This window comes from Streptomyces sp. NPDC093801, from assembly GCF_040701585.1.
Classification (GTDB): Bacteria; Actinomycetota; Actinomycetes; order Streptomycetales; family Streptomycetaceae; genus Streptomyces.
The window spans coordinates 114673-171336 of record NZ_JBFBDP010000020.1 but is presented as its reverse complement, the minus strand read 5'-3'; the positions used below and the strand labels follow the sequence as shown (position 1 = coordinate 171336).

Below are 56664 nucleotides of genomic sequence, written 5' to 3'. Positions count from 1 at the left end.
GAAGCAGTACTCGCTCTCCGGGGTCTACCTGGACCGCGTCGGCGCCTACCTGTGCGACGCGGCCGTCCTGACCGGCTTCGGCCTGCGCGCCGCCGACCTGTGGGGCGGCGGGTCCGTCGACTGGCTCTGGGCCTTCCTGGGCACCCTCGCCGCGCTCGGCGCGATCCTGATCAAGGCCGAGACCGACCTGGTCGGCGTCGCCCGGCACCAGGCCGGCAAGCCCGTGGTCCAGGACTCCGCCGCCGAGCCGCGCTCCTCCGGCATGGCCCTGGCCCGCCGGGCCGCCGCCGCGCTGAAGTTCCACCGCCTCGTCCTGGGGATCGAGGCCTCGCTGCTCATCCTGGTGCTGGCCGTCCTCGACCAGATCCACGGCGACCTGTTCTACTCCCGCCTGGGCGTCGCCGTCCTGGCCGGCATCGCGATGCTGCAGACGGTGCTGCACCTGGTGTCCATCCTTGCGTCGAGCAGGCTGCGGTGACCGCCCCGCTGCGCGTCGGTGCGGTGATCATCACCATGGGCGACCGCCCCGACGAACTGAAGGCGCTCCTGGACTCGGTGGCCCGGCAGGACGGCGACCCCGTCCAGGTGGTCGTCGTCGGCCAGGGCGTCGAGGTCACCGGCCTCCCGGAGGGCGTGCGCACGGTGCACCTCCCGGAGAACCTGGGCATCCCCGGCGGCCGCAACGTCGGCATCGAGGCCTTCGGTCCCGCCGGCCGCGACGCGGACGTGCTGCTCTTCCTCGACGACGACGGGCTGCTGGAGCGCACCGACACCGCGGAGCTGTGCCGGCAGGCCTTCGCCGAGGACCCCGAGCTCGGGATCATCAGCTTCCGGATCGCCGACCCGGACACCGGGGCGACCCAGCGCCGCCACGTGCCCCGGCTGCGCGCCTCGGACCCGATGCGCTCCTCCCGCGTGACCACCTTCCTGGGCGGCGCCAACGCCGTCCGCACGAAGGTCTTCGAACAGGCCGGCACCCTGCCGGCCGAGTTCTTCTACGCCCACGAGGAGACCGACCTGGCCTGGCGGGCCCTCGACGCAGGGTGGCTGATCGACTACCGCGCGGACATGGTCCTCCTGCACCCGACCACCGCCCCCTCGCGGCACGCGGTCTACCACCGTATGGTGGCGCGGAACCGGGTGTGGCTCGCCCGCCGCAACCTTCCCGCCCCGCTGGTCCCGGTCTACCTGGGCGTCTGGCTCGGGCTGACCCTCGTGCGCAGGCCCTCGGCGCCGGCGCTCAAGGCCTGGTTCGGCGGGTTCAAGGAGGGCTGGACCACTCCCTGCGGTCCCCGGCGCCCCATGAGGTGGCGCACGGTCTGGCGGCTGACGCGGCTGGGCCGACCGCCTGTCATCTGAGAAGCCCGCGTCTGGGACCATGGGCCCCGATCACGGGTCCGGCGCTCCAGCCCCGATGCCCCACCTGACCTGCCGCATCTTGAAGACGGAAAGTTTCAACTTGTGAGTGACACAACCCCCGACGGCGCCCTCGCCACGAGCAAGCCGCCGTCCGACGACGCGGGGCTGACCCCGGCGCAGCTCGCCGCCAAGCACGGCCTGTCCGTCAGCGGCGCGCGGCCCAGCCTGGGCGGATACGTGCGCCAGCTCTGGGACCGGCGCCACTTCATCATGGCGTTCTCCCGGGCCAAGCTGGTCGCCCAGTACAGCGAGGCGAAGCTCGGGCAGATCTGGCAGGTGGCGACCCCGCTGCTCAACGCGCTGGTCTACTACCTGATCTTCGGCCTGATCATGAACGCGGGCCGCGGCATGGAGAAGGGGGTCTACATCCCCTTCCTGGTGACCGGCATCTTCGTCTTCACCTTCACCCAGAGCTCGCTGATGGCCGGCGTCCGGGCCATCCCCGGCAACCTCGGCCTGGTCCGCGCCCTGCACTTCCCGCGCGCCTCCCTGCCGATCTCCTTCTCGATGCAGCAGCTCCAGCAGCTGCTGTACTCGATGATCGTCGTGCTGATCGTCACGGTCTCCTTCGGCAACTACCCGCGGCTGTCCTGGCTGCTGGTCGTCCCGACGCTGGCGCTGCAGTTCGTCTTCAACACCGGCCTCGCGCTGATCTTCGGGCGGATGGGTTCGAAGACCCCCGACCTCGCGCAGCTGATGCCGTTCATCACGCGCACCTGGATGTACGCCTCGGGCGTCATGTTCTCGATCAGCGGGGCGCTCGAGGACCGGCACGTGCCCGGGTGGGTCACCGACGTGCTCCAGTGGAACCCGGCGGCGATCTACATGGACCTGGTCCGGTACGCCCTGATCGACGACTACGGCCGGCACAACCTGCCGCCGCACGTCTGGGCCTTCGCCGTCGGCTGGGCCGTCGTGATCGGCCTCGGCGGTTTCGTGTACTTCTGGAAGGCTGAGGAGCGTTACGGCCGTGGCTGAGATCAACCGGGACAGGGTCCCCACCGTCATCGCCGACGACGTGCACATCGTTTACCGCGTCAACACCGGCAGCTCCGGCAAGGGCAGCGCCACCGCCGCCCTGAGCAAGATCATGCGCCGGGGCAACCGCGACGCACCCGGCGTCCGCCGGGTCCACGCCGTGCGCGGGGTCTCCTTCACCGCCTACCGCGGCGAGGCCATCGGCCTCATCGGCTCCAACGGCTCCGGCAAGTCCACCCTGCTGCGCGCCATCGCAGGCCTGCTGCCCTGCGAGTCCGGCAAGGTCTACACCGACGGCCAGCCCTCCCTGCTGGGCGTCAACGCCGCGCTGATGAACGACCTCACCGGCGAGCGCAACGTCGTCCTCGGCGGTCTCGCGATGGGCATGAGCCGCGAGCAGATCAAGGAGCGCTACCAGGACATCGTCGACTTCTCGGGGATCAACGAGAAGGGCGACTTCATCTCCCTGCCGATGCGCACGTACTCCTCCGGCATGGCCGCGCGCCTGAGGTTCTCGATCGCCGCCGCCAAGGACCACGACGTCCTGATGATCGACGAGGCGCTCGCCACCGGCGACCGCAAGTTCCAGGTCCGCTCCGAGGCGCGCATCCGCGAGCTGCGGGAGAAGGCCGGCACGGTCTTCCTGGTGAGCCACAACAACAACTCCATCCGCGACACCTGCAGCCGGGTGCTGTGGCTGGAGAAGGGCGAGCTCCTCATGGACGGGCCCACCGAAGAGGTCGTCGCGGCGTACGAGAAGGCCAGCAGTCACTGACGGCCGACCCGCCGTCACGCAGGCCCCTGCCGCTCCCCGCGGCGGGGGCCTCGCCATGCGGCCGACATTCCGGGCGTGGTGGCCACCCGATAGGCCCCCGCGGTGTTGTACAGCGTAAGCTGGACCAGTTCTCAATCGCGCCAAGAGGGGACGATTCCCCGCAGCCGGTTCGCCCGGGATACTCCCCGGTAAACTCCGCGGCGTGTCCGAAATGGGATGACTTGGGTCAGCAGTGTAGAACGGGAGACGTGACGGCAATGGCTACGGGAATTCTGCGGCCCCCAGGCACGCCAGCCGTCCCGGCCCCGGGCGGCGGGCGGTGACCCCCGGGCACGGCCTCCGCCACCCGTCGGCCCCGGCCCCCGGCGCCGCCACCCTCGCCAAGGCGGCCTCGGAGAACTTCCCCGTCGCCCCCGCCTTCCTGCCCCGCGCCTGGCGCCAGGGCCTGATGGCGGTCTACGGCTTCGCCCGCCTCGTCGACGACATCGGCGACGGCGACCTCGCCCCCGGCGGACGCGACGCCGTCCTCCTGGGCCTCGACCCGGCCGCCGCCGACGACCGCCTCGCGATGCTCGACGCCCTGGAAGCCGACCTGCTGCGCGTCTTCGGCGGCACCGACGGCCCCCCGCGCCACCCCCTGCTGCTCGCCCTCCAGCCCGTCGTGCGCGACCACCGGCTCGGCCGCGAGCACTTCCTCGGGCTCATCGAGGCCAACCGCCAGGACCAGAAGGTCACCCGCTACGCGACGTACGGGGAGCTCCTCGCCTACTGCGAGCTCTCCGCCAACACCGTCGGCCGCCTCGTGCTGGAGCTCACCGGCACCAGCACCCCCGAGCGGATCCGCCGCTCCGACGCGATCTGCACCGCCCTGCAGATCGCCGAACACCTCCAGGACGTCGCCGAGGACCTCGGCCGCGACCGGATCTACCTCCCGGCCGAGGACATGCGGCGCTTCCGCGTCGCCGAGGCCGACCTCGCCGCCCGCTCCGCCGGAGCCTCCGTCCGCGCCCTGACCGCCTTCGAGGCGCAGCGCGCGCACGCGCTCCTGGACGCGGGCGCCCCGCTCGTGGGCAGCGTCCACGGCAGGCTGCGGCTGTTGCTCGCGGGGTTCGTGGGAGGCGGGCGGGCCGCCCTGCGGGCGGTCTCGGCCGCCGGCTTCGACGTCCTCCCCGGCCCGCCCAAGCCCACCCGCGGCCAGCTCCTGCGCGAGGTGGCCGCCGTCCTGCGCACAGCGCCGAGAAAGGGGTGAGCCCCCACGTGGAGGGCCCCAACCACGCGTCCGCTCCGTCCGCCCCGGTCCTCGCCGCCTACAGCTACTGCGAGGCCGTGACCGGAACCCAGGCGCGCAACTTCGCGTACGGCATCCGGCTGCTGCCCACCGACAAGCGGCAGGCGATGTCCGCGCTGTACGCCTTCTCGCGGCGCGTCGACGACATCGGCGACGGCACCCTCGCCCCCGGGGCCAAACTGGCCCGCCTGGAGGAGACCCGCGCCCTCCTCGGCCGGATCCGGGCCGAGGAGATCGAGGAGGACGACACCGACCCGGTCGCCGTCGCCCTCGCGCACGCCGCCCGCCGCTTCCCCATCCCCCTCGGCGGCCTCGACGAGCTCATCGACGGCGTCCTGATGGACGTCCGCGGCGAGGAGTACGAGACCTGGGAGGACCTCAAGGCCTACTGCCGCTGCGTCGCCGGGGCCATCGGGCGGCTCTCGCTCGGCGTGTTCGGCACCGTCGGCCCCGGCGAGCACGCCGAGGAGTACGCCGACACCCTGGGCCTGGCCCTCCAGCTCACCAACATCCTGCGCGACGTCCGCGAGGACGCCGGCAACGGACGCACCTACCTGCCCGCCGAGGACCTCGCCAAGTTCGGCTGCTCCGAGGGCTTCCAGGGCGGCCGGGCCCCCGCCGGCTCCGACTTCCCGGGCCTGGTCCACCACGAAGTCCGGCGCGCGCGGGCCCTGTTCACCGAGGGCTACCGGCTGCTGCCGATGCTCGACCGGCGCAGCGGCGCCTGCGTGGCCGCGATGGCCGGCATCTACCGCCGCCTGCTGGACCGCATCGAGCGCGAACCCGGCGCCGTCCTGCGCGGGCGCGTCTCGCTGCCGACCCACGAGAAGGCGTACGTGGCCGTGCGCGGCCTGTCCGGCCTCGACGCCCGCACCATCTCCCGCCAGAGCGCCCGGAGGCGCGGCTGATGCCCCCGACCACGACCCCGCCGGCCCCCGGCCGGGCCGGCGCTCCGGCGGATCCGGCGCGTCGGTCCCCGGCCCCCGACTCCACCGGAACCCGCGCCACGGCCGGACACCGGCCCGCCGCCCGCGACGGCCGCACCGGGGTGCGGGCAACCCGCCGGGGTCCGGCCGCGTCCGTCCGTCCGGGCTCCGCAGCACCCTCCGGCCGGGCGGGCCGGCCTACCACCCGGGAGGCCTCATGAGCGGCAGTGCGACCCGCGGCAGCGACGACCGCGCCGTCGTCATCGGGGGCGGTCTCGCCGGAGTCACCGCCGCCCTCGAACTCGCCGACGCCGGACTGCGGGTCACCCTCCTCGAAGGGCGCCCCCGCCTCGGCGGCCTCGCCTTCTCCTTCAAGCGCGGCGACCTGACCGTCGACAACGGCCAGCACGTCTACCTGCGCTGCTGCACCGCCTACCGGTGGTTCCTCGACCGGGTCGACGGCGCCGCCCTCGCCCCGCTCCAGGACCGGCTCGACGTCCCCGTCCTCGACGTCGCCCACCCCGCCGGCCCCCGGCTGGGCCGGCTGCGCCGCAGCGCCCTGCCCGTCCCCCTGCACCTCGCCGCCTCGCTGGCCCGCTACCCGCACCTCTCCCTCGCCGAGCGGGCGGCCGTCGGCCGCGCCGCCCTCGCGCTGCGCCGCCTCGACCCCGCCGACCCGGCGCTCGACGGCCTCGACTTCGCGACCTGGCTCGCCCGCTACGGCCAGTCCCCGCGCACCGTCGCCGCCCTGTGGGACCTCGTCGGCATCGCCACCCTCAACGCCACCGCCCGGAACTGCTCCCTGGGCCTGGCCGCCATGGTGTTCAAGACCGGCCTGCTCTCCGAGAACGGCGCCGCCGACATCGGCTGGGCCCGCGTCCCCCTCGGCGAGCTCCACGACACCCTCGCCCGCAAGGCCCTCGACTCCGCCGGGGTCCGCACCCGGCTGCGCACCCGGGTCACCGCCGTCTCCCGTACCGGCGAGGGGAACTGGCGGGTCGACACCGACGGCGAGTCCCTCGACGCGGGCACCGTCGTGCTGGCCGTCCCGCAGCGCGAGGCCCACGGACTGCTGCCGCCCGGCGCGCTCGCCGACCCCGACAAGCTCCTCGACATCGGCACCGCCCCCATCCTCAACGTCCACGTGGTCTACGACCGCAAGGTGCTCCGGCAGCCCTTCTTCGCCGCCCTCGGCACCCCCGTCCAGTGGGTCTTCGACCGCAGCGACTCCTCCGGACTCACCGACGGCGGCCAGTACCTGGCCGTGTCCCAGTCCGCCGCCCAGGACGACATCGACGAGCCCGTCTCCGTCCTGCGCGCCAAGTACCTGCCCGAACTGGAACGGCTGCTGCCGGCCGCCCGGGGCGCGAAGGTACGGGACTTCTTCGTCACCCGCGAGCGCACCGCCACCTTCGCCCCCGCCCCCGGCGTCGGCCGGCTGCGTCCCGGCCCCCGGACCGACACGCCGGGGCTCTATCTCGCCGGTGCGTGGACCGCCACCGGCTGGCCCGCGACCATGGAGAGCGCCGTCCGCAGCGGCCTCGGCGCGGCACACGCCGCGCTCGCCGCTCTCGGCCGCCCCCGCGAACATCCTCTGCAGGAGGCGGTATGACGACCACCACGAGCACCACCAGCACAGCACGTACAGGAACCAGAGGAGAGCCAGTGAACCCGGGGAACCCGGCTGTCGAGAACACGGATGCCGCCGCCGGCACGGCCGCAGGGGGAACGGAGAAGGCCGACACCCTCGCCCTCCTCGAACGCGGCCGCACGCTGTCGACCCCCGTGCTCCGCGCGGCCGTGGACCGGCTCGCGGCGCCCATGGACACCGTCGCCGCCTACCACTTCGGCTGGATCGACGCCGAGGGCAACCCGGCCGACGGCGACGGGGGCAAGGCCGTGCGCCCCGCCCTCGCGCTGCTCTCCGCCGAGGCGGCCGGAGCCGCCGCCGAGGTCGGCATCCCCGGCGCCGTGGCCGTCGAACTGGTCCACAACTTCTCGCTGCTGCACGACGACCTGATGGACGGCGACGAGCAGCGCCGCCACCGCGACACCGTGTGGAAGGTCCACGGACCCGCCCTGGCCATCCTCGTCGGCGACGCCCTCTTCGCCCTGGCCAACGAGGTGCTGCTGGAGCTCGGCACCGTCGAGGCGGGCCGCGCCACCCGCCGCCTGACCACCGCCAGCCGCAAGCTCATCGACGGCCAGGCCCAGGACATCTCCTACGAGCACCGCGAGCGCGTCAGCGTTCGGGAATGCCTCGAAATGGAGGGGAACAAGACCGGAGCCCTGCTCGCGTGCGCGGTCTCCATCGGCGCCGTGCTCGGCGGCGCGGACGACCGGACGGCCGACAAGCTGGAGGAGTACGGCTACCACCTCGGCCTCGCCTTCCAGGCCGTCGACGACCTCCTCGGCATCTGGGGCGACCCCGAGTCCACCGGCAAACAGACCTGGAGCGACCTGCGCCAGCGCAAGAAGTCCCTCCCGGTCGTCGCCGCCCTCGCCGCGGGCGGACCCGCATGTGAGGAACTCGGCCGGCTGCTCGCGGCCGACGCCAAGAGCAACGACTTCGAGAACTTCTCCGAGGAGGAGTTCGCCCACCGCGCCGCCCTCATCGAGGCCGCCGGCGGCCGCCAGTGGACCGCCGACGAGGCGCGCCGCCAGCACGCGATCGCCGTCCGGGCGCTCGACGACGTGGACATGCCCCAGCGGGTGCGGGAGCAGCTCGTCGCCCTCGCCGACTTCGTCGTCGTGCGCAAGAGGTGATCTCCGCCCGAAAGTGGATATGAATCGCGAGTCGCCGGCCGGGGACCCTTCCTGAGGGAACCCCCGGCCGACGGCAGACCCGGGAACAGCCGAAGCACTGTACGAAGGGGAAGCCATGACAGCGACGACCGACGGCGGCGGTGCGATCACCGACGGCGCGGATCCGCGACACGACAGCACGGCGGCCCCGGCCGCCGCGGCCGCCGGCCCGTCCGGCGGCGACACCGGCCTGCACCAGGGCGTCCAGGAGGCCGTCGGCCGCGCCGTCCGGGAGCTGCTGGGCCGCCAGGACCCGGCCGGGTGGTGGAAGGGCGACCTCCAGACCAACGTCACCATGGACGCCGAGGACCTGCTGCTGCGCCAGTTCCTGGGCATCGCGGACGAGACCGTGACCCGGGCCGCCGCCCTCTTCATCCGCGGCGAGCAGCAGGCCGACGGCACCTGGGCCACCTTCCACGGAGGGCCGCCCGAACTCTCCGCCACCATCGAGGCGTACGTGGCGCTGCGGCTGGCCGGGGACCCGCCGGACGCCCCGCACATGGCCCGCGCCTCCGCCTGGATCCGCGAGCGGGGCGGGATCGCCTCCGCCCGGGTCTTCACCCGGATCTGGCTGGCCCTCTTCGGCTGGTGGAGCTGGGACCACCTGCCCGAACTCCCGCCCGAGCTGGTCTTCCTGCCGCCCTGGGTGCCGCTGAACATCTACGACTTCGGCTGCTGGGCCCGCCAGACGATCGTCCCGCTGACCGTCGTCTCCGCGCTGCGGCCCGTCCGCCCGGCCCCCTTCGTCCTCGACGAGCTGCACACCGACGCCCGCAACCCGTACCCGGCCAAGCCGCTCGCCCCGGTGACCAGTTGGGACGGGGCCTTCCAGCGGATGGACAAGGTCCTGCACCTCTACCGGCGCGTCGCCCCGCGCCGGCTGCGCAAGGCGGCCATGGACGCGGCCGGCCGGTGGATCGTCGAACGGCAGGAGAACGACGGCTGCTGGGGCGGGATCCAGCCGCCCGCCGTGTACTCGGTCATCGCCCTGCACCTGCTCGGCTACGACCTCGGCCACCCCGTGATGCGGGCCGGGCTGGAGTCCCTCGACCGCTTCGCCGTGTGGCGCGAGGACGGCGCCCGCATGGTCGAGGCCTGCCAGTCCCCGGTCTGGGACACCTGCCTCGCCGCCATCGCCCTGGCCGACGCGGGCGTGCGCCCCGACCACCCGGCGCTGGTGAGGGCCGCCGACTGGATGCTCGGCGAGGAGATCCGGCGCAGCGGGGACTGGGCCGTGCGCCGCCCCGGACTGGCCCCCGGCGGCTGGGCCTTCGAGTTCCACAACGACACCTACCCCGACGTGGACGACACGGCCGAGGTCGTCCTCGCCCTGCGCCGCATCCACCACCCCGAGCCGGCGAAGGTCGAGGCGGCCGTCGCGCGCGGCACCTCCTGGACCCTCGGCATGCAGTCCAAGGACGGCGCCTGGGCCGCCTTCGACGCCGACAACACCAGCACCCTGCCCAACCGGCTGCCCTTCTGCGACTTCGGGGAGGTCATCGACCCGCCCTCGGCCGACGTCACCGCCCACGTGGTGGAGATGCTCGCCGCGGAGGGGAAGGCCGCCGACCCGCGCGCCCGGCGCGGCATCGCCTGGCTGCTGGCCGAACAGGAGGAGGACGGGAGCTGGTTCGGCCGCTGGGGCACCAACTACGTCTACGGGACCGGGTCCGTGGTCCCCGCCCTCACCGCCGCCGGGATCGACCCCGGCCACCCCGCCGTGCGGCGGGCCGTCCGCTGGCTGGAGTCCGTGCAGAACGAGGACGGCGGCTGGGGCGAGGACCAGCGCTCCTACCAGGACCGCTCCTGGGCCGGGAAGGGCACCTCCACCGCCTCCCAGACCGCGTGGGCGCTGATGGCCCTGCTCGCGGCGGGGGAGCGGGACGGCGAGGCCGTCCGGCGCGGGCTCGCCCACCTGGTGGGGACCCAGCGCGCCGACGGCACCTGGGACGAGCCGTACTTCACCGGCACCGGCTTCCCCTGGGACTTCTCCATCAACTACCACCTCTACCGCCAGGTGTTCCCGCTGACCGCCCTGGGCCGGTACCTGTACGGGGAGCCCTTCGGCCAGGCCGCCGCCCGGCGCACCGGCCGGCCCCCGGCCGCCGCCCGGGTCCCGGTCGAGGAGGCCTGATGCCCGCCCGGGCGGACCCGCCCGCAACGCCGTTGCTGATCGCCTGCGCCCTGCGCATCGAGCGGGCGGCCCTCGGCGGCGCGGGCCGGGCCGCCGGCGCGGCGGTGCTGCGGACCGGCATGGGCCCGCGCGCGGCCGACCGGGCCGTGGCCCGGGCCCTGGAGCGCCCCGGGATGGCGGGGGCCGCCGTCCTGGCCACCGGCTTCTGCGCCGGACTGGTCCCCGGCATGAACCCCGGGGACCTGGTGGTCGCCGAGGAGACCCGCGACCCCCGGGGGACGGTCCCCTGCACCGGTGCCGCCCTGCTCGCCGAGGCACTGGCCCGCGCCGTCCCCGGGCGGACCGTGCACACCGGCACACTGACCGGATCCGACCACGTCGTCCGCGGCCAGGAGCGCGACCGGCTGCGCGCCGCCGGCGCCGTCGCGGTCGACATGGAGTCGGCGGCCACCCTGTGGACCGCCTCCCGGGCGGGCCGCCCGGTCGCGGCCGTCCGGGTGATCGTGGACGCTCCGGAGCACGAGCTCGTCCGTATCGGCACGGTACGCGGTGGAATATCTGCCTTCCGTGTGTTGCGTTCCGTACTACCCGCTTTCCATGACTGGCACCGTTCGTTGCTGCTTCCCAGGAGGTGAACCAGATGGCCATGCCGCTGCGACAGTCCATCAGGGTCGGGACCTATCTTCTCGAACAGAAGCTCCGCAGGCGCGAGAAGTTCCCGCTGATCGTCGAGCTGGAGCCGCTCTACGCCTGCAACCTGGCCTGCGAGGGGTGCGGGAAGATCCAGCACCCGGCCGGGGTGCTCAAGCAGCGCATGCCCGTCGCCCAGGCGGTCGGCGCCGTCCTGGAGTCCGGCGCGCCCATGGTGTCCATCGCGGGCGGAGAGCCCCTGATGCACCCCCAGATCGACGAGATCGTGCGGCAGCTGGTGGCCCGGCGGAAGTACGTCTTCCTCTGCACCAACGCCCTGCTGCTCCGCAAGAAGATCGAGAAGTTCACGCCGTCCCCGTACTTCGCCTTCGCCGTGCACATCGACGGGCTGCGTGAACGCCACGACGAATCCGTGGCCAAGGAAGGGGTCTTCGACGAGGCCGTCGCCGCCATCAAGGAGGCCAAGCGGCGCGGATTCCGGGTGACCACCAACTCCACCTTCTTCAACACCGACACCCCGCAGACCGTCATCGAGGTGCTGAACTACCTCAATGACGACCTCCAGGTCGACGAGATGATGATCTCGCCCGCCTATGCCTACGAGAAGGCCCCCGACCAGGAACACTTCCTGGGCGTCGAACAGACCCGCGAACTGTTCAAGAAGGCCTTCGCGGGCGGAAACCGGCGCCGCTGGCGGCTCAACCACTCCCCGCTCTTCCTGGACTTCCTCGAAGGAAAGGCCGATTTCCCCTGCACGGCCTGGGCCATTCCGAATTACTCGCTCTTCGGCTGGCAGCGCCCCTGCTATCTGATGAGCGACGGATACGTGCCCACCTACCGGCAACTGGTGAACGACACCGACTGGAGCAAGTACGGCCGCGGAAAGGACCCGCGCTGCGCCAACTGCATGGCGCACTGCGGCTACGAGCCCACCGCCGTCCTCGCCACCATGGGCTCCCTCAAGGAGTCCCTGCGCGCGGCCCGCGAGACGGTCGCCGGGAACCGGGACGCGTCGGCATGACGGCGCCGCAGGCAGGAGCGGCGGCGGGCGCGGGCGGGGGCTTCGACCTCGCCGCGCTGCTGGCCGAGCGCGGCGGGGAACGCTACGAGCTGCACGCCCGCCACCTCAACCACCAGCTGCCCCGCATGCTGCGCACCATCGGCTTCGACAAGGTCTACGTGCGTGCCGAGGGCGCCCACTTCTGGGACGCCGAGGGCAACGACTACCTCGACATGCTCGCCGGCTTCGGGGTGATGGGCCTGGGCCGCCACCACCCCGTGGTCCGGCGGGCCCTGCACGAGGTCCTGGACGCCGGGCTCGCCGACCTGACCCGCTTCGACTGCCAGCCGCTGCCCGGGCTGCTGGCGGAGAAGCTGCTCTCCCACAGCCCCCACCTGGACCGGGTCTTCTTCGGCAACAGCGGCACCGAGGCGGTCGAGACCGCCCTGAAGTTCGCCCGCTACGCCACCGGCCGGCCCAGGATCCTCTACTGCGACCACGCCTTCCACGGGCTCACCACGGGCTCCCTGTCGGTCAACGGGGAGGGCGGCTTCCGCGACGGCTTCGCCCCGCTGCTGCCGGACACCAGGATCGCGCTGGGGGACCTGGGCGCCCTGGAGCGCGAGCTGCGCCGCGGCGACGTGGCCGCCTTCGTCGTCGAGCCGATCCAGGGCAAGGGGGTGCACGCCGCCCCGCCGGGATTCCTGCGCGCCGCCCAGGAGCTCCTGCACCGGCACAAGGCGCTCCTGATCGCCGACGAGGTGCAGACCGGCCTCGGCCGGACCGGGGACTTCTACGCGTACCAGAACGAACCGGGCGTGGAGCCGGACCTGGTGTGCGTGGCCAAGGCCCTCTCCGGCGGCTACGTGCCCGTCGGCGCGACCCTGGGCAAGGACTGGATCTTCCGGCGCGTCTACTCGTCCATGGACCGGGTGCTGGTGCACTCCGCGAGCTTCGGCTCCAACGCCCAGGCGATGGCGGCGGGGCTGGCGGTCCTCCACGTCATGGAGGACGAGGGGGTCGTGGCCAACGCCCGCGCCATGGGCGACCTGCTGCGCGGGCGGCTGGCCGCGCTCGTCGGCGCGTACGAGATGCTGCACGAGGTGCGGGGCCGCGGGCTGATGATCGGCATCGAGTTCGGCCGGCCGTCCTCGCTGGGGCTGCGCAGCCGCTGGACGATGCTCCAGGCGGCCCGCAAGGGGCTGTTCGCGCAGATGGTCGTGGTCCCGCTGCTGAACCGGCACCGGATCCTCACCCAGGTCTCGGGGGACCACCTGGAGGTCATCAAGCTCATTCCGCCGCTGATCGTGGACGAGGCGGACGTGGACCGGTTCGTCGGCGCCTTCCGGGAGGTCATGGACGAGGCGCACGGCGGCGGCTCGCTGATGTGGGACTTCGGCCGGACCCTGGTGAAGCAGGCCGTGGCGGACCGCTAGGGCCTGTCGTCACACTCCCGTCCGCCCCGCCCTGCGGACGACGACGGGACTTCGACGACCGGCCCTGGGCCCCGGCCCGGGCGCGGCGGTGTGCCCGCCGCGCCCGGCCCCGGGGCGCGTCAGTCCAGCAGCCGGTCCCGCAGCCGCTCCCGCGTCTGCGGGGCGAGCCCGAGGCCCACGGCGAGGTAGCGCTCGATCCCGCCCCAGTGCGTGTCGATGGTCTCGTAGGCGGCCACCAGGTACTCGGCGCGGGCGTCGAACAGCGGCGCCAGCAGCCCGGTCACCTCGGGGGACCGGGTCTCGGGCGTGTCGTCGGCGCGCTGGAGCCGGTAGCGGTTGTGCGGGGCGTTCGACTCCAGGTAGTCCGCCACGATCGCCTCACGGTCGACGCCGAGCGCGAGCAGGGTGACGGCGATCGACAGGCCCGCCCGGTCCTTGCCCGCCGCGCAGTGCAGCAGGGCCGGGACGCTGTCCTCGGCGAGCGCGTGCAGCACCCGGCCGTGCTCGGCGGTGCGGTCGCGGATCATCTCGCGGTACGACTCCGCCATGCGGGCGGCCGCCCTGCCCCCGCCCAGGAGGCCGCGGAGCCGGTCGAGGTCGCCTTCGCGGACCGTCTTCCAGAACTGTCCGCCGTCGGCCGGGTCCGAGAGGGGGATGTTCACGTTGCGCACGCCCGGCAGCGCCACGTCCGGGCCCTCCGTGGCCCGGTCGGCGCCGTTGCGGAAGTCGAAGACCGTGTGCAGGCCGAGCGAGGCGAGGAACGCCGCATCGGTTTCGGTGGCATGTGCCAGATGTCCGCTTCGGTAGAGTCGTCCCGACCTGACCCTCCGTCCGTCCGTGGTCGGCAAACCGCCCACATCGCGGAAATTGCGCACTCCGGTCATCTCGGACGTGCGCTCGTCCCGTGCCGGGAGGTCCTGAGGTATCTGCTGGGTCACGTGTTCTCCTCCGCGTGCTGCCGCGTGTCCGAATTGCTCTGGTTAGGACCAACTTGCCGTAGGTGGACGTGAGATCGGGCCGAACCCCGTGAGCCAGATCATACGGTGACCGAGCGTGCCTGATCGCGAAATCGGAATTCCTTTGCCGGGGCGGCCGTTGCGGGTCCGGAATGGACGCAGGGTGACCGGAATTCCGTTGATCCCTCATACCTGCTATTGCGTCAGGGAATTCGCGGCTTGTTGGCCGCCGTCCCGCTGGATTACCTTCGCGAGCGATCCGGGTGGACCGCCTCATCCTGCCGCCTCCCGGAAACCGCACCCGACCAACCACGCACGCGGCAGGAGCGGGGGAACCATGCAGGCCGCCGTTCCGGACCCATTCCGGTACGGCTCGGGGTGAAGCCGTTCCGGTGATCCGCTTCCGCGGACGTTCCCGTGCGGCCGGACATCTCCAGTCCGAACCCGACAGCTCACCTCGCAGGCGCCGGAGAGGAATTCGCCATGCCCGGAAAGGGTAAGCACCGCCGTCCGAAGTCCCGTTCCATATCCCGGGGGATCGCCTTCGCCGGGACGGGTGGCGCGGTCCTCGCGCTGCCGCTCGTGGGTGCCGCCGGCGCCCACGCGGCCGCCCCGGCCGCCGTGGCCCCGGCCGCGGCGCCCGCCCAGGCCCCGGCGGCGTTCCGGGCGGCCGCGCCCGCCGCCGCCCCCGCCGTCTACACCGTCGTGCCGGGCGACTGCCTCTCGGCGATCGCCGCCGAGCGCGGGCTGTCCGGCGGCTGGGAGCGGCTGTACGCCGACAACCGGGAGGCCGTCGGCGAGGACCCGTCCCTCATCCACCCGGGCCTGCGCCTGACCCTCGACGGGCAGGGCGCGGCCCCTGCCGCGAAGGCGCCTGAGGCGCCGGCCGAGGAGTCCTCCAGCGGTGCTCCGGCGGCCGACGAGGGTGCGGCCGACGCCGCTCCGGCCGACGGCTCCGCCGCCGGATCGGGCGCGGAGCAGGCCGCGGCAGCGGCCGAGCCGAAGGGCTCCGCCGCCCCCTCCCGTGGAATGAACCAGTCCGCGCCCGCCGCGCAGTCCGCGCCCGCGAGCGCCGCCGGGTTCGTCGCCCCCGTCAGCGGCGGCATCTCCACCCAGTACCGCACGCCCGGCGCCATGTGGTCCTCCGGGTACCACACCGGCGTCGACTTCATCGCGAGCACCGGCACCACCGTGCGGGCCGTCGGCGCGGGCACCGTGGTTTCCGCAGGCTGGGGAGGTGCGTACGGCAACGAGGTCGTCATCCGGCACGCGGACGGCAAGTACTCCCAGTACGGCCACCTCTCCCAGCTGAACGTCTCGACGGGGCAGGCGGTCAGCGCCGGCCAGGCCATCGGGCTCTCCGGCGCCACCGGCAACGTGACCGGTCCGCACCTGCACTTCGAGATCCGCACGGGTCCGTCGTACGGCTCCGACATCGACCCGCTGGCCTACCTCCGCTCCAAGGGCGTCAACGTCTGACGACCCCCGCGGCGGAGCGCCGACGCGCACGGGGCCGGGACCCGAGGGGGGGTCCCGGCCCCGTGTGTACTTATTCCTTATCCCCCGGGTGGTATAGATCACGGTCCGTCAACCCCTCATTACGTTGGCGTAGGTTGGCGACGGGGGTGAAGGATGGGTTCCCGTGGCAGCGACGAAGACGACACTCAAGACCATCGGCTCGTACGCGGCGATCGGGGACAGCTTCACCGAAGGCGTGGGGGACCCGGGACCCGGGGATTCGTATCTCGGCTGGGCGGACCGCTTCGCCGTGCTCCTGGCGGATCAGCGCGACGAGCACGACTTCCGGTACGCGAACCTGGCGGTACGGGGCAAAATACTCGACCAGATCGTGGAGGAGCAGGTTCCCCGGGCCAAGGAACTGGCCCCCGACCTCGTCTCCTTCTGTGCGGGCGGCAACGACATCATCCGGCCCGGCAGCGACCCCGACGACGTGGCGGCCCGGTTCGAGGCGGCCGTGGCCGACCTCGCCGGTGCCGTGGGCCTCGTCATGATCACCACCGGCTTCGACACCCGGGGCGTGCCGGTCCTCAAGCACCTGAGGGGCAAGATCGCGACGTACAACGTCCATGTGCGCGCCATCGCCGACCGCTACGGCTGCCCGGTGCTCGACCTCTGGTCGCTGAAGACCGTACAGGACCGCCGGGCCTGGGACGGCGACCGCCTCCACCTCTCGCCCGAGGGCCACACCCGCGTCGCGCTGCGCGCCGCGCAGGTCCTCGGCTACGAGGTCCCGGCCGACCCGGACCAGCCCTGGCCGCCGGCCGCGCCGCGCGGCTCCGTGGACGTCACCCGGGACAACATCCAGTGGGCCCGCGAGCACCTCGTGCCCTGGATCGGGCGCCGGCTGCGCGGGGAGTCCTCCGGCGACAACGTCGAGGCCAAGCGCCCGGACCTGCTCCCGCTGTAGCCCGCACGGCCGGGCCCGGCACCCGGCCGGGCCCGCCGCGGGTCCCCCGCGCGGGGCCCGCCGCGGGACCGGGCGGGCCGCCGGGACGCGGCCGGGCGGAATCCTGGGAAGCCGGTGCGCGTTGGGATGGTCGGGGCGTACGCCCGTCCCACCCCGCCCGCACTACCCAGGAGGCGCCTTGACCGGCTCCCTTCCCCTGCGTCCCCGGCTGCGCGCCCTGCGGCCCGAAGCCTTCGGCGCGGACCCGTCCGGCGCGCGGCTGGAGCGCATCCTGCGCTCGCCCCACTTCGCCGACGGCGTCTTCCAGAACCCGGTGGGGGCCCGGACCAGGCCTTCCGGCTCGATGCTGGAGTTCGCCAAGATCTACTTCCACAAGGAGCAGCGGATCCGGCGCAACCCCGGCGCGCCGATCCCCGTCTACCCCACCACCCTCGCCGAGCTGGCCAAGCCCCCCGTCAGCGGGCTGCGCCTGACCTGGATGGGGCACTCCAGCGTGCTCGCCGAGATCGACGGCCGCCGGGTCCTCTTCGACCCCGTCTGGGGCGAGCGCTGCTCCCCCTTCCCCTTCGCGGGGCCCAAGCGCCTGCACCCCGTACCGGTGCCGCTGGCCTCGCTCGGCGAGGTCGACGTCGTGGTCATCTCCCACGACCACTACGACCACCTGGACCTGCCCACCATCAAGGCGCTGGCCGGCACCGACACGGTCTTCGCCGTCCCGCTGGGTGTCGGCGCGCACCTGGAGCACTGGGGCGTGCCGGCGAGCCGGCTGCGGGAGCTGGACTGGAACGAGTCCACCGAGGTCGCCGGCCTCTCGCTCACCGCCACCCCGGCCCGCCACTTCTGCGGGCGCGGCCTGCGCAACCAGCAGTTCACCCTGTGGGCCTCCTGGGTGGTCGCGGGCGAGGAGCACCGGATCTTCCACAGCGGGGACACCGGCTACTTCCCCGGATTCGAGGAGATCGGCGCCGAGCACGGCCCCTTCGACGCCACGATGATCCAGATCGGTGCCTACTCGGAGTACTGGCCCGACATCCACATGACGCCCGAGGAGGGCATGCGGGCCCACCTCGACCTCCAGGGCGGCGTCCCGGCGGGCACCATGCTGCCGATCCACTGGGGCACCTTCAACCTGGCCCCCCACCCGTGGGACGAGCCCGGCGAGGGCACGCTCGCCGCCGCCGGGGCGGCCGGGGCGGCCGTCGCCCTGCCGATCCCGGGCCAGCCCTTCGAGCCGGGCGCGGCCGACGCCCCGGCCGAGGCCTGGTGGCGTCCCTTCGTCACGGGCGCCGCGACCTCCGCCGCCGGCCCGGCCCCCGCCGCGACGGGCGCCTCCGAGCCCGCCCCGGCACCCTCGGCCGGACTCGGCGAGCCGGAGGCCGTGGGCTCCTAGCACGACGCCGCCGCGGCCCCCGCAGTCCGGGAGCGCGTACGCCCCGACCTGCACGGGCGTACGCGCTCCCGGCGCATTCGGGCTGTCGTGCGAGCGCTCCATCGGGAGCGGGAAGCACCCCCGCGAAGTTCCCCAACTGGGCAACGGCCGCGGGAGCGTGCGGTCTAGCGTGGGTATCCGGTGATCAACACCGGACCCCGGGAACTGGAACCGGGGGCCGGGCCCCACGTACCGAGGACGCCGATGTCCGGACTCCGCGCCGCCCGCCACGCCCCGTCGAGACACGCCGCCACGGGCCCCGGCCGGCAGATAGGCCCCCAGCTGGTCCGCGCCGCCGTCCTGCCCACGCTCGCCGCCGGGCTCAGCGGCACCGCCGCGGTGATCTTCACCCTGCAGCTCGGCGGGGGAGCGGGGGAGCGCGACGCGCAGCTGTGGCCGGTCCTCGCGGGCTGCGCCCTGCTGGCCGTGGGGGCCCTGGCCGCCGCCCTGCTCGGCGCCCGGCGCGGCGCCAAGGCCGTGCGGGACCGGTGCGAGGCGCTGCGGCGCTCCAGCATGCGCGGCCGCCAGGAGCTGCGCACGGCCGCCGAGCGCCTGGAGCGGGGGGAGCAGCCGGGGCGTCCCGTGCGGGCGGCCCGGGTCGCCCCGCCGCCGGAGGCCGGCCCGGCCGGAGTGGACGAGTTCTGGCTGCTCGCGCAGGAGCTGCGCGGCGCCCGCGAGCAGGCGCACGCGACGCTCCTGCGGCTCGCGGCGCCGGCCGCGCCGAGCGACAGCGACCGCAAGGTCGAGGTCTTCGTCAACCTCGCGCGCCGCCTTCAGTCGCTGGTGCACCGCGAGATCTCGCTCCTCGACGAGCTGGAGGACACGGTCGAGGACCCCGACCTGCTCAAGGAGCTCTTCCACGTCGACCACCTCGCCACCCGCATCCGCCGGCACGCCGAGAACCTCGCGGTGCTGGGCGGCGCCGCGTCCCGGCGCCAGTGGACGCGGCCGATCGACCTGAGCGAGGTGCTGCGCTCCTCGGTCGCCGAGGTGGAGCAGTACACGCGCGTGAAGGTGGTGCCCCCCGCGGGCGGCACCGTGCGCGGGCACGCCGTCGCCGACGTGGTGCACCTGCTGGCCGAACTCGTCGAGAACGCCACGGTGTTCTCCGCTCCCGACACCGACGTGGTGGTGCGGGCCGAGCGGGTCACCTCCGGGATCGCGGTGGAGGTGGAGGACCGCGGGCTGGGCATGCCGCCGCAGGAGCAGAACCGGATGAACACCCTGCTGGGCGACCCCGACCAGGTCAGCGTGCGTCACCTGCTGGCCGACGGGCGGATCGGCCTGTTCGTGGTCTCGGCGCTGGCCCGGCGGCACGGGATCGCCGTCGAGCTGAAGACCAACATCTACGGCGGCGTCCTCGCCGTCCTCGTCCTGCCCCAGGGCCTGTTGGGCGCGGAGGCCCCGAACGCCGCCGACGCCCTGGACGGCTCCCGCCCCACCTCCTGGGGCACCGCCGAGACGACCCCGCACCCGGAACCGGCCCGCCTCACCGCCCCGGCCGCCCCCGCCCCGGCCGCGCCCACCCCGGTCGGCTCGCCGGCGCCGGTGGAGCCCGCCCTCCTCGCCGCCCCCGCCGCCGGCCCCGTCCACGCCCTGGAACTCGGCCTGGTCCCGGCCTCCCCGGAGGGGCTCGCCGCCCCGGCCGGGCGCGCGGAGGCCGGCCGGGGGCCGGTGTGGGCGCGGGGCGCCGACGCGGACGACGGGTACCCCCTCGCCCTCCCGCACCGGGTGCCCGCCGCACGGGGGGACCGCGACGACCGTCCGCCGCTGCCCCGGCGCCTGGCCCAGACGCACCTCGCGCCGCAGCTGCGCGAGGCCCCCGCCCCCCGCCGGGCCGGCGGGGACGCCGAACCGCCCGTGCACGACCCCGGCCTGATGGCGGCCTTCCAGCGGGGCTTCGGCCTCGCCCGGTCGTCGGAGCGGCAGACATGACCCCCCGACCGAACACCCGCACCAACCCCAGCGAGGAGCACACCCCCATGGCCGGCGAAGTGGCGACGCAGACGAAGACAGGCAGCCTCTCGGATCTCGACTGGCTGCTCGGCGGACTGGTCCAGCGCGTCCCGTACACGCGCGCCGCGGTGCTGCTGACCAACGACGGGCTCGTCACCTGCGTGCACGGCCTGGACCCCGACAGCGCCGACCACATGGCGGCCCTCGCCTCCGGCCTGTACTCCCTCGGCCGCAGCGCCGGCGCCCGCTTCGGCGACGGCGCGGAGGTCCGCCAGGTCGTCGTCGAGCTCGACACCGCGCTCGTCTTCGTCTCCGCGGCCGGCTCCGGCACCTGCCTGGCCGTCCTCGCCGACCGGGAGGCCGACGCGGGGGTCCTCGGCTACGAGATGGCGATGCTGGTCAAGAGCGTACGGCCGTACCTGGCGGCCCCGCCCCGCCGTCCCGGCGCCGACACCGGCGCCGGGCGATGAGGGTCTGGGCCGGGGGGGCTCACGGAACCGGGTCCGGGGCACTGCGCGACACGCCCTGGCTCGACGACTCGGCCGGCCGGGTGATGCGCCCGTACACGGCCAGCGGGGGCCGCACGCGGCCCGCCGTCGCCCTCGACCTGCTGTCCCTGGTGAGCGCCACCGGGGTCCGGCCCAGGGTCCCGCTCGGCGCCGACCACACCCTCGCCCTGCGCTGCTGCACGGCCGCGCCGGCGGTGACGGTCGCCGAGGTGGCCGGCCACCTGCGGCTCCCGGCGGGAGTGGTCAAGGTCCTGCTGTCCGACCTGATGGGGTTCGGGGCCGTACGGGCGCAGGCACCGCGGTTCCCGGGCGGCGGCGGATCCTTCGCCGCCGACGACCAGTGCCTGCTGAGGGCGGTGCTCGATGGCCTGCGCCGACGGCTCTGAGGCCCCGGTCCTGCCCGCGACCCTGAAGATCCTGGTCGCGGGCGGGTTCGGGGCGGGCAAGACCACCTTCGTGGGCGCGGTCAGCGAGATCGAGCCGCTCTGCACGGAGGAACTGCTGAGCGGGCTGAGCGGGGCCGCCGACGCGCTCGACGGGGTGGAGGCCAAGACGGCGACCACGGTGGCCCTGGACTTCGGCCGCCTCACCCTCGACGACCGGCACATCCTCTACCTGTTCGGCACGCCCGGCCAGCAGCGCTTCTGGTTCCTGTGGGAGGAGCTCTGCGCGGGCGCGCTCGGCGCCGTCGTCCTCGTCGACACCCGGCGCCTCGCCGACTGCTTCCCCGCCGTGGACTTCTTCGAACGGCGCGGCATCGGCTTCGTCCTGGCCGTCAACGAGTTCGACGGCGGCCACCGCTACACCGTCGAGGAGGTCCGCCGGGCGGTGGGGCTCGGGCCCCGGGTGCCCGTCGTCCGCTGCGACGCGCGCCTCACCGGCTCCGGGACGGGCACGCTCGCCGCCCTCGTCCACCACCTGCTGTCCGGCGGCCCGCGCGCCGCGGAGGCGGGTCCGGCAGCACAGCATCCGTACGCACACCACTTCACACCGGGGGAACCACCGTGAACCGCTACGAATCGACCGGCCACCTGCTGCTCACCCCCGTGGACCGGGAGGCTCCCGCGCGGGCCGTCCGGCTGCGCGAGATGAACCTGGGCCAGCGGGCGGACGCCGAGCTCGACGCCTTCGCCCGCCGCGTCGCCCAGACCCTCGACGCCCCGTACGCGGGCGTCAACTTCGTCGGCGAAGACCGCCAGTTCTTCGCCGGACTGCACCACGGGCCGCACGCGGCGCCGAGCGCCTACCCGGCGCGGGTGCTGCCCCGCGACCACGGCTACTGCCCCCACGTGGTGGTGCGCCGCCGGGCCCTGGTCCTGGAGGACGTACGGGACTTCGCCCGCTTCGCGGGCAACGCCGTCGTGGACGGCAGCGGCGTCCGCTCCTACCTGGGGGCGCCGCTCACCGACCGGCGGGGCATCGTCCTCGGCACGGTGTGCGCGGTGGACGTGGTGCCCCGGCGGTGGGGGCTGGCGGGCCTGACCACGGTCAAGGCCCTCGCCATGGAGCTCGTGGAGCTGCTCCAGGAGCCCGGGGACCTCCCCGCCTGAACACCCCGCCCCGGGGCGCCCGCTCAGCGCAGGAAGGCCGTGATCCGCTGCCGCAGCGAGCCGGCGTCCAGCCCGTGGGCGGCGGTGTGCTCCGCGATCGTCCCGAACCGGCGCAGCTCGGCGCGCCCCACCCCCAGCGGCAGCACCCGGTGCGGGACGTCGAGCAGCGCCTGCCCGGCGGCCGTCGCGGAGGTGCCGGCGAGGTACGGCTCCACCAGGACCACGTCGGCCGAGGCCCGCCCGGCGGCGGCGCGCAGGCCGGCGTCGTCGAAGGGGCGCACGGTGGCGGCGTACAGCACCGTGACGTCGAGGCCCTCGGTGGCGTCGAGGACGTGGTCCAGCATCGGGCCGACGGCGAGGACCACGCCCGCGCGCCCCTCCCGCACGGTCTCGAAGCGCGGGCGGCCGTCCGCCGGGCGCGGGGCGGCGTTCGACATCTGGGAGAGCCGGACGTAGACCCGGTCGTCCCCGGCGGCGTACGCGTGCCGCAGCAGGGCCTCCGCCTCGTCGGGGTGGCCGGGCACGTGTACGGTCCAGCCGTCGAGGGTGTCCAGCAGGGCCACGTCCCCCGGGGCCATGTGGGTGTACCCGCCGGCCGGCCAGTCGTAGCTCGCGCTGGAGCTGACCAGGACCCCGCCCGTGCCCTGGTGCCCGAAGTCCAGCTTGACCTGCTCGAACGGCCGCTCCACCAGGAAGCTGGCGAAGGTGTGCACCACCGGCCGCATCCCGGTCAGGGCCAGGCCGCCGCCCACGCCCACGAGCAGCTGCTCCCGGATCCCGACGTTGATCACGCGGTCGGGATGGCGCCGCTGCGCGGGCCGGAACCCGTCCATGGTGATCTCGGCGAGCACGAGCGCCAGCCGGAAGTCCTCGTCGAGCACCTCCGACGTGACCGAGACGAACCGCTCCCGCATGGTGTCCATGGATCCCATCCCCCTCAGAACTTCTTCTCGACGCGGGCGACGACGGCGTGCGGCCGGCCCGGATGAGGTGCGGTGAAGGCGGCGTGCAGCGCCGCGTGGTCGCGCCCGTCGACGGTGGCGGTGCTCCAGCCCGCCGCCTCGAAGCGGGAGGCGATCCCGCCGGGCCAGCCGTGGGTGGCCGAGTCGTTGTCGACGACCACGGCGTGCAGGGCCTCCAGGCCCGCCGAGCCCGCGTAGGCGATGGCCTCGTGGTTGCTGCCCTCGTCGAGCTCCGCGTCCCCGATCAGCACCCACACGGCGGGGTCGTCGAGCCCCTGTGCCCGCAGCCCGAGCGCACTGCCGACGGCGAGCGGCAGGCCGTGCCCGAGGGAGCCGCTGGCGATCTCCACGCCGGGCACCAGCACACGGTCGGGGTGGTGGCCGAGGGGGGAGTCGAAGGTGCCGAAGCCGGGCAGCCAGTCCACGGGGAAGAACCCCTTGGCGGCGAGCACGGCGTAGTAGGCCATGGGCCCGTGCCCCTTCGACAGGAGGAACCGGTCCCGTCCGGGCTCCTCGGCGCTCGCGGGCCCGACCCGCAGCACGCGGTCGTACAGCACCCACAGCACGTCCAGGGTGGAGGTGGCGGCGGGTCCGTGCTTCTCGTCCCCGGTCATGAGGGCCATCAGGCGGCCCAGGTCCTCGTAGCGGAAGACGTCCTCCGCGGTTGCGTGTGTCATACAGGAACCATGTGACCTCAAGTGGACTTGAGGTCAAGCGTCCGCCGTCCGGCCGCCGGATCCGGCCGTCCGGGGAAAGGTGCGCGCGACCACCCGTGGAAGTGCGGTATGGTTCTCATGCCGGTTCAGCCGGGGGAAACCCCAGGTCAGCGGCATCGGGACGTGGCGCAGCTTGGTAGCGCACTTGACTGGGGGTCAAGGGGTCGCAGGTTCAAATCCTGTCGTCCCGACTTGCGAGTACGCAGGTCAGAGGCCGTATCGGAATCATCCGGTACGGCCTTGGTCCGTTTCCGGGCCGATGGGGGCCCAGGGCCGTCGGCGGGGGCCCGAGGGCCGGCGCGGGCGCGTCGCCGCCGGGCGGCCGCGGGTGGCTGGGATGCTGGCCCGCATGGCTTCCGGAGGCACCCCACCGCGTCCGACGTCCCCTCGGACCACCCTGCTGGCGCTCGCGTCCGCGCAGTTCCTGATGGCCTTGGACAGTTCGGTCATGAACGTCTCCATCGCGACCGTCGCGCAGGACGTGGGCTCGACGGTGACGGGGATCCAGGGCGCCATCACCGCCTACACCCTCGTCATGGCGATGTTCATGATCCCCGGCGGGAAGGTCGGGGCGCTGATCGGCCGCAAGCGGGCGTTCATGATCGGCGGCGTGGTGTACGGCTGCGGGTCGTTCACGACCGCGATCGCCCCGAACCTGACCGTGCTGCTGCTCGGCTGGTCGTTCCTGGAGGGCATCGGGGCGGCCCTGATCCTGCCCGCCATCGTGGCCCTGGTCGCCCAGAACTTCGCCCCCGAACGGCGGCCTGCCGCGTACGGCCTGGTCACCGCGGCCGGTGCCGTCGCGATCGCCGTCGGGCCGCTGATCGGAGGGCTGGCGACGACCTACTTCTCGTGGCGCTGGGTCTTCGCCGGCGAGGTGGTCCTCGTGATCGTCATCCTGCTGCTCTCCCGGCGCGTGGCCGACGCCCCGGCCGAGGCCCGGCCCTCCATCGACCTCGTCGGCGCCCTGCTGTCCGTCCTCGGCCTGGGCCTCTTCGTCTTCGGCGTGCTGCGGTCCGGGGTGTGGGGCTGGTTCCTGCCGAAGGCCGACGGGCCCTCCTGGCTCGGGATCTCGCCGGCGGCGTGGCTGATCGGGGCCGGTCTGTTCCTGGTCTGGGTCTTCCTCGGCTGGGAGCGCCGCGTCGCCCGGAGCGGCCGGGAGCCCCTCGTGGACCCGGGCCTGATGGGCAACCGGCAGCTGACCGGGGGGCTGACGATGTTCTTCTTCCAGTACCTGGTGCAGATGGGGGTGTTCTTCCTCGTCCCGCTGTACCTGTCGGTCGCGCTCGGCCTGTCGGCCCTGTCCACCGGGGTGCACATCCTGCCGCTGTCGGTGACGTTGATGGCCGCGGCGGTCCTGATCCCGAAACTGCTGCCGAACGCCTCACCGCGCCGGGTGGTGCGCCTCGGCGTCCTGGCGCTGCTTGCCGGAGCGGTGGTCCTGATGGCCGCCCTCGACCTCGACGCGGGCCCCGAGATCGTGACCCTCCCGCTGCTGCTGATCGGCCTCGGCATGGGCGCGCTGGCCTCCCAGCTGGGTTCGGTGACCGTGTCCGCCGTGCCGAACGAGCGGAGCGCCGAGGTCGGCGGCGTGCAGAACTCCGTGACCAACCTCGGTGCCTCGATCGGGACGGCGCTCGCCGGTTCGGTCATGCTCGCGGTGCTCACGACCTCGTTCCTCACCAGCATCGAGCAGAACCCGGCGGTCCCGGACACGGTCAAGACCCAGGCGTCCGCCCAGCTCCAGAGCGGGGTCCCCTTCCTCTCCGACGCCGACCTCAAGGCCGCCCTGGACCAGGCGGGCGCGAGTCCCCAGGTGTCCGAGGCGGCCCTGGAGGCCAATGCCAAGGCGCGGCTCGACGGTCTGCGCGCCGCGCTCGGGATCCTCGCCGTCACCGCGCTCCTCGCACTGTTCTTCACCCACCGGATCCCTACCGTCCAGCCCCGTTCACCCGGCGGGGCCCCCGCCCCCCAGGGGTGACCCCCTTTCAACGCGCGGCGCCGGTACGCGGCCGGCCGCGTACCGGCGTCCGGCGCCCTGGGGCGCGGGGGAGGGGAGGGCGGTGGTGTGGGGTGTGGGCACCGCCCCGGCCGGGGCTCAGGGCCCCGTCTGCATGTCCTCCGGGGAGATGATGCACAGCGCCCAGATGATGAAGCCGCTGAGGGCGATGGAGATGATCGCCCAGAACGGGTAGTAGGGCAGGGACAGGAAGTTCACGAGGATGACGAGGGCCGCGATGGCGATCCCCGCGATCCGCGCCCACAGGGGGGCCTTGAAGAGGGCGAGCCCCACGAGGACGGCGATGATGCCGAAGATCAGGTGCAGCCATCCCCAGGTGGTCAGGTCGAACTGGAAGACGTAGTTCGGCGTGTGGACGAACACCTCGTCCTCGACGATGCCCATGATGCCGCGGCAGATCCCGAGCACTCCGGTGATGATCAGCATCACGGCGGCGAATACCACCAGTCCTCCGGCGGCCGCCAGGGTCGTGTCGGAATGGCCGCGTGGCGTGGTCGGTGTGTGTGCCATGGTGACCCTTCTTGTTCACGGGCCGGTGCCTGGGGCCCGGCCGGCCGGTCCGAGGGGCGCGCGCTAGCGCAGGATCTTCTCCTTGGCCCGCTCGTACTCGGCGTCTGTGATGTCCCCGTTGGCCCGGAGCTGCGACAGCTTGGCCAGTTCGTCGACGTGGCTGCGGGATCCGCCGGCCGTCTCGCGGATGTAGGCGTCCATGTCGGCCCGCTGCTCCTGGACGTGCTTGATCTCGCGGGCTCCCATGCCCTTGCCGCGGGCGATGATGTAGACCAGGACGCCGAGGAAGGGCAGGAACACCACGAAGATCAGCCAGCCGGCCTTTCCCCATCCGCCCATTCCGTCGTCCCGGAAGATGTCGATGATGATGCGGAACAGCAACATGAACCACAGCACCCACAGGAAGATCCACAGGACCGTCCAGAACGCACCCAACAGGGGGTAGTCGTAGGCGAGGAGCTGGCTCTCCATCGTGCGCCTCCTTCTTCCAGCACAGCGATGTGCGGGCGGGGCGGCCCCCGCCGATCGTCTTCAGGATCGGTGCGCGGGGTGACGGTGCCTTCACCCGTGACGGGTGATTCGGGGCCCGGTGCCGGCTCCGCCCCCGGACGCTAGCCCCGGTCCCGGGTGCCGGAGGTCTGGCGCCGGACGGCCGACTCCACCGCGCCGAACAGGATCCGCGTGGCCACGCCGAGCGCCAGGACGTTGACCACCATCTGCGTCATCACCACCACCCGCGCGGACTCGGTGAGGGGCACGATGTCCCCGAAGCCGACGGTGCTGAAGACGGTGAGGGTGAAGTACAGGGCGTCGGTACGGGTGAGGGACTCGCTGAAGCTGCCGGGCGAGGACTCCTGGAGGAGGTAGTACGTCGTCGAGTACAGCAGCAGGAACAGCGGCATCGTGGTCGCGAGCGCCTCGACCGCCCTCAGCCTCGGGTGGTCGGAGCGGGCGATCGACCGGATCTGCAGGGCGAAGACGGCCGTGACCGCGCTCAGCCCGAGGGTGAGGTTGGTGGCGTCGACGTTGCGCCGGGTGAAGGGCAGCAGGAAGTACGCGGCGACGAGGATCGTGACCGTGGTCACGCACCGCAGGGCCACGACCAGCGCCGCCCGGCCCCGCCGGATGCGCCGGGGTGCCGCGGTCCCGGGGGACGGGGGTCCGGCCGGCGGGGTGCTGCCGGGTGCGGAGCCCGTCGCGTCCATCCCTGCCTCCTGCCCGACCCACACCCGTTCCGGGTGAACAGCATGGACCACGCCGCCCCGGATGACGGGCACGCGGTGCCGCGGGCTGCGGTGTGCACACGGATGGGCGCGCCCGGGCGCCCCGGCTCCTCAGTGGGACAGCGCCGACTTGGCGGCCACGATGACGGCGCCCAGCACCAGGTTGACCACGGCGGACACGACGACCAGACGGCGCGGCGCCCCCGTGCGCACCGCCCCGGCGACGGCCCACCCGATCTGGCCGCACAGGGCCACGCCGAGCGCCAGCCACACCGTCCCCTTGAGGTCCAGCCCGAACAGGGGGCCGAGCGCCACGGCGGCGGCCGGGGGCACCGCGGCCTCGACGAGGGACCGCTCGTCCCTGCACACCGTCCGGAACTCGCGCCAGGTCAGGTGACCGTTGGTCAGCGAGATGCCGAACACGTGCGCGTAGACGTGCGCGGCCCAGAACACCAGGCCCGTGCACAGCAGCAGCACGGCCAGCGCCACCCGCGGGTAGGGGCCGCCCGGCACGCCGGCGCCGACGATGACGGAGGCGGCCAGCATCGACCCGTAGACGGCGCCCATGTAGTCGACGGGCGCCCGGTCGGGTGAGCGGTGCCAGTGCCAGTGCCGCTCGCGGGCCGCGGCCGCACCGGCCGCCGTCCGGGCGGCGCCTGCGGGCCCGGCGGGCGGCTCCGACGGGCGGCGGCCCGCCGCCCGGCCCATCGTCAGGGCCAGCCGGCGCACACCGGCCCAGTCCATCGGGACGCCGGCGCGGTTCCCCGGCCGGTGCCTGGGCACCACGACGCGCAGCGCGCCGGGCTCGACGCGGCAGCGCACGGGGGCCGGCAGCATGATCGCCTCGCCGTCGATGCCGACGCGCACCTGCGGAGCGTCGGAATCCACCTCCACCTCGCGGGCGGTCAGCGAGGTCAGCCCCGTGGCGCGTGCGCCGCGCAGGACCCCCGCGGCCTGGGCGGCGTTGTTCACCTTGATCGCGAGGACGCCGAGGACGCCCGTGTCGAGCCGGCTGCGCCGGCCCAGGCCCGCCGTGTCGCCGGTCCCGTAGGGGTTGTTGCTGACCAGGACGGCCTGCGGGGCGTCGACCGCGGAGCCCCCGGCGCGCACCGTCAGCCGGGGGCCGGTGTGGTGCGCCAGCAGGTCCGGCAGCAGGCTCAGCGTCGTACGGATCTTGTCGTCGCGGTACGCGGGGCTCTGGACCACCTCGGCGTACGTGCCGAAGGAGGCGTTGTTGACGAAGGCGCGGTCGCCGACGCGGCCGAGGTCCACCCGCAGCTCGACGCCGTCGGTGAGGGCGTCCAGGCAGGTCGACGGGTCGCGCCGGTCCAGCCCGAGGTCCATCGCGAAGTGGTTGCGGGTGCCGGCGCTGATGACCAGGAACGGCACCCCCCGCTCGGCGGCGACGGCGGCGACCAGGGCCTGGGTGCCGTCGCCCCCGGCGACCCCGACGAGATCGGCGCCGCGGTCCACGGCGCGGCGCGCGAGCTCGGCGACGTCCTCGTGGCGGTCGGGGTCGAGCAGGACCACCTCGGCGCCGAGCGCCTCGGCCTTCTCACGGAGGCCGAAGGCGCCGACCTTCCCTCCCCCCGACCGCGGGTTCATGATCAGGAAGGGGTGCCGCGGCGGCCGTGCCGGACGCCCGGGCATTCGGGAACGGCCCTCGTCGGCCAGGGCCGAGCGCCCCGCCGCCACGGCCAGCCCCCACAGGGCCACCGCGCACAGCGCCACCCACAGCAGCTCCGCGCGCACGTACGAGACGACCACGGCGACGGGCGACGCCACGGCGAGGACCAGGGCCATCCAGCGCACCGGCCCGCGGTGGGCCAGGAACAGCCAGACGGCCGCCGCCGTGACGGCCACCCCGGCCAGCCCCACCGCCACCAGGACGATGCCGCGCAGCCCGGCGAAGACCAGCATGACGACCAGCGCCGCCGCGCCCGCCAGCAGCGCCAACCGGGCCTTGGCGTGCATGCTCACGCAGCCCACCTCCACTCCGCGACACTCCGCGACACTCCGCGACACACCACGACCCCTCCATTGGCCCCCGCGCGCGCCGGGTCCGCATCGCCCGGGCCGGGCGATGTGCGCGGCGTGCGATCAAGACGGCGGGACGTGACCATGGAGGGGCACTGCTCGGAGCCCCGCCACCGCTCGGCAGCGGCTCCGGCGGCGGGGCGCGGACACGGACACCAGGGGCCGGAGGAGGCCCGGGCCATGACGAGCCGCCCCACCGGGGGTATGACCTCATGACCGTGCCTCTGACCGGCGACCCCTTGCTGGCCGCCAAGCTCGCCGTGCCCTTCCACGCCCCCGGCCTGGTGCGCCGGCCGCGGCTGCTGAACCGGCTCGCCCTGGGCACCCGGGGACCGCTGACGCTGATCACCGGAGCGCCCGGGGTCGGCAAGACCGCGCTGGCCGCCTCCTGGGCCCGGTCCGCGTCCGCCGCCGACCCGGTGGTCTGGGTGACCCTGGACGAGGACGACACCCCGGGCGTCTTCTGGGCCTACGTCGTCGAAGGGCTCCGGCGCTCCGGGGCCCTGGCCGAGGACGACCTCGGCACACCCGTCTGCGCGGACGACGTCGACCGCTCACTGCTGGTCCGCCTCGCCTCCGCGCTCGAACTCGCCCCCGCCCCGCTCGTGCTGGTCGTCGACGGGCTCGACAAGGCCCCGGGCAGCGCCGTCCCCGAAGGACTGCGGTTCGTCTCCGAGCACGCCGGCCCGGCCCTGCGGCTGGTCCTCATCAGCCGGGAGGACCCGCCGCTGCCGCTGCACCGCTACCGGGCCGAGGACCGCGTCCACGAGATCCGCGAGCACGACCTGGCGTTCACCCGCAGCGAGGCGGTCCAACTGCTGCGCGGTCAGGGGGCGGCCCCCGACGACCACCTCGTGGACCTCCTCCTGGAGCACACCGAGGGCTGGGCCGCGGGACTGCGCCTGTGCGCGCTCGCCATGGCGCGCTCCGCCGACCCCGCCGCCTTCGCCCGCTCCTTCACCGCCTCCGAGCAGGCGGTCTCCGACTACCTCCTCACCGAGGTCCTCGCCGCCCAGCCCGAGCCGGCCCGCGAACTGCTGCTGCGCACGGGCATCCTGAACCGGGTCCACCCCGACCTCGCCGCGGCCCTCACCGGCCGGACCGACTCCGGCCGCATCCTCCAGGACCTGGCCCGCTGCCACGCGTTCGTGGAACCGCTGCCCGGCACCCGCTGGTACCGCTTCCACCCCCTGTTCGCCGAGGTCCTGCGCGCCCACCTGCGCAGCAGGCAGCCCGAGCTGGAACCCCTGCTGCACCGCCGCGCGGCCCGCTGGTACGCCGAACAGGGCCGCAGCGCCGAGGCGGTGGACGAGGCCGCGGCGGGCGGCGACTGGAGCTTCGCCGCCGCCCAGACCGTCCAGCACCTGCTGGTCGTCCCCCTCCTCGCCGGCTCCGGCGCCTCCCCCTCCGCCGACACCTTCTCCCGGATGCCCGAGGACGTACCCGGCGCCAGGGCGGCCCTCGTCGCCGCCGCCTGCTGCATGGCCCGCCAGGACGTCGAGGGCTGCCGCTCCCGGCTCGAACGCGCCGAGGAGGCACCCGGCGGCGCCCTGGACGCCGAGCCGGCCGACGGGCTGACCGCCGCCCTGCTCCGGCTGCTGTCCGCCCCCGGCGCCGCCGACGAGCAGGCGCAGCGCGTGGCCGAGCTCCTGGCCCGCGTACCGTCCGAGGAACGCGCCCGCCACCCCGAGCTGGAGCCCCTGCGCCTCTACGGCCAGGCCTGCGCCCGGCTGCGCGGCGGCCGCCTCCAGCCCGCCCGCGAGCTCCTCGAACAGGCGGTCCGGGCCTGCTCCGGAGACACCGCGGTCCTGCTGCGGCACCGGTGCCTGGGGCGGCTGGCCCTGGCCGACGCCGCCGCCGGAGAGCTGACCCGGGCCGAGGAGCACGGCGCCGCCGCCCTGGCCCTCGCCGACCAGCACGGCATCCCGGAGTCCCACCGCTCCGGCGCGGCGGGCCTGGCGCTCGCCGCCGTGGCCCTCGAACGGGAGGAACTCGCCGCGGCGGCCGGGCACCTCGACCAGGCGGACCTGCTGCCCGACACGCGGCGCGACCCCGACCTCCTCATCGAGCGGTCGGTGCTCCGGGCCCAGCTGGAGATCGCCCGGGGCGGCTGGGACGCCGCCCGCACCCACCTCGACGGCCACCTCGACGGCGCGTCCGCCGCCTCGCCGGGGCCGGCCGCGCGCCTGGCCGTCGCCCACGCCACCGCGGCCCTGGCCCGGGGGGACGTCGACGCGGCGGCCACCGCCCTGGACCACGTCGGGGCGGACGGGGCGCCGCCCTCGCACACGGTGGCCCTGGCACAGGTCCGTGCCGCCGCCGACCACCCCGTACAGGCCCTGCAACTGATCGAGACCGCGGAGGAGTCCGGCGCGGTGACCGTGCCCGACCGGGTCCGACTGCTGCTGCTCCGCGCCCACCAGGCGCTCCTCGACGGACACGAGGACACGGCGCGCGACCTGCTCGTCCAGGCCCTCGACACCGCACGCCCCGAGGGTCTCCGGCGGCCGTTCACGGAGGCCGGACCCTGGGTGCGGCACCTGGCCGCCGGCCTCGACGGGCGCAGCGGCTCCTACGCGTGGCTCGGCACCCCGCACGCACCCGCCGACCGACCGGTGGTCGAGGAGCTGAGCCCCCGTGAGCGGGAGGTGCTCCAGCAGGTGGCGCGGATGATGTCCACCGACGAGGTGGCCGCCGAGCTCCAGCTGTCCGTCAACACCGTCAAGACCCACCTGCGCGGGATCTACCGCAAGCTGTGCGTCTCCCGCCGGCGCGACGCGGTGGAACGCGCCCGCGAACTGCACATGCTGTGACCCCGCCGACACCCGCGCGGCCCTTCCTCACCTGCGACGGGTGAGGTGCTCCGGCGGACCGGCGGCCACGATGGACGTGGCGGGCCCGACCGGGCTGCGGCGACTGGGAGAGAGGGACGGCTGCCCATGCGCTACGAATTTCGGATCACGGGCCGCGTATCCGAGCCGGTCTCCCATGCCTTCCCGGAGCTCCGGGAGTTCCCGGCGGCCCGTCAGACCCTCTTCTTCGGCACCGTGACGGACGAGGCACACCTCTACGGCCTGCTCGGACGGTTCCGGGACCTGGGACTGCACGTCGAGGAGATGCGGCGCCTGCCCGACTGACCGGGCAGCGCCGCCCAGGACCCACGCAGGCAGGAGGCGGGAGCACCGTGACCACGTTCCCAGTCGCCCCGGGCGACGCCCCCACACCGGCCGAACGCGCCGAGCGCGGCAAGCGGGCGCGGGCGGCCGTACCGCGGTCCGGGCAGGCCTGGTTCGACCCGGGGCCCGACCGGCCGGACCCCGTCGAGGTCCTGCTGGCGCAGGCCGCGTCCCGGGTGCCGGAACTGGTGCCCATCCGGCACGGACGCATGCTGAAGTCGCCCTTCCACTTCTACCGGGGCGCCGCCGCCGTCATGGCCGCGGACCTCGGTCGGGCCCCCCACACGGACCTCACCGTGCAACTGTGCGGGGACGCGCACGTCATGAACTTCGGGCTCTTCGCCTCGCCCGAGCGCTCCCTCGTCTTCGACGTCAACGACTTCGACGAGACCTACCCCGGTCCCTTCGAATGGGACGTCAAACGGCTCGCGGCGAGCCTCGCCGTCGCCGGCCGCGAGAACGGGTTCACCCCCCAGGACCGGGCCGCCGTCGTGGCCGAGGCCGTCTCGGCTTACCGGCGCCGGATGCGGCGCCTCGCCGAGATGCGCGTCCTGGACATCTGGTACGCCCAGGACGACTCCGAGGAGCTCCGCCTGATCGCCGCGCAGGGCGGCGACCGCGTGCTGCGCCGCACGGACCGGACACTGGCCAAGGCCCGCGGCCGGGACCACCTCCAGGCCCTCGCCAAACTCACCCACCGCGTCGGCGGGGAGCTGCGCATCGTCCCCGCCCCGCCCCTGATCGTGCCCCTGTCCCACCTGCTGGGCGAAGGCGGCCGCACGGACCAGGGCACCGCCGTGCACGGGCTCGTCGAGGGGTACGCCCAGAGCCTGGCCCCCGAACGGCGCACCCTGCTCGCCCGGTTCCGCCCGGTCGACGTCGCCCGCAAGGTCGTCGGCGTCGGCAGCGTCGGCACCCGCTGCTGGATCGTCCTGCTGACCGGCCGGGACGAGGACGACCCGCTCCTGCTCCAGGCGAAGGAGGCCCAGGACTCCGTCCTCGCCCCCTACACCGCGCCCGCGGACTACGGGAACCAGGGACGGCGCGTGGTGACGGGACAGCGGCTGATGCAGGCCGCCAGCGACATCTTCCTCGGGTGGATGCGGGTCACCGGCATCGACGGCGCGGAGCGCGACTTCTACGTCCGCCAGCTGCTCGACTGGAAGGGCTCCATCCCCGCCGAGACGCTGCGCCCGGAGGGCCTCAGCCTGTTCGCCCGGGCCTGCGGCTTCTCCCTCGCCCGGGGCCACGCCCGGTCCGGCGACCCCGTCGCCATCGCCGGCTACCTCGGCATGGCCGACACCTTCGACCGGGCGGTCGCCGCCTACGCCGAGGCGTACGCCGAACAGAACCTGCGCGACTACGACGCGTTCCTCGAAGCCGCCCGAACCGGCCGCGTAGCCACGGCCGAGGGCTGACCGACCGCCCGCGGACCGCGGCGGCGGGCACCGAGAACTGGGAGGACGAACATGGACCCGACTGCCCCGGTCCCCTCCGGCCCCGAAGGGCCGCACCCCCCGCCGCTCAGCGCGGAGGAGCACGCGGAGTACGAGCGGCTGCGCAAGGCCGCCTCGGTGCGCCACCGGCGCCTGCGCTACGCGGGTGCCTCGGTCCTGCTGCTGCTCGCGCTCCTGCTGTCGCCCGTCGCCGTGGTGTCCGCCTGGGTGGACGACACGATCACCGACACCGACCGGTACGTGCAGACGGTGGCCCCCCTCGCCGACGAGCCCGCCGTGCAGAACGCGGTCAACGACAAGCTGACCGCCCGCGTGGTGGCCAACGTCGACGTCAAGGCGATCACCGAAGCCCTGGGGCGGGCCCTGAAGCAGGCCGACGCGCCGCCCCTGGTCGTGGAGAAGTCGCAGGCCCTGGAGGGGCCCCTGAAGAGCGCCATTACCTCGGCGGTCCACGCCGTGGTGGCCAAGGTGGTGGCGAGCGACCAGTTCGAGACCGTCTGGACCGAGGCCAACCGGCGGGCCCAGGCCGCCGTGGTCAACGTGCTGACCGGCGAGGGCTCCAGCGCCGTCGCGTCCAAGGGCGACACGATCGTCCTCGACCTCGGCACCCTCACCGACCAGCTCAAGCAGCGGCTCACCGACGCCGGGTTCGAGAAGGCGTCGGCGATCCCCGAGGTGGACAAGCAGATCCCGCTGCTCAAGGTCGACAAGCTGAACAAGGCCCAGGACGCCATGCGGCTGCTGAACGTCGTGGGCGTCTGGCTGCCCGTGGTGGCCCTCGCCCTGGCGGCCCTCGCCATCTGGTGCGCCCCCGCCCACCGCGTGTGGCTGATGGCCACCGCCGTCGGCGTGGGCGTGATGATGGGCGTGCTGCTCGTCGCCCTGGCCGTGGCCCGGCGGATCTACCTGGACTCGGTGCCGCCGCAGACCCTGCCGCCCGACGCCGCCGCCGTCATCTACGACACGATGGTGCGCTTCCTGCGGGAGAGCGCCCGCACGCTCATCGTCGTCGCCGTGGTCACCCTGCTGGCCGCGTACCTGTACGGGCCGGGGCGCGGCGCCCGCGTGGTGCGCACCGAGGCGGGCCGCGCCACCGGCGCCGGAGGCCGCTACCTGGAGCGGCTCGGCGTGCGGACCGGTTCCACGGGGCACTGGCTGGACGGGCACCGGCCGTGGACGACCGGCGTGGTGATCGGGGCCGGAGCGCTGACCCTGCTGCTCTGGAACCATCCGACGCCCGCCGTCGTGGCCGTCGTCTTCGGGATCGTGGTCCTCGTCCTGGCCCTGCTCGGCGTCCTCGCGGCCGCCCCGGGCGACGGGGCGCGCCCCGGCCGGGAGGCCGGCCGCCCCACCCGTGGCGGGTGATGCGGACGGCCGACGGAGGGGGGAGCGTGGAACGGGTCAAGCAGACGCCGCCCCGGACACCGGGGCGGCGGTCCGACGGAGGCGAACGATGGACGACTACACGCTCCTCGACGGGTTCCTCACGATGCTCTACTTCTTCCTGTGGATCCTGTGGTTCATCCTGCTCTTCAAGATCATCAGTGACATCTTCCGGGACGACGAACTCGGCGGCTGGGGCAAGGCCGGATGGACCGTCTTCGTCTGCGTCCTGCCCTTCCTGGGCTGCTTCGTGTACCTCATCGCCCGCGGCCGCGGGATGGGCGAACGCGACGTACGGCAGCTGCGCGCGCAGGAGCAGGCCTTCCGGTCGTACGTCCAGGAGACCGCGGCCGGGCCGGTGTCGACGGGCGACGAGCTGTCCAAGCTGGCCGCCCTGCGCGACCACGGCGACCTGACCCCCGCCGAGTACGAGCGGGCCAAGACGAAGGTCCTCGCCTCCCACTGACCCCGCCTCCCCCCGACCCCGACGGCGCCGAGGAGGCGCGGTATGGCGGCCACCCCCGAGGGGGCGCCCGAGGTCCTCCTGCGCGCGATCGCGCGCAGGCCGGACCGGATGCCCGAACTGCTCGCCGGCTTCGCGCTGCGGCACGCCGGACCGCGTGCCGCACGGAGCGCGGCCCGGCTGCGCGCCGAGCGGCCCGACGCGGACGCGGGCGCGCTCGGCGCCGAGGCGGTCGCCCGCGGCATCCGCAGGACGGTCACCGAGGGGGCCTTCGTCGGCGGCCCGTTCCTCCTCTTCATCCCCGTCGCGTTCTGCGCGGCGCTGCTGAGCCAGGCTCGCACGACGCTGGAGCTGGCGGCGCTGGCCGGGCGCGATCCGACGGCGCCGCGGCGGGCCGCCGAGCTCCTGGTCCTGCAGGGGGTCTATCCGGACGAGGACACCGCCGAGGGGGCCCTGGCCGGGCGGGGAGGCGAGGCCCCCGGGCCGCCGGAGCCGCCCGGGGGCCTCCCGCGGCACCGCAGGTTCGCGACCCTGACCGCCCTGACCCTGCGCATGGCCAAGCTCCTCGGTCTGATGCCGCCCCGCCCCCGGGACGGCCGTCCGACCGCCCGCGAGCGGCTCGGCCTGGTGGGCCGCTGGGCCCTCCTGGGGATGACGTTCCTGGTGGGCACGGTGGTCCCGCTGGTGTGGCTGCCCTACATGGCGGTCTCCTACCGCAGGGCGACCCGCCAGGTCCTCGCCCGGGCCGCGGCGTACTACCTCAGCGACGCGCCGCCGCCGCGGCAGCGCGGCACCGGCTCCCGTCTGGAGCCCGGCATGCTGGCCGCCGTCGCCCGGGCCCTGGTGTTCGTGGTGGTGCCGGTGTTCCTGGTGGCCGCCGTCGACCTCGGCAACCTCCGGATGGCCGGGAGCACCTGGCCGGTGGCGGCCCTCGTGGTGGTCGCCGCGGCCCTCCTGACCGGCGGCCTGTGGCACTACCGGCGCCGTCGCCGCCGTTCGGGGGACTAGCATGTTCGGACCGACCATGACCAAGTTGAAACATGAACATCGGCTGAAGAATTGATACCTGCGATATCGCGAGCGGTTTCAGGAACAGACGGGGGAGACGGGCAGGAGCCCCGGAGCCGGACCCGGGTGGTGCTGTGGGCTGCCGCCGCCGCGGTGGGCCTGGGGTTCCTCGTCGCCCTGGAGATCGCCTCGCGCCATTACGGCACGCCGGGCCCGATCACCACCCAGGCGCGCGAGGTGTTCTTCCCGCCCCGCTCGGGGACGGTGCTCTACGCAGCCATGACGCTGATGCTCGTGGCGCTGACCTGGCGCCAGCGGTTCATCGCCGTCGGGGCCGCGGTCGGCATCGACCTGCTCTTCTGGCTCGGGCGCTGGGCGGCCGGCGTCCCGACGATGTTCGGCAACGGCGCGCTGATCGTCACCCTGGCCTGCGCCGTCGTCGCCGTCACGCGCCGCACCGGCCGGGAGCGGGTCCTGCTGCTGAAGGGCGTCGGGCTCGCCCTGCTGCTGGTCGCGGGCCGCAAGACCGGCTACACCTGGCTCGACATCACCGCGACGACCCGTCCGATGGTGCTCGACCAGTACGTGGCGACCGCCGACCACGCGCTCGGCAACCCGTCGTGGGTGGCCGGCAGGATCGTGGAGGCCACCGGCACGGTCGGCGCCCACGTCCTGGAATGGGTCTACATCCAGCTCGCGGTGGGCGCGGTCGTCGTCGCCCTGTACCAGTTGCGCAACGTGGCCGCCGAGCGCCGGTTCCCGGTCCACCACCTGGTGCGCACCTTCCTGGTGATCGGACTGCTCGGACCGGGCATCTACATGGTCTTCCCGGTGGTCGGGCCGATCTTCGCCTACGGCGCCGACGGCGGCCGGTGGGCCCTCGCGGAGCTCTGGCCGAACACCCCTGCGCCGCTCGGCACCCCGCAGGCGATGCCCTTCGACGGGTTCACGCCGCGCAACTGCATGCCGAGCCTGCACACGGCGTGGGCCACCGCGATCTTCATCCACTCCCGGAAGGGCCCGCGGGCGCTGCGCTGGCTCGGGGCCTTCTGGCTGCTCGCCACCCTCGGAGCCACGCTGGGCTTCGGCTACCACTACGGCGCGGACATCCTCGCCGGCGTGGTCTTCACGGTCACGATCGAGACGGCGCTGCGCACCTACGACCGCGGCCGGGACCGGCGGGGGATGCTGCTGGCGGGCTACGGCGCGGCCGTCTTCACCGCGCTGCTGCTCTCCTACCGCTTCCTGTCGCAGGAGCTGGCCGCGCTGCCGTGGCTGTGCGGGCCGCTGCTCGTGCTGGCGACGGCCTCGGTGGTCTACGGCTACGTACGGACCACCGGGCTCTGGGACCGCGAGGCCCCGCCGGCGACCGTGCCGCAGCCGCGGCGCGAGGTGCAGCCCGAGCTGGTCTGAGCGGCGGGTTCCGGCTCCGGGGGCGGGTCGTCCGTCAGCAGGCCCGTCCGCAGGGCCGCGAGGGTCCGGGTGAGCAGCCGGGACACGTGCATCTGCGAGATGCCGAGGCGCTCGCCGATCTGCGACTGCGTGAGCTCCTGGCCGAAGCGCAGGGACAGGATCTCCCGGTCCCGCTCGGGCAGCTCGGCCAGCAGCGGCTTGAGGGACTCCATGCATTCGATGCGCTCGTAGACCGGCTCCTCCTCGCCCAGCGGGCGCTGCGCGGTGCCGGAGTCGCCGTCCTCCTGGGCCGGCGCGTCGAGGGAGCGCGAGGCGTACACCCGGGCGGCCCGGCGTCCCTCCGCCAGCTCGGCCTCGGTCAGCCCGAGCCGGTCGGCCAGCTCGGCGTCGGTGGCGGCCCGGCCCAGGTCCTGCTCCAGCTCGTCGGAGGCCTTGGCCAGGTTCAGGCGGAGTTCCTGGAGGCGGCGCGGCACCTTCACGGCCCAGCTGGTGTCGCGGAAGAAGCGCTTGATCTCGCCGGTGACGGTGGGCAGCGCGAAGGTGGTGAACTCCACCCCGCGGGTCACGTCGTACCGGTTGATGGCCTTGATCAGGCCGATCGTGCCGACCTGCACGATGTCCTCGAACGGCTCGCTGCGGCCGCGGAAGCGGCGGGCGGCGTACTTCACGAGGCTGAGGTTCAGCTCGACGAGGGTGTTGCGCACGTACGCGTACTCGGGCGTGCCCTCCTCCAGGGCCCCCAGCCGGCGGAACAGGTCCCGCGAGAGGGTCCGGGCGTCGGCGGTGCTGGCCTTGAGGGGCTCGGCGAGGAGGTCCGCCACGGGCTCCGCGGGAATCCCCGGGGGCCCCTGCGGCGGGGCGGTACGGCGGGTGGAGAGGGTGCGGGTCTGCTGGATTCGGGTCATGGAACGGACCTCCGGCCCGTGGCGACTGTCAAGTCATTGATACCCGTTCCATGGGTTATGACCCTTTTTGTTCTGGGGGTGGCTCAGGCGACCCGCACCACCACCAGGCTGGTGTCGTCTTCCGTGTCCCCGAGGACCGCCGCCATCAGGCGGTCCGCGAGCTCCTCCGCCGGGCCGGGCCGCAGCCGCTCGGCCGCCCGGCGCAGGGCCTCCAGGCTCTCGTCCAGCCCGACGTGCCGGCGCTCGATGAAGCCGTCCGTGTACAGCAGCAGGGTGTCCCCTGAGCGCAGCTCGGTGGCCGTGTCGGAGTAGCCGGCCCCCGGCAGCGCGCCGAGCAGCACGTTGTGCGCGCCCTCGAGGAAGCGGGCGCGCCCGCCGCGCAGCAGCAGCACCGGGGGGTGACCGGCCCCCGACCAGCACAGCGAGCGGTCGGCGGGGTCGAACAGGGCGCACACCGCCGTCGCCGTGGGCTGGCCGGGCGTGCTCAGCGCCACCTCGTTGAGCCACTCCATCAGCCGCCCCGGGGGGTTGCCCGTGAAGGCCAGACCGTGCAGCGCCCCGCGCAGGGCGATCATGGCGGTGGCCGACCCGATGCCGTGCCCGGCGATGTCCCCCACCGTGACCAGCACCTTCCCGCCGGGGAGCGACTGCACGTCGTACCAGTCGCCGCCCACCCGGTACTCCACGGCCGCGGGCCGGTAGCGGGCCGCCACCCGCAGCCCGGGCGGGGTCTCCAGCGACGGCGCCTCCGGCACGATGGCGTGCTGGAGCCCCAGCACCAGGTGGTCGCGCAGCTCGGCCTCGGTCCGGGCGGCGGACAGCTGGTCGTACGTCGCGGTGAGCGCGACCTCCGTGTGGTGCTGCGCCGAGACGTCCTGGAACACGCCGACGAGCCCGGTCAGCGCGCTGCCCGTGAGCACCGGCTCGGCCGCCACGCGGACCCGGCGCACCCCGCCGCCCGGCCGCGCCACCCGGACCAGGACCTGCCCGCCCTCGTGCCGGTCGGTGAGCGAGGCCAGCAGGCCGTCCAGCCGTGCCGCGTCCTCCGCGTGCAGCCGCGGCCCCAGGGCCCGCAGCGGCAGGGCCGGGTCCTCGGGGTGCAGGCCGAACACCGGGTACGCGTGCGCGCTCCACACGGTGGTGCCCGCGACGAGGTCCTCCTCGAAGACGGCCAGCTGGTCCAGCCGTGCCAGCGCCCGGGTCACCGGTGCGCCGCGCCGGTCGTCGGCCCGCCACAGCACCGCGGCGCGCCCGCCGCCCAGGGGCAGCACGCGGACCTCGGCCATCGCGGGTGCCGCCGCCTCCCCGGGCTGCGGGCGCGCGTTCGAGCGCGCGTCCGGCAGGGCGGGGGCGTACTGCGGGGCACCGGTGGCGCCGGCCCGCGCGATCAGGCCGACCAGCTCCTCGTGGACGGCGGGGAAGAGCTGGGCGACGGGCCGCCCGACGGGCGCCGGGACGGGGCGGAGGGCGCGCACCGCCGCGGGGTTGACGTACTCCACGCGGTGGGCCCGTCCGAAGCCGGCGGCCGGCCGGTCCCCCTCCGGGACCGCCACGCCGACGACCATCGCGGGCAGCACGAGCTCGGCGAGGACGGTGGTCAGCCGGGGCACCGGCCCCGGACCGCAGCCGCCGCGGTCCACGACCTGCCCGGCCGGGCGGCACAGGGCGGTGACCGTGGCGCGTACGGTGCCCTCCAGGGTGCGGGCGCCGGGCCAGACGGCCAGCGCCAGACCCACGGTCCGCCCGGCGCGCTCCAGGGGGACCAGCCCCCGGGCCGCCTCGGGTACCGGACCGGGCAGCCGGCCCTCCGCCCCGGGGCCGTCGGGGAACCACGCGGGCAGGCCGACCGCGAGCGTGCGGTGCAGCGGCCCGCCCGTCTCGGGAGGGACCCAGCGCCAGTGGCCGGCCTCCAGCGGGCTCGCCCCGGCCTGCCCGGCCAGCTCCAGGCAGTCGGTCTCCGTCCGCCGCCACAGGTACACGGATTCGGCCCCGAGCCGCCGCAGACCACCCTCCAGCAGCGCCGACGCCGCGGCGTCGGCGGTGTCCGAGGTCAGCACGGCCGTGGTGCCCCGGCGGACCCGCCGCGCCTCCGGCGCCGGAAGCGCCCCGGGATCCGGCCCCGCGCCGCGGCCGGCGTCCGGGCCGGCGGCCGCGTTGACGATGTCCGCCGCGAGGTCGGCGGCGCTCAGCCCGGTCGACACCGCCAGCCTCAGGAGGTGGTCGGCCGCCTCGGCGGGGGACAGGGACAGCCGGCCCATGAGCACCCCGCAGGCGAGGTCCACGAGGCTGCGCCGGGCCCGGTCGGCGTGCAGCGCCGCCACCTCGGCCGTCAGATCGGCGACGGCCGAGGAGAGTCCGCTCTCGGGCAGGTCCATGACGGCCCCTCAGCGGGGTGCCAGCCAGGTGCGCAGGGCGGTGAGCAGCCGGTCGGGGGCGACGGGCTTGACCACGTAGTCGGACGCCCCCGCGGCCAGGGCCTCCGTCCGGTCGCCCGGCATCGCCTTCGCGGTCACCACCACCACGGGCAGCCGGGCCAGCCGGGGCATCGCGCGGATGGCCCGGGTGGTGGCGTAGCCGTCGAGGCCGGCCATCATCAGGTCCATCACGACCAGGTCGACCTCCGGGTGCGCGGCCAGCAGCCTGATCCCGGCCTCGCCGTTGTCGGCGGTGAGCACCTGCATACCCGCCGACTTGAGCACCTCCGTGAGGGCGTAGACGTTGCGCGGGTCGTCGTCGACCAGCAGCACCGTCCGGTCCCGCAGCCCCTCGTCGTCCACCGGCGCGGCCAGGGAGGGGGCGCCGGCGGTGTCGTCCTGCTCCTCGTCCCCCGCGCCCGGGGCCTGCGGCGCCCGCTCCCTGCCGTCGTGGTCCGGCAGGTAGAGGGTGAAGCAGCTGCCCCGGCCCGTCGTGCTCTCCACGGTGATGGTCCCGCCGAGCAGCTTGGAGACCTCGCGGCTGATGGACAGGCCCAGCCCGGTTCCGCCGTACGCCCGGTCGGCGCCGCTGTCGCCCTGCTGGAAGGCGTCGAAGACGGACTCCAGCTGCTCGGCGGGGATGCCGATGCCGGTGTCGACGACCCGGAAGGCGAGGACGGGGCCCGCGTCGCGCAGGGAAGCGGGCACCTCCCGCGCGTCGGCGCGCTGGACGCTCAGGGACACCCCGCCGGTCCGGGTGAACTTCAGGGCGTTCGAGACCAGGTTGCGCAGCACCTGGCGCAGCCGGCTCTCGTCGGTGACCAGTCCCTCGCCCGCCGACGGCGCCCCGCTGACGGTGAACTCCAGGCCCCGCTCGTCCGCGACGGGCCGGAAGGTGACGTCCACGTAGTCCAGGACGCGCTGCAGCGGGACCGGCTCCGGGTGCACGTCCATCCGCCCGGCCTCGACCTTCGACAGGTCGAGGATGTCGTTGATGAGCTGGAGCAGGTCGGAGCCGGCCGAGTGGATGACGGTCGCGTAGTCCGCCTGCTTCTCCGTCAGATTGCCCTGGGGGTTCTGGGCGAGGAGCTGGGCGAGGATCAGCAGGCTGTTGAGGGGGGTCCGCAGCTCGTGGCTCATGTTGGCCAGGAACTCCGACTTGTACAGGGAGGCCCGGGCCAGCTCCCGGGCGCGCTCCTCCAGCTCCTGGCGGGCCTGCTCGATCTGGTGGTTCTTGCGCTCGATGTCCCGGTTGCGGTCGGCCAGCAGCGCCGCCTTGTCCTGGAGTTCGGCGTTGCTGCGCTGGAGTTCGCGCTGGCGGGCCTGGAGCTCCCCGGACCGGGCGCTCAGCTCGGCCGTCAGCAGCTGGGAGCGCTCCAGCAGCTCGTCGGTGCGGGCGTTGGCGGTCAGGGAGCTGACGTTGACGCCCAGGAGCTCGGTGAACTGCTCCAGGAAGTCGCGGTGCAGCGGGGCGAACGGGCGCAGGGACGCGAGCTCCAGGGCCCCGAGCACCTGCCCCTCGAAGACGATGGGCAGCACGATCAGGGTGGAGGGGTCGGCCGCGCCCGTCCCGGTGAGGACCGGCGCGTACCCGGGCGGCAGCTCGTCCACCACGACCACCCGGTGGTCGGCGGCGGCCTGCCCGACCAGGGACTGGCCCAGGCGGAAGCGGCGGGGGGCCGCCGCCGGGTCGTCGGGCAGCCCGTACGAGGCGATCGCGACCAGGTGGCAGGCCTGGCCCTCGGCCCGGTCGGCGCCTTCGGTGCCGTCGGGGCCTTCGGTGCCGTCGGCGCCTTCCTGGGCCAGGAAGAAGCAGCCGTACTGCGCGTGGACCAGCGGCGGCACCTCGCGCATGATCAGCCGGGCCACCGTGGTCAGGTCGCGCCGCCCCTGGATCCCGCCGGAGATCCGCGCGAGGTGGGTCTTGAGCCAGTCCTTCTCCTCGTTGGCGCGGGTGGTGGCGCGCAACGACTCCACCATGGAGTTGATGTTGTCCTTGAGGGCCCCGACCTCTCCGGGGGCCTCGACGGTGACGGTCCGGGTCAGGTCGCCGCGGGCCACGGCACTGGTGACCTCGGCGATCGCCCGGACCTGGCGGGTCAGGTTGCCCGCGAGCTCGTTGACGTTCTCGGTGAGGCGGCGCCAGGTGCCGGACACGTCCGCCACCTCGGCCTGCCCGCCGAGCCGCCCCTGGCTGCCGACCTCCCGCGCCACCCGGGTCACCTCGGCCGCGAACGAGCCCAGCTGGTCGACCATCGTGTTGATCGTCGTCTTCAGCTCCAGGATCTCCCCGCGGGCGTCCACGTCGATCTTGCGCGTGAGGTCGCCCTCGGCGACGGCCGTGGTGACCTGGGCGATGTTGCGGACCTGGTTGGTGAGGTTGTCCGCCATCGAGTTCACGTTGTTGGTGAGGTCCATCCAGGTGCCCGAGACCCCGTGGACGGTGGCCTGGCCGCCCAGGTTGCCCTCCGTGCCGACCTCGCGGGCCACCCGGGTGACCTCCTCCGCGAACGAGGACAGCCGCTCGACCATCGTGTTGATGGTCTCCTTCAGCTCCAGGATCTCGCCGCGCGCGTCGACCCTGATCTTCTGCGTGAGGTCGCCCCTGGCCACGGCAGTGGCCACCTGCGAGATGTTGCGCACCTGCGAGGTCAGGTTGTCGGCCATGCTGTTGACGCCGTCGGTGAGCTCGCGCCACACCCCGCCGACGGGCGGCACCCGCGCCTGGCCGCCGAGCCGGCCCTCGCCGCCGACCTCCTGCGCCACCCGGGTCACCTCGGTGGTCACCAGGGACAGCTGCGCGACCATCCCGTTGAAGACGGCCGCGATGTTCCCCGGCAGACCGCCGGCGTCCTCCGGCAGCCGGGTGTCCAGATTCCCGTCGCGGACCGCCATCAGGCCCGCGAGCAGCTGCTCCAGCGTTCTGTCAGTCTCGTCCATGGCCAGTCCCGTAGCGGAGCCGTCGCCTCCACTGTGACACGGGGACGGCCCCTTGGGCGCATGCCCGCACCGGGCCCTCCTACTCCGTACCGGTGACGCGGAGGCGGCCGCCCGGCGCGCCCGCCGCCCGCCCGGGGCCCCGCGCACGGGCGGGCGGTAGACCTGGCTCGGCGGAGCGGACCGGGGCGCCGCGGACACGCGGACGCACGACGGGAGGCACGGTGGCGGGTACGGCGGCGGGCGCGGGCGCGGCGGCGGAACTGTGCGGGTGGTGGGCGGCCGCACTCGTCCTCCAGGTGCTCTTCATCAGCACCCTCTCCTGGCCCGAACTGGCCGTCGCCGCCGCCGGCGCCCTCCTGGCGGCCGTCGCCGCGCGGGCGGTACGGCGCGCCTCCGGCGCCCGCCCCGGCGGCCGCGCCCGGCTCCTGACCGCCCTGCTCCTGTTCCCCGGAGCCCTGCTCACCGACACCGGCCGGCTGGCCGCCGCCACCGTGCGCGCCCTGCGCGGCCACCGGACCACCGGCCGGTTCCACACCGTCCGCCTGCGCCGCGGCAGCGGAGCGGCCTGGGCCTGCGGGCTCCTGTCCGCCACCCCCGGGCTGTACGTCGTCGACCTCGCACCCCCCGGCCCCACCGCGCTCGTCCACACCCTGCCCGGCCGTCCCACCCGCCTGGAGCGGGCCCTGACCAGCGGCGGGCGCGGATGAGCGGGGCCACGGGCGCGCAGTGGAACGTCTGGCTCGGCGCCGCCGCCGTCCTGCTGCTCCTCGGCCTGCCGCCCGGCCTGCTGGCCGGCTGCCGCGGCACCCCGCAGGAGCGGCTGGCCGGCCTCGCCCTGACGGGGACCACGGCCACCGCCGTGCTCCTCCTGGCCGCGCGGGGCTTCGGCCGCAGCGGCTACGAGGACCTCGGCCTCGTCCTGGCCGTGCTGGGACCCGTCGGCGTCCTGGTCTTCGCCCGCGTCCTGGCCCGCCCGGACGGCCGCCCGCCCGCCCCCGCGGCCGACCCGGACCCCTCGGCCCCGTCCGCGCCACCGGGGTCCGGCGCGACCGGGGGAGGGGAGTGACGATGGGGCCCCGCGAGGCCTGCGCAGCCGTCCTGCTCGCCGCCGGGACCGGCGTCCTGCTGCTGTCCGCGGCCGCCCTCCAGGCACTGCCCCGCCCCTACGCCCGGCTCCACGCCCTGTCCCCCGCCTCCTCCCTCGGGGCCCCGCTGTGCGCGCTCGCCCTGGCGGTGGCCGCCGGGCCCGGCCGGGAGGCGGGGAAGCTGCTGGTCGTGGGCGCGCTCATGGTGCTGGGCGGAACCCTGACCAGCCTCGCCGTCGCCCGCTCCACCGCGGTGGAGGAAGGCCGCATCCCCCGGGACTCCCCGCCGTGACCCCCGCCGGGCTCCTCGTCGACGCCACCGTGCTGCTGGTCGCCGCCGTCGCCACGGCCGCCGCCCGCACCCGCGACCCGGTCCGCCAGGCCGTCGTCCTCGGCCAGCTCGGGCTGCTGCTCGCCCTGCTCTTCACCTTCCTCCAGGCCCCCGACGTGGCCCTGTCGCAGCTCGCCGTGGGCTCCGTGGTCACCCCGCTGCTGATCCTGCTGACCATGCGCAGGATCGACCGGACCCCCGGCGGGGACGGCGGCCCCGGGCGACCCGGCCGGGACGCGGACCGGTGAGCCGCACCGCGCGCACCCTGCTGTTCCGGTGCGCGGCCGCGGCCATCGCCCTCTGCTACGCGATCTCCTGCGGGCGGCTCCCCTCCTTCGGCGGCCCCTTCCACCCCTACGCCGACCGGGCCGTCCCGACGGCCCTGGAGCAGCGCACCGCGAACGCCGTCGCCTCCGTCAACTTCGACCAGCGCGGATTCGACACCCTCGGCGAGGAGTTCATCCTCTTCACCGCGGTCCTCGGCGCCGTGCTCGTCCTGCGCCGGGCCCGCGACGAGCACGCCGTCAGCCCCCGCCCCGGCCCCGTCCCGCCCACCGTCCGGCTGGCCGGCACCGTCCTGCTGCCGGTCGCGCTGGTCACCGGCGTGTACGTGGTGGCCCACGGACAGCTCACCCCGGGCGGCGGCTTCCAGGGCGGGGTCGTCCTCGCCACCGGACTGCACATCGCCTACCTGGCCGCCGACTACCGGGTCCTGCGCGCCGTCCGGCCCCGGACCGTCCTCGACCTCTCCGACGCGATGGCGGCCGGCGTCTTCGCCGCCCTCGGACTGGCCGGCCTGGTGTGGGGCTCGGCCTACCTGGAGAACGTCCTGCCCCTCGGCACGCTGGGCGCGCTCACCTCCGGCGGCATCGTGCCCCTGCTCAACGCGGCCGTCGGGGTGGAGGTCGGCTGCGCCCTCGTGGTGCTCGTCGCCGCGTTCCTCGACCAGGCCCTGGAGATCGGGACCGGATGACCACGGCCCACCTGGCGGCCGGCCTCGCCGCGGGCGACCCGCTGCCCTTCCTCGCAGCCGGCTGGATCCTCCTCGCCGGCCTCCACGGCCTGGTCACCAGCCGCCACGCGGTGCACGCCGTCGGCTGCCTGACCGTGGTCCAGTCGAGCACGTACGTCCTGCTGCTCGCCGTCGGCTACCGGCGCGGCGGCACCGCACCGTACTTCACCGACATCCCGCCCGGAACCCCGGTGGCCGACCCCGTCGCGCACGCGCTCACGCTCACCGACGTCGTCGTCGGGGCCGCCGTCAACGCCCTGCTGCTCGCCCTCGTCCTCCAGACCGCCAAACGGCACGGGACCGCCGACCCCGACGCCCTGACCGGCCTCAAGGGCTGAGGCCCGGTACCCGCCGTGACGCACGCCCCCGCCCTGCTGCCGCTCGCCGTCGTCTGGCCGCTGCTCGGAGCGGTCCTGCTCGCCGGTCCCGGCCGCTGGCTGCCCAGGACCGCCGCCGACGCCCTCGCCACCGCCTGGGCCACCGGCCAACTGGCCCTGCTCGCCGTACTGTGGACCGCCACCGGCGACGGCCGGACCATCGGCTGGGTCGCCGGCTGGACCCCCGTCGACGGCCACGGCGTCGGCATCGTCCTCGCCGCCGACGGGATCGGCGCCGGGCTGGCCCTCCTCGCGGCCGCCCTCGTCCTGGCCGCCCTCGCCTACGCCTGGCGCTACTTCGACGAACCGGAGACCGAGCGGGGCCACGGCGGCGCCTTCCCGGCCCTGCTGCTCCTCTTCGAGGCCGGCATGTGCGGGTTCGCCCTCACCGGCGACCTGTTCGACGCCTTCGTCTTCTTCGAGCTGATGGCCGTCGCCGCGTACGCCCTCACCGCCTACCGCGTCGAGGAGCCCCGCCCCCTCCAGGGCGCCCTCGCCTTCGCCCTGACCGGCTCGGTCGCCGGGTACTGCGCCCTGCTCGGCATCGGCCTGCTCTACGCCCTCACCGGCGAACTCGCCCTCGCCAGGATCGGCGAGGAACTCGACGCGCGGCCGGCCGGACCCGCCGCCGGGGCCGCCTTCGCGCTGATCGCCACGGCCATGCTGGTCAAGGCGGCCGCCGTGCCCTTCCACTTCTGGCTGCCCGACGCACACGCCGAAGCGCCCTCCCCGGTGTGCATGCTGCTGTCCGGGGTGATGGTCGAACTCGGCCTGTACGGGCTGCTGCGCGTCTACTGGACGGTCTGCTCCGGCCCCGGCGGCATCCCCGCGCCGACCTTCCGCACCACCTTCCTCGTCCTCGGCGCGCTGACCGCGCTGACCGGCGCGGTGCTCTGCTGGCAGCAGCGGCACCTGAAACGGATGCTCGCCCACTCCACCGTCGGGCACCTGGGCCTGTTCCTCTGCGCGGCCGCCCTCCTCACCCCGGAGGGCACCGCCGGCGCCGCCCTGTACGTCCTCGGCCACGCCGGCGCCAAGGCCGCCCTGTTCGCCCTGGTCGGCGTGCTCCTCGACCGGTTCGGCTCGGTCGACGAGCACGGGCTGCACGGCCGCGGCCGCGACCTCGCGGCGGCCGGTGCGCTGACCGTGGCGGGGGCCCTGGCCCTGGCGGGCCTGCCGCCCTTCGGCACCGGCCTCGGCAAGGCGGTCGCCGAGCACGCCGCGGCCCCCGAGGCCCCCTGGGTGCTGCCGCTGTTCCTCCTGGTCCCCGCCGTCACGGCCGCGGCCGTCCTGCGGGCCGCGCTGCGGGTGTTCGCCGGCGCCGGGACGGCCCCCCGGCAGCGGCACGCGGGCCCCGAGACCACCGGCGGCGGCGAGGAGCCCGAGGTGCGCGACCCCGGCCGCCGGGTGCCGCGCACGATGCTCGCCGTGCCCGCCCTGCTGCTCGCCGCCTCGCTGGCCGTCGGCCTGCTGCCCGGGATCGCCGACCGGGTCGCCGGGGCCTCCGCCCGGTTCTGCGATCCCGCCGGCTACGCCGCGGCGGTGGCCGGCCGCCCGGACACGGCGCCGCTCCCGCCCGTACCCGAGGCGCACTGGACGGTGCCGGGAGCCCTCCTGGGACTGGCCGGCGCCCTGCTGGCCGCCGCCCTCGCCGCCGCCGCACTGTGGGGGCCCGCCCTGAAGGGCCCCGCGGCCGCGGCGGTACGGGCCGCCGCCGACCGCCTCACCGGCTTCGCGGTGGTGCCGCTGCGCCGCCTGCACTCCGGACACGTGGGGGACTACCTCGCCTGGCTGGCCGCCGGCCTGGCCGCGCTGATGGCGGTGTTCACCCTCCGCGCCTGACCCGGCTACACGGAGGCGGTGATGTCCGCGAGCGAGTCGACCACCTCGGTGAGGCGGCCGTGCCGGCCCAGCGCGGCGCGCTGCCGCGCCGCTCCGCTGCCCTCGTGCCGCAGCCGCCGCAGCAGCTCCTCCACCAGGGCCAGGTCCCCGGCGGCCTCCAGTCCCGGTGCCGCGAGGGCCAGGAGGCGGTCCACCAGCGTGCCGGCGGGGAGCCGTTCGCCGCTGAAGGGGTCGAGGCCCCAGCCGTGCAGCCCGTTGGCCGCGGCGAGCTCGTGCGCGGCCCGCAACCGCCGGTCGGACACCTCCGGGGGCGGCTGCTCGTGCTCGGCCTCCGCGAGCAGGCCCTGCGCGAGACCGCGGACCAGGGCGGTCACCAGGACCACCGTGTCGACGTCGGCGTTGGTGTCGGCGACGCGGATCTCCAGCGTGGGCACGTGCTCGGAGGGGCGGGCGTACCAGTAGAGCATCCGCCGGTCCATCAGGACGCGGTGCTCGACGAGGGAGCCCACGTACGCCTCGTACTGGGCCTCGTGCATCACGGGGGCCGGGCCGACGGTGGGCCAGCGGGAGAACTTCTTGTGGCGCCAGCTGTCGAAGCCGGTGTCCCGGCCCAGGACGAAGGGGGAGTTCCCGGTGAGGGACTGCAGGACCGGGAGCCAGGGGCGCATGCGGTGGGACAGGTCCAGGGCGGTCGCCCGGTCCATGGTGCCGAGGTGGATGTGGCAGCCGCAGACCAGGCCGTCGTACGGGTCGACCAGAGAGGCGAAGTGCCGGGCCATGCGCCGGTAGCGGTCGCTGTCGGTGACGGCCAGCGGCTGGTCGGGCGGCACCGCCGGGGTGCCCGTCGCCACCAGCCGGCAGCCGTACTCCTCGGCGGCCGCCACGGCGGTGCGCCGCAGCCGCGCCAGCTCGGCCCGCAGCCCGGCCGTGTCGCCGACCGGCACGGTGCACACCTCCACCTGGGCGGCGAAGAACTCCGACTGCACCTGTTCGCCGAGCTCGGCCGCGGCCGCCGCGATCACGGCGGGCGCCCGGTCGGCCGGACGCCTGCTGACCTTGTCGACCAGCAGGTACTCCTCTTCCACGCCCATCGTCAGCGGATCCATCAAGGTCTCCTCGCTGTGAACCCGGCGCCTACCCGCCCGCGCGGGCCGCAGTCGCGCGAACGCGCGTCAACGGTCGTCGCGCATGTCGTCCAGGTCCTCCTCCCGCAGGTCCCGCATCACGTCGCGCATCGTCGCGTCCTCCCGGCCCCGCTCGTGCGCGACCTCGTCGGGGGTGCGCGGCCGCCCGCCCGTCCTCAGCTGCCCGGGACTCGGCGACCGCCCGCGGATCCGGCGCGCCCGCTCCTGCTCCGGGCTCCGGCTCCGTTCCTGCCTCTCGCCGCGCTGCGTGTCACCCATGACGCACACTCCTCTGCACCCCTCTTCGACGCTACTCCGGCGGGTTTGCCCGCACCGCCCCCGGGCAGGCGCCGACGTGCCGCCCCGTGGTCCCGTACACGGGGCGGACCACCCGGCCGGGGCCGGGAGGCGGCCCGCTGCGGGGCGGCAGACGATGGAGGGGACAGCGGAGGCTCCCGCAGGTCCGTTCGGGTGAACGGACGCCGGCGGGACGGACGCGGGTGTGCGGGGTGCATGCCGGATGAACGAGGACATCCAGGTCGACGACCTGATCGACAGCGCGGCGCAGGCCGCCGGCGGCTGGCTGGGCTCCCTGCCCGTGGCGCTGGTGGCCACCAGCGCCACCGGGACGATCGTGCGCTGGAACCAGGTCGCGCAGGAACTGCTCGGCTACGCGCCGCCGCAGATGCTCGGCCACAACATCGCCGACCTCCTCCACCCCGGCTCCGACCGCAGCCTGGGCCGCGCCCTGTGGGAGACCGCGGCCACCGGCCGGGGCGTGATGGGAACGGTGACCGCCTGGCACCGCGACGGGCACCCGATGGAGCTGGAGATCTGGGCCTCGCCCGTGGCCGACCGGCAGGGACACGGCGCCACCACGGTGCTGGTCTTCGCCGCCGAGGCCCCCGCGGCACGGCGCATCCGGGGCTCCTCGGCGGTCTGGGACGGCTTGTTCGCCCGTTCGCCCGTCGGCATCGCCATCCTCGACACCCAGCTGAGGTTCCTCCAGGTCAACGCCGCCCTCGAAGCCATGAACGGGCTGCCCGAGTCGGCCCACGTGGGCCGCCGCCTCGCCGAGATCCTCCCCACGGTCAACGCACGCGACATGGAGGAGGCCATGCTCCAGGTCCTGGAGACCGGCGAGCCGGTCCTGGACCTGCGCCGCGTCGGACGGACCCCGGCCGAACCGGACCACGACCGGGTGTGGTCCTGCTCCTACGTCCGGGTGGAGGACCCCGCCCACATGCCCATCGGGGTCATCGCCTCCCTCGTGGACATCACCGACCAGCAGCGCGACCACGTCGAGGCAGAGGCGGGCCGGCGCCGGCTCGCCCTGCTCAACGAGGCCAGCATCCGGATGGGCTCCAGCCTGGACCTGGAGCGCACCGCGCAGGAACTCGCCGACATCGCCGTCCCCCGCCTCGCCGACGCCGTCACCGTCGACGTCCTCGACGCGCTGGCCCGCGGGGACGAGCCCGGCATGGGCCTCACCGGCGGCGTGGCGCTGCGGCGGCTGGGCCGGGCCCCGCTCGGCGGCTCCCGGGTGACGGACATCCTCGCCCCCCTCGGCCGGACCCTCTCCTTCCCCGCGACCGCCCCCTACACCCAGGCCCTCTCCGGCCGGCAGCCCTACCTCGTGGCCACCCTCGACGAGCAGTCCATCGCCTCCGCCGCCCGGCACACGGCCAGGCCCGCGCAACTGCTCGCGGCGGGGGTGCACTCCTTCGTCATGGCCCCCCTCGTGGCCCGGGACCGGGTCCTCGGCGTCGCCAGCTTCTACCGCCTGCGCCCCCTCGGCCCCTTCGGCGCCGAGGACGTCACCCTCGCCGCCGAACTCGCCGGCCGCGCGGCCCTCAGCATCGACAACGCCCGGCTCTACCACCGCGAGCACGAGACCGCCGTCATCCTCCAGCGCAGCATGCTGCCCCAGCACATCACCCCGCCCGCCGGCATCTCCGTCAGCCACCGCTACCTGCCCGCGAGCGACGTCAACGAGGTCGGCGGGGACTGGTACGACGTGCTGCCCCTGGCCGGCGGCAAGGCCGGGCTGCTGATCGGCGACGTCATGGGCCACGGCATCGGCGCCGCCGCCGTCATGGGCCGGCTGTCCGCCTCCGTGCGCGCCCTCGCCCGCCTGGACCTGTCGCCCGTACGGCTGCTGCACCAGCTGGAGGCCGCCCTCGCCGACCTCGCCGAGCCGCTGCTGGCCACCTTCCTCTACGTGGTCGTCGACCCCGCCGCCGGCCGCTGCACCGTCACCCGGGCCGGCCACCCGCCGCCCGCCCTCGCCCTCCCCGACGGCAGCGTCCGGATCCTCCACACCCCGCCCGGAGTCCCCCTGGGCGTCGGGGGCATCGCCTTCACCCCCACCGAGGTCGAGGTGCCCCCGGGGAGCATCCTCGTCCTCTACACCGACGGCCTGATCGAAGCGCGCGGCAGCGACCTCGACGAGCGGCTGGCCGAGCTCACCCAGCTGCTCGCGGACCCCCAGCGCCGGCTGGACCACCTGTGCGACTCGCTGATCACCCACCTGGTCCCGGCCGCGGCGGACGACGACATCGCCCTCCTCGTCGCACGGGTCGGCGACTAGGGGGTGTCTTCCGGACCGCCGCGCCGGCCGGACGGGCGGCGGGTGCGCAGGGCCAGGAGCAGGCAGACGACGGCGGCGACGACGGCGAGCGCGGCGGGCAGCCGCGCGGCGGGGGTGTGCGCGACCGGTGCCCGGGCGGCGAGCAGGACCACGGCGCTCGCGGCGGCGGCGGCCAGCGCCGGCGCCGCCGGGGGCCGGCCGGGCGGGGCGGTGGCGCCGGCGGTCCACGGGTCGGTGACCAGGAGGTAGGCGGGCAGCAGGGCGGCCATGCAGGCGACCAGCCAGACCGGCGGGCCGGTGGCCGCCGCGACCGCGATCGCCGCCGCCGGCAGCACGGTGGTCCTGCGGCGCGCCACGACGGCCCGCAGGCGCATGGAGGTCAGGACGGGGCGCGCGTCGACCATCGGGGCGGCCCACCACGCGGCCGCCGCCGCCACGAGCACCAGCACCCCGGCCGGCAGCGGTGCGCGCAGGGCGGCGGGCGGGTCGCAGGCGGCGACCACGAGGGCCGTTCCGAGCAGCCGGTCGGCGGGGCGGGAGGCGAGCCGGGAGACGAGCCGGGCGCCCCGGCCGCCGGCGGAACGCGGGTCCGGCGGGGCGGGCCGGGCGGGGGCGGCGGTCATCGGGTCCCTCCGCGGACGCGGGTCCGCAGCAGCGGAGCCAGGGCGAGGTCGAGGGTCTCGCCGGGCCGGTGGGCGACGACCGCGATGCCGCGCTCGACCAGGGCGAAGCGCATGGCGTCGCGGTCGGCCCGCCACAGCCGCAGCGCGAGCTCCCCCTCGGTGTCGCCGGGTTCCACGACCGGGTCGCCGGTGGGGACCTCGACCACGACCACCGGGTTCGCCCGCCTGCGCACCTGGTGCAGGACGTCGAAGACCCGCTGGTCGGCCAGGGGGGTGACGACGTACACCAGGGCCCCGTCGGGCAGCGCGGGAGGAGGGAGCGGGCCGAGGCCCTCCGAGCGGTGGGCGAGGTCCTTGCGGACGTCCAGCACGCTCTCGGCGATGCGGTGGAAGTACCCCTGGCCGCTGCCCGGCCGCAGCCAGCGGGTGGCCCCGCCGACCGACACGACGCCGACCCGGTCGTGGGTGCGCAGGTAGGCGCGGACCAGTCCCGCGGCCGCCCGGAAGGTCTCGTCGAGCGAGGACGCGCCCGTGACCGGGTCGACCACGTCGGCGAGGGCGTCCAGCAGCACCACGGTGTCGGCGGCGGACTCCGCCGCGAACCGGTGGACCTGGACGGTGCCGCGGCGGGTGGTGGCCGGCCAGTGGATCCGGCGCTGCCGTTCGCCCGGCACGTACGGGTGCACGCCGGTGACCTCGACGCCCTCGCCGCGCTGCGCCGCGGTGTGTTCGCCGAGGCGCTGCGGAAGCCGGACCGGGACCGGCGTGAGGCCGGCGTGTCCGGGCAGCGGGAAGACGGCGACCTCGCCGAGGTCCACCCGTACGGTGCGCCGGGCCAGGCCGCCCCCGTCGTAGACGTCGACGTCGACCGTGCCCAGCGTCCAGCGGCCCCAGCGCCCCGCGGTCAGGACGAGTTCGACGTGGTGCGGGCCGACCGCGAGGTGGTCGAGCCGGACCCCGTGGCCGAGGGTGACACCGGGGTCCAGCCGGCCGGCCTCCCCGTCGTGGGCCACCGCGATCCGCACCCTCACCCGCTCGCCCTCGAAGCACCGCCGCGGCTCCACCTCGGCCTCGGCCGTCACCTCCCGCGGCCGCGTCCCGCCCGGCAGCGCGAGGGCGAGCAGCACCAGGGGCGCGGCGGCGAGGGCCGGCAGCCAGGGGCGCCCGCTGAGCAGTGCGGCGGCCAGCGCGACCACGGCCAGCGTGCCCAGCCGCAGCGCGCGTTCGCCGGGGCGCCACCCGGGCGGGGGCGGCGGCGGGGGCTCGGCCGTCACGTCCGGGCGGCCGTCCAGGGCCCGTCGGACGGCGGCCGCGGCCCTGCGGTCCGCCGCCCGGTCCGTCGTCACGGGGCGACCGGGGTGCGCGGCAGGGTCTGCGGGGCGGGCACGGCCCGGACGACCTCGCGGATCACGTCGTCCGCCTCGATCTGCCGGACCCACAGCTCCGGCTTGAGGGTGACGCGGTGCGCGAGGGCCGGCACCGTCACGGATTTGACGTCCTCCGGGGTCGCGTAGTCCCGCAGGTCCAGTACGGCGCGGGCGCGGGCGAGCTGCACCAGGGCGAGGCCGCCGCGCGGGGAGGCGCCGACCTGGACGTGCGGGTGGTCCCGGGTGGCTGCGACGAGGGCGACGACGTAGTCCAGCAGGTCGTCGTCCACCTCGACGTCCTCCACGGCGGCCCGCATGGCCAGGACCTCGCCCGGTCCGCTGAGGGTGCGCAGCACGGCCTCGGGCGCCGCCCGGTCGACACGCGCGCGCAGCATGCCGGCTTCCTGGGAGGCCGTCAGATAGCCCATCCGCACCCGCAGCAGGAACCGGTCGAGCTGGGCCTCCGGCAGGGAGTACGTGCCCTCGTACTCGATCGGGTTGGCGGTGGCGACGACCACGAAGGGATCCGGCAGCGGCCGGGTGCTGCCGTCGACGGACACCTGGGACTCGGCCATCGCCTCCAGCAGCGCGGCCTGGGTCTTCGGCGGAGTGCGGTTGATCTCGTCGGCGAGCAGCAGGTGGGTGAAGACCGGTCCGGGACGGAAGACCATGTCGGCGCTCCGCCGGTCGTAGAACGGGGCGCCGGTGACGTCGGAGGGCAGCAGGTCGGGGGTGAACTGGACGCGGGAGAAGTCCAGTCCGAGGGTGGTGGCGAAGGAACGGGCCAGCAGCGTCTTCCCGAGCCCCGGCAGGTCCTCGATGAGGACGTGGCCGCCGGCCAGGATGCCGAGCATGACCAGGGTCTGCGGTTCCGCCGCGCCGATCACGGCCCTGCGGATCTCGTCGAGCACGGCCGCGGCCCGCTCGCCCGCCTGTCGGGGCGTCAGGGCGGGGTGGTCGGGGACGGGCTGCGGGCTGGTCACGATCGGATCCTCACGGGCGGGGTCGGGTTCGGGGGCGGGGCCGGGTTCGGGGGCGGGGCCGGGTGTGCGGGCCGCGCGGGCGGCTGCGGCGGCGCCGGTCACAGGGCTTCCAGGCGGTCGAGCAGGGAGCGCAGGACGGGCTCGGGGAGGGTGGGCCGCGGCGTGGGCGCCCCGGGGTCGATCCACGGCCAGAGCTCGGCGCCGACCAGCTCCCGGGCCCGCTCCGGGTCCCGGTGCACCTCCACGCCGTGCCGTTCGGCCAGCCGGGCCGCGAACAGCCGCTGCAACTGCGGCCGCATGACGGTGCGCAGGTGCTCCTCGCCGTCGTCCCCGAGGGCGTCGGCCACCCTGCGACGCCACCGGCCGAGCGCCGGGGCCCGGCCGTCCAGCAGGCGCACCGGCTTGCGGTACCCGCCGTCCTGGGCGCCGCCCGCGGCGTAGCGCCCCAGGACGAGGGCGACCG

General features: G+C 74.9%; 51 protein-coding genes, 1 tRNA gene, 1 pseudogene and 1 riboswitch (2 of these 54 cut by a window edge). Of the genes and pseudogenes, 37 read left to right on the top strand and 16 right to left on the bottom strand.

The annotated features are described in order from the left end of the window. The 12 genes from AB0469_RS23905 to AB0469_RS23850 all read left to right on the top strand — a co-directional run. Positions 1-478, top strand: partial view of a CDP-alcohol phosphatidyltransferase family protein gene (locus AB0469_RS23905; RefSeq protein ID WP_366453465.1) — the 3' portion only. It extends 302 nt beyond the left edge of the window; only the last 478 of its 780 coding nucleotides appear in the window; its start codon lies beyond the left edge, outside the window; it ends in the stop codon at positions 476-478. An 8-nt stretch (positions 479-486) separates the two neighbouring features. Further along, positions 487-1359, top strand: coding sequence for a glycosyltransferase (locus AB0469_RS23900; RefSeq protein WP_366453490.1), 873 nt, complete (start codon positions 487-489; stop codon positions 1357-1359). 102 nt (positions 1360-1461) lie between these two features. After that, the gene (locus tag AB0469_RS23895) at positions 1462-2397 is read left to right on the top strand and encodes an ABC transporter permease (protein ID WP_366453464.1); all 936 of its coding nucleotides are present in this window, start codon (positions 1462-1464) and stop codon (positions 2395-2397) included. Then, positions 2390-3172 carry an ABC transporter ATP-binding protein gene (locus AB0469_RS23890; protein WP_366453462.1) on the top strand — a complete coding sequence of 261 codons (783 nt, stop codon included), beginning with the start codon at positions 2390-2392 and terminating at the stop codon, positions 3170-3172. The genes AB0469_RS23895 and AB0469_RS23890 overlap by 8 nt, the downstream gene beginning before the upstream one ends. Before the next feature lie 319 nt (positions 3173-3491). Then, entirely contained in the window at positions 3492-4421 is a 930-nt protein-coding gene (hpnC, locus tag AB0469_RS23885; RefSeq protein ID WP_366453461.1) for a squalene synthase HpnC, read from the top strand. Then, complete coding sequence (hpnD, locus tag AB0469_RS23880) at positions 4418-5368, top strand: presqualene diphosphate synthase HpnD (protein WP_366453460.1); 951 nt, start codon at positions 4418-4420, stop codon at positions 5366-5368. Before hpnC ends, hpnD begins: the two co-directional genes overlap by 4 nt. A 235-nt stretch (positions 5369-5603) precedes the next feature. Beyond that, positions 5604-6998: a hydroxysqualene dehydroxylase HpnE gene (hpnE, locus tag AB0469_RS23875; protein WP_366453459.1), complete on the top strand. Its 1395-nt coding sequence runs from the start codon at positions 5604-5606 to the stop codon at positions 6996-6998. Continuing rightward, complete coding sequence (locus AB0469_RS23870; protein WP_366453458.1) at positions 6995-8152, top strand: polyprenyl synthetase family protein; 1158 nt, start codon at positions 6995-6997, stop codon at positions 8150-8152. Before hpnE ends, AB0469_RS23870 begins: the two co-directional genes overlap by 4 nt. 115 nt (positions 8153-8267) lie before the next feature. After that, entirely contained in the window at positions 8268-10325 is a 2058-nt protein-coding gene (shc, locus tag AB0469_RS23865; protein WP_366453457.1) for a squalene--hopene cyclase, read from the top strand. Next, positions 10325-10960 carry a 1-hydroxy-2-methyl-2-butenyl 4-diphosphate reductase gene (locus AB0469_RS23860; protein WP_366453456.1) on the top strand — a complete coding sequence of 212 codons (636 nt, stop codon included), beginning with the start codon at positions 10325-10327 and terminating at the stop codon, positions 10958-10960. Before shc ends, AB0469_RS23860 begins: the two co-directional genes overlap by 1 nt. A gap of 5 nt (positions 10961-10965) precedes the next feature. Continuing rightward, entirely contained in the window at positions 10966-11997 is a 1032-nt protein-coding gene (gene hpnH, locus AB0469_RS23855) for an adenosyl-hopene transferase HpnH (protein WP_366453455.1), read from the top strand. After that, positions 11994-13412 (top strand): aspartate aminotransferase family protein, encoded by a 1419-nt coding sequence (locus tag AB0469_RS23850; protein WP_366453454.1) that lies wholly within the window; start codon positions 11994-11996, stop codon positions 13410-13412. Before hpnH ends, AB0469_RS23850 begins: the two co-directional genes overlap by 4 nt. Before the next feature lie 119 nt (positions 13413-13531). Here the strand turns inward: AB0469_RS23850 and AB0469_RS23845 are convergent, their stop codons facing one another. Next, positions 13532-14296, bottom strand: a complete 765-nt coding sequence (locus tag AB0469_RS23845) for a tyrosine-protein phosphatase (RefSeq protein ID WP_366453489.1) — start codon at positions 14294-14296, stop codon at positions 13532-13534. 364 nt (positions 14297-14660) lie between these two features. Next, a riboswitch (cyclic di-AMP (ydaO/yuaA leader) is annotated at positions 14661-14847 on the top strand. Positions 14848-14851: 4 nt separating this feature from the next. Here AB0469_RS23845 and AB0469_RS23840 point away from each other — a divergent pair. From AB0469_RS23840 to AB0469_RS23805, 8 genes are all read left to right on the top strand, one after another. Then, a complete protein-coding gene (locus AB0469_RS23840; RefSeq protein WP_366453453.1) occupies positions 14852-15847 on the top strand; it encodes a LysM peptidoglycan-binding domain-containing M23 family metallopeptidase in 996 nt (331 codons plus the stop codon). Between the two features lie 163 nt (positions 15848-16010). Further along, positions 16011-16796, top strand: a complete 786-nt coding sequence (locus AB0469_RS23835; protein ID WP_366453452.1) for an SGNH/GDSL hydrolase family protein — start codon at positions 16011-16013, stop codon at positions 16794-16796. A gap of 178 nt (positions 16797-16974) precedes the next feature. Next, positions 16975-18186: an MBL fold metallo-hydrolase gene (locus AB0469_RS23830; protein WP_366453451.1), complete on the top strand. Its 1212-nt coding sequence runs from the start codon at positions 16975-16977 to the stop codon at positions 18184-18186. Positions 18187-18429: 243 nt separating this feature from the next. Beyond that, positions 18430-20160 carry an ATP-binding protein gene (locus AB0469_RS23825; RefSeq protein WP_366453450.1) on the top strand — a complete coding sequence of 577 codons (1731 nt, stop codon included), beginning with the start codon at positions 18430-18432 and terminating at the stop codon, positions 20158-20160. A 59-nt stretch (positions 20161-20219) separates the two neighbouring features. Then, the gene (locus AB0469_RS23820; RefSeq protein ID WP_366453488.1) at positions 20220-20651 is read left to right on the top strand and encodes a roadblock/LC7 domain-containing protein; all 432 of its coding nucleotides are present in this window, start codon (positions 20220-20222) and stop codon (positions 20649-20651) included. Further along, complete coding sequence (locus AB0469_RS23815; RefSeq protein WP_366453449.1) at positions 20648-21076, top strand: DUF742 domain-containing protein; 429 nt, start codon at positions 20648-20650, stop codon at positions 21074-21076. Before AB0469_RS23820 ends, AB0469_RS23815 begins: the two co-directional genes overlap by 4 nt. Next, positions 21054-21698, top strand: coding sequence for an ATP/GTP-binding protein (locus tag AB0469_RS23810; protein WP_366453448.1), 645 nt, complete (start codon positions 21054-21056; stop codon positions 21696-21698). The genes AB0469_RS23815 and AB0469_RS23810 overlap by 23 nt, the downstream gene beginning before the upstream one ends. After that, entirely contained in the window at positions 21695-22240 is a 546-nt protein-coding gene (locus tag AB0469_RS23805) for a GAF domain-containing protein (protein ID WP_366453447.1), read from the top strand. Before AB0469_RS23810 ends, AB0469_RS23805 begins: the two co-directional genes overlap by 4 nt. A gap of 23 nt (positions 22241-22263) precedes the next feature. On the opposite strand, the gene AB0469_RS23800 is transcribed toward AB0469_RS23805, so the two are convergent. Further along, the gene (locus AB0469_RS23800) at positions 22264-23163 is read right to left on the bottom strand and encodes a transketolase (protein ID WP_366453446.1); all 900 of its coding nucleotides are present in this window, start codon (positions 23161-23163) and stop codon (positions 22264-22266) included. A gap of 14 nt (positions 23164-23177) precedes the next feature. Beyond that, positions 23178-23879, bottom strand: coding sequence for a transketolase (locus tag AB0469_RS23795; protein ID WP_366453445.1), 702 nt, complete (start codon positions 23877-23879; stop codon positions 23178-23180). 156 nt (positions 23880-24035) lie between these two features. Between AB0469_RS23795 and AB0469_RS23790 the strand changes: the two genes are divergently transcribed. Then, positions 24036-24109, top strand: a tRNA-Pro gene (locus AB0469_RS23790). A gap of 68 nt (positions 24110-24177) precedes the next feature. Beyond that, the gene (locus AB0469_RS23785) at positions 24178-25899 is read left to right on the top strand and encodes an MFS transporter (RefSeq protein WP_366453444.1); all 1722 of its coding nucleotides are present in this window, start codon (positions 24178-24180) and stop codon (positions 25897-25899) included. 117 nt (positions 25900-26016) lie between these two features. On the opposite strand, the gene AB0469_RS23780 is transcribed toward AB0469_RS23785, so the two are convergent. From AB0469_RS23780 to AB0469_RS23765, 4 genes and pseudogenes are all read right to left on the bottom strand, one after another. Further along, a complete protein-coding gene (locus AB0469_RS23780) occupies positions 26017-26448 on the bottom strand; it encodes a hypothetical protein (protein ID WP_366453443.1) in 432 nt (143 codons plus the stop codon). A 63-nt stretch (positions 26449-26511) separates the two neighbouring features. Next, a complete protein-coding gene (locus AB0469_RS23775) occupies positions 26512-26919 on the bottom strand; it encodes an SHOCT domain-containing protein (protein ID WP_042813531.1) in 408 nt (135 codons plus the stop codon). Positions 26920-27059: 140 nt separating this feature from the next. After that, positions 27060-27653 carry an ion channel gene (locus AB0469_RS23770; RefSeq protein WP_366453442.1) on the bottom strand — a complete coding sequence of 198 codons (594 nt, stop codon included), beginning with the start codon at positions 27651-27653 and terminating at the stop codon, positions 27060-27062. A gap of 711 nt (positions 27654-28364) precedes the next feature. Next, positions 28365-29686 (bottom strand): annotated as a pseudogene (locus AB0469_RS23765) (diacylglycerol kinase family protein); the annotation flags it as partial. A 234-nt stretch (positions 29687-29920) separates the two neighbouring features. Here AB0469_RS23765 and AB0469_RS23760 point away from each other — a divergent pair. The 7 genes from AB0469_RS23760 to AB0469_RS23730 all read left to right on the top strand — a co-directional run bounded on the left by AB0469_RS23760 (position 29921) and on the right by AB0469_RS23730 (position 38608). Next, a complete protein-coding gene (locus AB0469_RS23760; protein WP_366453441.1) occupies positions 29921-32521 on the top strand; it encodes a LuxR C-terminal-related transcriptional regulator in 2601 nt (866 codons plus the stop codon). A gap of 126 nt (positions 32522-32647) precedes the next feature. Then, entirely contained in the window at positions 32648-32845 is a 198-nt protein-coding gene (locus tag AB0469_RS23755) for a hypothetical protein (RefSeq protein ID WP_045950669.1), read from the top strand. 47 nt (positions 32846-32892) lie between these two features. Continuing rightward, positions 32893-34302 carry a DUF2252 domain-containing protein gene (locus AB0469_RS23750; protein WP_366453440.1) on the top strand — a complete coding sequence of 470 codons (1410 nt, stop codon included), beginning with the start codon at positions 32893-32895 and terminating at the stop codon, positions 34300-34302. Between the two features lie 51 nt (positions 34303-34353). Further along, positions 34354-35706 (top strand): hypothetical protein, encoded by a 1353-nt coding sequence (locus AB0469_RS23745; RefSeq protein WP_366453439.1) that lies wholly within the window; start codon positions 34354-34356, stop codon positions 35704-35706. A gap of 88 nt (positions 35707-35794) precedes the next feature. Continuing rightward, positions 35795-36190, top strand: a complete 396-nt coding sequence (locus tag AB0469_RS23740) for an SHOCT domain-containing protein (protein ID WP_366453438.1) — start codon at positions 35795-35797, stop codon at positions 36188-36190. Positions 36191-36232: 42 nt separating this feature from the next. Continuing rightward, complete coding sequence (locus AB0469_RS23735) at positions 36233-37195, top strand: hypothetical protein (RefSeq protein ID WP_366453437.1); 963 nt, start codon at positions 36233-36235, stop codon at positions 37193-37195. Positions 37196-37321: 126 nt separating this feature from the next. After that, on the top strand, positions 37322-38608 hold the full coding sequence (locus AB0469_RS23730) for a phosphatase PAP2 family protein (protein ID WP_366453436.1): 1287 nt from the start codon (positions 37322-37324) through the stop codon (positions 38606-38608). On the opposite strand, the gene AB0469_RS23725 is transcribed toward AB0469_RS23730, so the two are convergent. From AB0469_RS23725 to AB0469_RS23715, 3 genes are all read right to left on the bottom strand, one after another. Continuing rightward, positions 38518-39513 carry a SigB/SigF/SigG family RNA polymerase sigma factor gene (locus tag AB0469_RS23725; RefSeq protein ID WP_366453435.1) on the bottom strand — a complete coding sequence of 332 codons (996 nt, stop codon included), beginning with the start codon at positions 39511-39513 and terminating at the stop codon, positions 38518-38520. The genes AB0469_RS23730 and AB0469_RS23725 overlap by 91 nt on opposite strands. 83 nt (positions 39514-39596) lie before the next feature. Then, positions 39597-41888, bottom strand: a complete 2292-nt coding sequence (locus AB0469_RS23720; RefSeq protein ID WP_366453433.1) for a SpoIIE family protein phosphatase — start codon at positions 41886-41888, stop codon at positions 39597-39599. A 9-nt stretch (positions 41889-41897) separates the two neighbouring features. Continuing rightward, the gene (locus tag AB0469_RS23715; RefSeq protein ID WP_366453432.1) at positions 41898-44867 is read right to left on the bottom strand and encodes a HAMP domain-containing protein; all 2970 of its coding nucleotides are present in this window, start codon (positions 44865-44867) and stop codon (positions 41898-41900) included. A 221-nt stretch (positions 44868-45088) separates the two neighbouring features. Here AB0469_RS23715 and AB0469_RS23710 point away from each other — a divergent pair, with 221 nt between their 5' ends. From AB0469_RS23710 to AB0469_RS23680, 7 genes are read left to right on the top strand one after another with little or no spacing between them, the layout of a single operon-like run. Beyond that, entirely contained in the window at positions 45089-45574 is a 486-nt protein-coding gene (locus tag AB0469_RS23710) for a hypothetical protein (RefSeq protein ID WP_366453431.1), read from the top strand. Continuing rightward, positions 45571-45933 (top strand): MrpF/PhaF family protein, encoded by a 363-nt coding sequence (locus AB0469_RS23705; protein WP_366453430.1) that lies wholly within the window; start codon positions 45571-45573, stop codon positions 45931-45933. Before AB0469_RS23710 ends, AB0469_RS23705 begins: the two co-directional genes overlap by 4 nt. A gap of 2 nt (positions 45934-45935) precedes the next feature. Next, positions 45936-46244 carry a monovalent cation/H(+) antiporter subunit G gene (locus AB0469_RS23700; protein ID WP_366453429.1) on the top strand — a complete coding sequence of 103 codons (309 nt, stop codon included), beginning with the start codon at positions 45936-45938 and terminating at the stop codon, positions 46242-46244. Beyond that, positions 46241-46531 (top strand): DUF4040 domain-containing protein, encoded by a 291-nt coding sequence (locus tag AB0469_RS23695; protein WP_366453428.1) that lies wholly within the window; start codon positions 46241-46243, stop codon positions 46529-46531. Before AB0469_RS23700 ends, AB0469_RS23695 begins: the two co-directional genes overlap by 4 nt. A 17-nt stretch (positions 46532-46548) precedes the next feature. Then, complete coding sequence (locus tag AB0469_RS23690; protein ID WP_366453487.1) at positions 46549-47256, top strand: MnhB domain-containing protein; 708 nt, start codon at positions 46549-46551, stop codon at positions 47254-47256. Further along, a complete protein-coding gene (locus tag AB0469_RS23685) occupies positions 47253-47633 on the top strand; it encodes an NADH-quinone oxidoreductase subunit K (protein WP_366453427.1) in 381 nt (126 codons plus the stop codon). The genes AB0469_RS23690 and AB0469_RS23685 overlap by 4 nt, the downstream gene beginning before the upstream one ends. A gap of 15 nt (positions 47634-47648) precedes the next feature. Beyond that, positions 47649-49514, top strand: a complete 1866-nt coding sequence (locus AB0469_RS23680) for a complex I subunit 5 family protein (protein ID WP_366453426.1) — start codon at positions 47649-47651, stop codon at positions 49512-49514. Between the two features lie 5 nt (positions 49515-49519). On the opposite strand, the gene AB0469_RS23675 is transcribed toward AB0469_RS23680, so the two are convergent. Together AB0469_RS23675 and AB0469_RS23670 are read right to left on the bottom strand one after the other, a co-directional pair. Next, positions 49520-50620: a glutamate--cysteine ligase gene (locus AB0469_RS23675; RefSeq protein WP_366453424.1), complete on the bottom strand. Its 1101-nt coding sequence runs from the start codon at positions 50618-50620 to the stop codon at positions 49520-49522. Positions 50621-50686: 66 nt separating this feature from the next. Further along, positions 50687-50917: a hypothetical protein gene (locus tag AB0469_RS23670; protein WP_366453423.1), complete on the bottom strand. Its 231-nt coding sequence runs from the start codon at positions 50915-50917 to the stop codon at positions 50687-50689. Positions 50918-51158: 241 nt separating this feature from the next. Here AB0469_RS23670 and AB0469_RS23665 point away from each other — a divergent pair, with 241 nt between their 5' ends. Next, positions 51159-53228, top strand: a complete 2070-nt coding sequence (locus AB0469_RS23665) for a SpoIIE family protein phosphatase (RefSeq protein WP_366453422.1) — start codon at positions 51159-51161, stop codon at positions 53226-53228. Here the strand turns inward: AB0469_RS23665 and AB0469_RS23660 are convergent. The 4 genes from AB0469_RS23660 to AB0469_RS23645 all read right to left on the bottom strand — a co-directional run. Continuing rightward, the gene (locus tag AB0469_RS23660) at positions 53225-53851 is read right to left on the bottom strand and encodes a hypothetical protein (protein WP_366453421.1); all 627 of its coding nucleotides are present in this window, start codon (positions 53849-53851) and stop codon (positions 53225-53227) included. The genes AB0469_RS23665 and AB0469_RS23660 overlap by 4 nt on opposite strands. Beyond that, positions 53848-55197 (bottom strand): DUF58 domain-containing protein, encoded by a 1350-nt coding sequence (locus AB0469_RS23655; protein ID WP_366453420.1) that lies wholly within the window; start codon positions 55195-55197, stop codon positions 53848-53850. Before AB0469_RS23655 ends, AB0469_RS23660 begins: the two co-directional genes overlap by 4 nt. Continuing rightward, positions 55194-56201 carry a MoxR family ATPase gene (locus AB0469_RS23650; RefSeq protein WP_366453419.1) on the bottom strand — a complete coding sequence of 336 codons (1008 nt, stop codon included), beginning with the start codon at positions 56199-56201 and terminating at the stop codon, positions 55194-55196. Before AB0469_RS23650 ends, AB0469_RS23655 begins: the two co-directional genes overlap by 4 nt. A gap of 98 nt (positions 56202-56299) precedes the next feature. Next, on the bottom strand, positions 56300-56664 hold the 3' portion of the coding sequence (locus AB0469_RS23645) for a hypothetical protein (protein ID WP_366453418.1). It continues 169 nt past the right edge of the window; the window shows 365 of its 534 coding nt (coding positions 170-534); its start codon lies beyond the right edge, outside the window; its stop codon occupies positions 56300-56302.

What these genes read in the sequence shown, in the direction of transcription:
- hpnE (WP_366453459.1), top strand. Translation starts at nt 5,604, where the DNA reads ATGAGCGGCAGTGCGACCCGCGGCAGCGACGACCGCGCCGTCGTCATC.
- AB0469_RS23870 (WP_366453458.1), top strand. Translation starts at nt 6,995, where the DNA reads ATGACGACCACCACGAGCACCACCAGCACAGCACGTACAGGAACCAGA.
- shc (WP_366453457.1), top strand. Translation starts at nt 8,268, where the DNA reads ATGACAGCGACGACCGACGGCGGCGGTGCGATCACCGACGGCGCGGAT.
- AB0469_RS23860 (WP_366453456.1), top strand. Translation starts at nt 10,325, where the DNA reads ATGCCCGCCCGGGCGGACCCGCCCGCAACGCCGTTGCTGATCGCCTGC.
- hpnH (WP_366453455.1), top strand. Translation starts at nt 10,966, where the DNA reads ATGGCCATGCCGCTGCGACAGTCCATCAGGGTCGGGACCTATCTTCTC.
- AB0469_RS23850 (WP_366453454.1), top strand. Translation starts at nt 11,994, where the DNA reads ATGACGGCGCCGCAGGCAGGAGCGGCGGCGGGCGCGGGCGGGGGCTTC.
- AB0469_RS23845 (WP_366453489.1), bottom strand. Translation starts at nt 14,296, where the DNA reads ATGACCGGAGTGCGCAATTTCCGCGATGTGGGCGGTTTGCCGACCACG.
- AB0469_RS23840 (WP_366453453.1), top strand. Translation starts at nt 14,852, where the DNA reads ATGCCCGGAAAGGGTAAGCACCGCCGTCCGAAGTCCCGTTCCATATCC.
- AB0469_RS23825 (WP_366453450.1), top strand. Translation starts at nt 18,430, where the DNA reads ATGTCCGGACTCCGCGCCGCCCGCCACGCCCCGTCGAGACACGCCGCC.
- AB0469_RS23815 (WP_366453449.1), top strand. Translation starts at nt 20,648, where the DNA reads ATGAGGGTCTGGGCCGGGGGGGCTCACGGAACCGGGTCCGGGGCACTG.
- AB0469_RS23810 (WP_366453448.1), top strand. Translation starts at nt 21,054, where the DNA reads ATGGCCTGCGCCGACGGCTCTGAGGCCCCGGTCCTGCCCGCGACCCTG.
- AB0469_RS23800 (WP_366453446.1), bottom strand. Translation starts at nt 23,163, where the DNA reads ATGGACACCATGCGGGAGCGGTTCGTCTCGGTCACGTCGGAGGTGCTC.
- AB0469_RS23795 (WP_366453445.1), bottom strand. Translation starts at nt 23,879, where the DNA reads ATGACACACGCAACCGCGGAGGACGTCTTCCGCTACGAGGACCTGGGC.
- AB0469_RS23785 (WP_366453444.1), top strand. Translation starts at nt 24,178, where the DNA reads ATGGGGGCCCAGGGCCGTCGGCGGGGGCCCGAGGGCCGGCGCGGGCGC.
- AB0469_RS23780 (WP_366453443.1), bottom strand. Translation starts at nt 26,448, where the DNA reads ATGGCACACACACCGACCACGCCACGCGGCCATTCCGACACGACCCTG.
- AB0469_RS23775 (WP_042813531.1), bottom strand. Translation starts at nt 26,919, where the DNA reads ATGGAGAGCCAGCTCCTCGCCTACGACTACCCCCTGTTGGGTGCGTTC.
- AB0469_RS23770 (WP_366453442.1), bottom strand. Translation starts at nt 27,653, where the DNA reads ATGGACGCGACGGGCTCCGCACCCGGCAGCACCCCGCCGGCCGGACCC.
- AB0469_RS23760 (WP_366453441.1), top strand. Translation starts at nt 29,921, where the DNA reads ATGACCGTGCCTCTGACCGGCGACCCCTTGCTGGCCGCCAAGCTCGCC.
- AB0469_RS23755 (WP_045950669.1), top strand. Translation starts at nt 32,648, where the DNA reads ATGCGCTACGAATTTCGGATCACGGGCCGCGTATCCGAGCCGGTCTCC.
- AB0469_RS23745 (WP_366453439.1), top strand. Translation starts at nt 34,354, where the DNA reads ATGGACCCGACTGCCCCGGTCCCCTCCGGCCCCGAAGGGCCGCACCCC.
- AB0469_RS23740 (WP_366453438.1), top strand. Translation starts at nt 35,795, where the DNA reads ATGGACGACTACACGCTCCTCGACGGGTTCCTCACGATGCTCTACTTC.
- AB0469_RS23735 (WP_366453437.1), top strand. Translation starts at nt 36,233, where the DNA reads ATGGCGGCCACCCCCGAGGGGGCGCCCGAGGTCCTCCTGCGCGCGATC.
- AB0469_RS23725 (WP_366453435.1), bottom strand. Translation starts at nt 39,513, where the DNA reads ATGACCCGAATCCAGCAGACCCGCACCCTCTCCACCCGCCGTACCGCC.
- AB0469_RS23720 (WP_366453433.1), bottom strand. Translation starts at nt 41,888, where the DNA reads ATGGACCTGCCCGAGAGCGGACTCTCCTCGGCCGTCGCCGATCTGACG.
- AB0469_RS23715 (WP_366453432.1), bottom strand. Translation starts at nt 44,867, where the DNA reads ATGGACGAGACTGACAGAACGCTGGAGCAGCTGCTCGCGGGCCTGATG.
- AB0469_RS23705 (WP_366453430.1), top strand. Translation starts at nt 45,571, where the DNA reads ATGAGCGGGGCCACGGGCGCGCAGTGGAACGTCTGGCTCGGCGCCGCC.
- AB0469_RS23700 (WP_366453429.1), top strand. Translation starts at nt 45,936, where the DNA reads ATGGGGCCCCGCGAGGCCTGCGCAGCCGTCCTGCTCGCCGCCGGGACC.
- AB0469_RS23685 (WP_366453427.1), top strand. Translation starts at nt 47,253, where the DNA reads ATGACCACGGCCCACCTGGCGGCCGGCCTCGCCGCGGGCGACCCGCTG.
- AB0469_RS23675 (WP_366453424.1), bottom strand. Translation starts at nt 50,620, where the DNA reads ATGGATCCGCTGACGATGGGCGTGGAAGAGGAGTACCTGCTGGTCGAC.
- AB0469_RS23670 (WP_366453423.1), bottom strand. Translation starts at nt 50,917, where the DNA reads ATGGGTGACACGCAGCGCGGCGAGAGGCAGGAACGGAGCCGGAGCCCG.
- AB0469_RS23665 (WP_366453422.1), top strand. Translation starts at nt 51,159, where the DNA reads ATGAACGAGGACATCCAGGTCGACGACCTGATCGACAGCGCGGCGCAG.
- AB0469_RS23660 (WP_366453421.1), bottom strand. Translation starts at nt 53,851, where the DNA reads ATGACCGCCGCCCCCGCCCGGCCCGCCCCGCCGGACCCGCGTTCCGCC.